General features: G+C 67.6%; 46 protein-coding genes, 1 tRNA gene and 1 pseudogene (1 of these 48 running past the window's edge). 19 read left to right on the top strand and 29 right to left on the bottom strand.

The features are described from left to right. From bfr to AX730_RS18365, 3 genes and pseudogenes are all read right to left on the bottom strand, one after another. Positions 1–286 carry the 5' portion of a bacterioferritin gene (bfr, locus tag AX730_RS05005; protein ID WP_062352867.1) on the bottom strand. 185 nt of this gene lie to the left of the window's left edge, so the window shows 286 of its 471 coding nt (coding positions 1–286); the start codon lies at positions 284–286; its stop codon lies off the left edge, out of view. Between the two features lie 115 nt (positions 287–401). Continuing rightward, positions 402–614, bottom strand: a complete 213-nt coding sequence (locus tag AX730_RS05000; RefSeq protein WP_062352864.1) for a bacterioferritin-associated ferredoxin — start codon at positions 612–614, stop codon at positions 402–404. A 185-nt stretch (positions 615–799) separates the two neighbouring features. Beyond that, positions 800–1,283 (bottom strand): annotated as a pseudogene (locus AX730_RS18365) (RNA pyrophosphohydrolase); the annotation flags it as partial. 116 nt (positions 1,284–1,399) lie between these two features. Here AX730_RS18365 and AX730_RS04990 point away from each other — a divergent pair. Continuing rightward, a tRNA-Met gene (locus AX730_RS04990) sits at positions 1,400–1,476 on the top strand. 225 nt (positions 1,477–1,701) lie between these two features. Here AX730_RS04990 and AX730_RS04985 read toward each other — a convergent pair. After that, positions 1,702–2,184 (bottom strand): Lrp/AsnC ligand binding domain-containing protein, encoded by a 483-nt coding sequence (locus tag AX730_RS04985; protein WP_062352857.1) that lies wholly within the window; start codon positions 2,182–2,184, stop codon positions 1,702–1,704. 108 nt (positions 2,185–2,292) lie between these two features. On the opposite strand from AX730_RS04985, the gene AX730_RS04980 reads away from it, so the two are divergent. After that, a complete protein-coding gene (locus AX730_RS04980; RefSeq protein ID WP_062352854.1) occupies positions 2,293–5,244 on the top strand; it encodes an L-glutamate gamma-semialdehyde dehydrogenase in 2,952 nt (983 codons plus the stop codon). Positions 5,245–5,257: 13 nt separating this feature from the next. Here the strand turns inward: AX730_RS04980 and AX730_RS04975 are convergent, their stop codons facing one another. The 5 genes from AX730_RS04975 to AX730_RS04955 form a co-directional block, all read right to left on the bottom strand. Further along, positions 5,258–6,310 (bottom strand): YncE family protein, encoded by a 1,053-nt coding sequence (locus AX730_RS04975; RefSeq protein WP_157074104.1) that lies wholly within the window; start codon positions 6,308–6,310, stop codon positions 5,258–5,260. A 64-nt stretch (positions 6,311–6,374) separates the two neighbouring features. Continuing rightward, on the bottom strand, positions 6,375–7,649 hold the full coding sequence (locus AX730_RS04970; RefSeq protein ID WP_062352847.1) for a hydroxymethylglutaryl-CoA reductase, degradative: 1,275 nt from the start codon (positions 7,647–7,649) through the stop codon (positions 6,375–6,377). A gap of 22 nt (positions 7,650–7,671) precedes the next feature. Then, positions 7,672–8,436, bottom strand: coding sequence for an enoyl-CoA hydratase/isomerase family protein (locus AX730_RS04965; RefSeq protein WP_062352844.1), 765 nt, complete (start codon positions 8,434–8,436; stop codon positions 7,672–7,674). Further along, positions 8,436–9,683 (bottom strand): CaiB/BaiF CoA transferase family protein, encoded by a 1,248-nt coding sequence (locus AX730_RS04960; protein WP_062352841.1) that lies wholly within the window; start codon positions 9,681–9,683, stop codon positions 8,436–8,438. Before AX730_RS04960 ends, AX730_RS04965 begins: the two co-directional genes overlap by 1 nt. 198 nt (positions 9,684–9,881) lie before the next feature. Continuing rightward, positions 9,882–10,373 (bottom strand): Lrp/AsnC family transcriptional regulator, encoded by a 492-nt coding sequence (locus AX730_RS04955; RefSeq protein ID WP_062352838.1) that lies wholly within the window; start codon positions 10,371–10,373, stop codon positions 9,882–9,884. A gap of 548 nt (positions 10,374–10,921) precedes the next feature. Between AX730_RS04955 and AX730_RS04950 the strand changes: the two genes are divergently transcribed. Further along, positions 10,922–12,022, top strand: coding sequence for a helix-turn-helix transcriptional regulator (locus AX730_RS04950; RefSeq protein ID WP_062352835.1), 1,101 nt, complete (start codon positions 10,922–10,924; stop codon positions 12,020–12,022). Positions 12,023–12,090: 68 nt separating this feature from the next. Then, positions 12,091–13,407 (top strand): alpha/beta hydrolase, encoded by a 1,317-nt coding sequence (locus AX730_RS04945; RefSeq protein WP_062352832.1) that lies wholly within the window; start codon positions 12,091–12,093, stop codon positions 13,405–13,407. Between the two features lie 61 nt (positions 13,408–13,468). Here AX730_RS04945 and AX730_RS04940 read toward each other — a convergent pair whose 3' ends face one another. The 4 genes from AX730_RS04940 to argE form a co-directional block, all read right to left on the bottom strand. Further along, positions 13,469–13,975, bottom strand: coding sequence for a hypothetical protein (locus AX730_RS04940; RefSeq protein WP_062352829.1), 507 nt, complete (start codon positions 13,973–13,975; stop codon positions 13,469–13,471). Positions 13,976–14,009: 34 nt separating this feature from the next. Next, entirely contained in the window at positions 14,010–16,157 is a 2,148-nt protein-coding gene (locus AX730_RS04935; RefSeq protein ID WP_062352826.1) for a TonB-dependent siderophore receptor, read from the bottom strand. A 296-nt stretch (positions 16,158–16,453) separates the two neighbouring features. Continuing rightward, positions 16,454–17,767 (bottom strand): spinster family MFS transporter, encoded by a 1,314-nt coding sequence (locus AX730_RS04930; RefSeq protein ID WP_062352823.1) that lies wholly within the window; start codon positions 17,765–17,767, stop codon positions 16,454–16,456. Beyond that, a complete protein-coding gene (gene argE, locus AX730_RS04925) occupies positions 17,764–18,936 on the bottom strand; it encodes an acetylornithine deacetylase (RefSeq protein ID WP_062352820.1) in 1,173 nt (390 codons plus the stop codon). The genes AX730_RS04930 and argE overlap by 4 nt, the downstream gene beginning before the upstream one ends. A gap of 192 nt (positions 18,937–19,128) precedes the next feature. Here argE and AX730_RS04920 point away from each other — a divergent pair, with 192 nt between their 5' ends. From AX730_RS04920 to AX730_RS04900, 5 genes are all read left to right on the top strand, one after another. Then, complete coding sequence (locus tag AX730_RS04920) at positions 19,129–19,854, top strand: TorF family putative porin (protein ID WP_062352817.1); 726 nt, start codon at positions 19,129–19,131, stop codon at positions 19,852–19,854. Positions 19,855–19,936: 82 nt separating this feature from the next. After that, the gene (locus AX730_RS04915) at positions 19,937–20,830 is read left to right on the top strand and encodes an alpha/beta hydrolase (protein WP_062352814.1); all 894 of its coding nucleotides are present in this window, start codon (positions 19,937–19,939) and stop codon (positions 20,828–20,830) included. 192 nt (positions 20,831–21,022) lie between these two features. Next, a complete protein-coding gene (locus AX730_RS04910; protein ID WP_062352811.1) occupies positions 21,023–22,492 on the top strand; it encodes an APC family permease in 1,470 nt (489 codons plus the stop codon). A gap of 27 nt (positions 22,493–22,519) precedes the next feature. Further along, positions 22,520–23,968 carry an amidase family protein gene (locus AX730_RS04905; RefSeq protein WP_062352808.1) on the top strand — a complete coding sequence of 483 codons (1,449 nt, stop codon included), beginning with the start codon at positions 22,520–22,522 and terminating at the stop codon, positions 23,966–23,968. 31 nt (positions 23,969–23,999) lie between these two features. Next, entirely contained in the window at positions 24,000–25,625 is a 1,626-nt protein-coding gene (locus AX730_RS04900) for an alpha/beta hydrolase fold domain-containing protein (RefSeq protein WP_062352805.1), read from the top strand. A 105-nt stretch (positions 25,626–25,730) separates the two neighbouring features. On the opposite strand, the gene AX730_RS04895 is transcribed toward AX730_RS04900, so the two are convergent. The 11 genes from AX730_RS04895 to AX730_RS04845 form a co-directional block, all read right to left on the bottom strand. After that, positions 25,731–26,915, bottom strand: coding sequence for a CaiB/BaiF CoA transferase family protein (locus AX730_RS04895; protein ID WP_062352803.1), 1,185 nt, complete (start codon positions 26,913–26,915; stop codon positions 25,731–25,733). 121 nt (positions 26,916–27,036) lie between these two features. Next, positions 27,037–28,854 (bottom strand): glycoside hydrolase family 127 protein, encoded by a 1,818-nt coding sequence (locus tag AX730_RS04890; RefSeq protein ID WP_232310178.1) that lies wholly within the window; start codon positions 28,852–28,854, stop codon positions 27,037–27,039. Next, on the bottom strand, positions 28,854–31,043 hold the full coding sequence (locus tag AX730_RS04885; protein WP_083537725.1) for an SUMF1/EgtB/PvdO family nonheme iron enzyme: 2,190 nt from the start codon (positions 31,041–31,043) through the stop codon (positions 28,854–28,856). Before AX730_RS04885 ends, AX730_RS04890 begins: the two co-directional genes overlap by 1 nt. A 21-nt stretch (positions 31,044–31,064) precedes the next feature. Beyond that, positions 31,065–32,009 carry a ribokinase gene (locus AX730_RS04880; protein WP_062352795.1) on the bottom strand — a complete coding sequence of 315 codons (945 nt, stop codon included), beginning with the start codon at positions 32,007–32,009 and terminating at the stop codon, positions 31,065–31,067. Beyond that, complete coding sequence (locus tag AX730_RS04875) at positions 32,006–33,151, bottom strand: serine hydrolase domain-containing protein (protein ID WP_062352792.1); 1,146 nt, start codon at positions 33,149–33,151, stop codon at positions 32,006–32,008. The genes AX730_RS04880 and AX730_RS04875 overlap by 4 nt, the downstream gene beginning before the upstream one ends. A 185-nt stretch (positions 33,152–33,336) precedes the next feature. Then, a complete protein-coding gene (locus tag AX730_RS04870; RefSeq protein WP_232310177.1) occupies positions 33,337–35,568 on the bottom strand; it encodes a TonB-dependent receptor in 2,232 nt (743 codons plus the stop codon). Positions 35,569–35,811: 243 nt separating this feature from the next. Further along, positions 35,812–36,687 (bottom strand): LysR family transcriptional regulator, encoded by an 876-nt coding sequence (locus AX730_RS04865; RefSeq protein WP_062352789.1) that lies wholly within the window; start codon positions 36,685–36,687, stop codon positions 35,812–35,814. A 71-nt stretch (positions 36,688–36,758) separates the two neighbouring features. After that, positions 36,759–39,203: a sodium:solute symporter gene (locus tag AX730_RS04860; RefSeq protein WP_062352786.1), complete on the bottom strand. Its 2,445-nt coding sequence runs from the start codon at positions 39,201–39,203 to the stop codon at positions 36,759–36,761. Next, positions 39,200–40,057: an HpcH/HpaI aldolase/citrate lyase family protein gene (locus AX730_RS04855; protein WP_062352783.1), complete on the bottom strand. Its 858-nt coding sequence runs from the start codon at positions 40,055–40,057 to the stop codon at positions 39,200–39,202. The genes AX730_RS04860 and AX730_RS04855 overlap by 4 nt, the downstream gene beginning before the upstream one ends. Positions 40,058–40,374: 317 nt before the next feature. Next, positions 40,375–41,505, bottom strand: coding sequence for an alpha/beta hydrolase (locus AX730_RS04850; protein ID WP_062352780.1), 1,131 nt, complete (start codon positions 41,503–41,505; stop codon positions 40,375–40,377). Between the two features lie 59 nt (positions 41,506–41,564). Further along, on the bottom strand, positions 41,565–44,492 hold the full coding sequence (locus tag AX730_RS04845; RefSeq protein WP_062352777.1) for a TonB-dependent receptor plug domain-containing protein: 2,928 nt from the start codon (positions 44,490–44,492) through the stop codon (positions 41,565–41,567). Positions 44,493–44,922: 430 nt separating this feature from the next. Between AX730_RS04845 and AX730_RS04840 the strand changes: the two genes are divergently transcribed. After that, positions 44,923–45,627 (top strand): GntR family transcriptional regulator, encoded by a 705-nt coding sequence (locus tag AX730_RS04840; protein ID WP_062352774.1) that lies wholly within the window; start codon positions 44,923–44,925, stop codon positions 45,625–45,627. Positions 45,628–45,639: 12 nt separating this feature from the next. On the opposite strand, the gene AX730_RS04835 is transcribed toward AX730_RS04840, so the two are convergent. From AX730_RS04835 to AX730_RS04815, 5 genes are read right to left on the bottom strand one after another with little or no spacing between them, the layout of a single operon-like run. Then, positions 45,640–46,281 (bottom strand): ChuX/HutX family heme-like substrate-binding protein, encoded by a 642-nt coding sequence (locus AX730_RS04835; RefSeq protein ID WP_062352771.1) that lies wholly within the window; start codon positions 46,279–46,281, stop codon positions 45,640–45,642. 43 nt (positions 46,282–46,324) lie between these two features. Continuing rightward, positions 46,325–47,005, bottom strand: a complete 681-nt coding sequence (locus tag AX730_RS04830) for a class II aldolase/adducin family protein (RefSeq protein ID WP_062352768.1) — start codon at positions 47,003–47,005, stop codon at positions 46,325–46,327. After that, complete coding sequence (locus tag AX730_RS04825; RefSeq protein WP_062353025.1) at positions 47,002–47,859, bottom strand: VOC family protein; 858 nt, start codon at positions 47,857–47,859, stop codon at positions 47,002–47,004. Before AX730_RS04825 ends, AX730_RS04830 begins: the two co-directional genes overlap by 4 nt. Beyond that, positions 47,856–48,761 carry a VOC family protein gene (locus AX730_RS04820; RefSeq protein ID WP_062352765.1) on the bottom strand — a complete coding sequence of 302 codons (906 nt, stop codon included), beginning with the start codon at positions 48,759–48,761 and terminating at the stop codon, positions 47,856–47,858. The genes AX730_RS04825 and AX730_RS04820 overlap by 4 nt, the downstream gene beginning before the upstream one ends. 59 nt (positions 48,762–48,820) lie before the next feature. Beyond that, positions 48,821–49,951, bottom strand: coding sequence for an amidohydrolase (locus AX730_RS04815; protein WP_198147025.1), 1,131 nt, complete (start codon positions 49,949–49,951; stop codon positions 48,821–48,823). A gap of 265 nt (positions 49,952–50,216) precedes the next feature. Here AX730_RS04815 and AX730_RS04810 point away from each other — a divergent pair, with 265 nt between their 5' ends. The 9 genes from AX730_RS04810 to AX730_RS04770 all read left to right on the top strand — a co-directional run. Continuing rightward, complete coding sequence (locus AX730_RS04810; protein ID WP_062352760.1) at positions 50,217–51,710, top strand: 2-hydroxymuconic semialdehyde dehydrogenase; 1,494 nt, start codon at positions 50,217–50,219, stop codon at positions 51,708–51,710. Then, complete coding sequence (locus AX730_RS04805; RefSeq protein WP_062352757.1) at positions 51,691–52,488, top strand: 2-keto-4-pentenoate hydratase; 798 nt, start codon at positions 51,691–51,693, stop codon at positions 52,486–52,488. The genes AX730_RS04810 and AX730_RS04805 overlap by 20 nt, the downstream gene beginning before the upstream one ends. 4 nt (positions 52,489–52,492) lie before the next feature. After that, complete coding sequence (locus AX730_RS04800) at positions 52,493–53,434, top strand: acetaldehyde dehydrogenase (acetylating) (protein ID WP_062352754.1); 942 nt, start codon at positions 52,493–52,495, stop codon at positions 53,432–53,434. Continuing rightward, positions 53,434–54,474, top strand: a complete 1,041-nt coding sequence (gene dmpG / locus AX730_RS04795; RefSeq protein ID WP_062352751.1) for a 4-hydroxy-2-oxovalerate aldolase — start codon at positions 53,434–53,436, stop codon at positions 54,472–54,474. Before AX730_RS04800 ends, dmpG begins: the two co-directional genes overlap by 1 nt. Beyond that, positions 54,471–55,238, top strand: coding sequence for a 2-keto-4-pentenoate hydratase (locus tag AX730_RS04790; protein WP_198147023.1), 768 nt, complete (start codon positions 54,471–54,473; stop codon positions 55,236–55,238). The genes dmpG and AX730_RS04790 overlap by 4 nt, the downstream gene beginning before the upstream one ends. A gap of 4 nt (positions 55,239–55,242) precedes the next feature. Beyond that, positions 55,243–55,440, top strand: coding sequence for a tautomerase family protein (locus tag AX730_RS04785; protein WP_062352748.1), 198 nt, complete (start codon positions 55,243–55,245; stop codon positions 55,438–55,440). Between the two features lie 53 nt (positions 55,441–55,493). After that, positions 55,494–56,837: a DUF3100 domain-containing protein gene (locus tag AX730_RS04780; RefSeq protein ID WP_157074103.1), complete on the top strand. Its 1,344-nt coding sequence runs from the start codon at positions 55,494–55,496 to the stop codon at positions 56,835–56,837. Continuing rightward, positions 56,837–57,442, top strand: coding sequence for a cytochrome b (locus tag AX730_RS04775; RefSeq protein WP_062352744.1), 606 nt, complete (start codon positions 56,837–56,839; stop codon positions 57,440–57,442). The genes AX730_RS04780 and AX730_RS04775 overlap by 1 nt, the downstream gene beginning before the upstream one ends. A gap of 40 nt (positions 57,443–57,482) precedes the next feature. Continuing rightward, positions 57,483–57,671, top strand: a 189-nt coding sequence (locus AX730_RS04770) for a serine dehydratase beta chain (RefSeq protein WP_332307601.1), incomplete at its 3' end; no start/stop codon positions are given.

The raw sequence follows: 57,671 nt of genomic DNA, 5'->3' as shown, positions 1-57,671 counted from the left end.
CCTGCTCAAGTACAAGATCGCACTCGAGGATCTCGCGCGGCGTCTCGCCGATGCGCAGCTTGCCCAGCGCCTGGAAGTTCGGCAGGCCATCGAGGAACAGGATGCGCTCCGACAGCTTGTCGGCATGCTTCATCTCGTCGATGGATTCCTTGTACTCGTGTTCTGCAAGTTCCTTGAACCCCCAGTTCTTCAGCATCTTGGCGTGCAGGAAATACTGGTTGATCGCAGTCAGCTCGTTGTAGAGCGCCTTGTTGAGATACTCGATGACCTTGGCGTCGCCTTTCATGGCCATGCTCCGTGGGCGGAAGGACGGCAAAGGTTAGCCCGAGCGCGCACCTGATGACGGAACGCGAATCGTGATCATTCTGTGGGAAGTGCCTCGCCGCCGACAGGCGGCGACGTCAGGCGGCGTGCGACAGCACGAGGATCGGGAACAGCGGTTCGTGTGAAGCCGGCTGGGCGGCTTGCAGCACATCCATCGCCATGTCCAGGCAGCTTCCACAATTGGCACCAGCGCCGGTCCGCATCGTCAACTCAGCCACGGTGGAGCATCCCGAAGCGGCGGCTTCGCGGATCTGATGGTCGGTAATGCCGTTGCAGATACAGACGTACACGGGGAGGCGGCAATGCGGCGGGCACGGAACGGCCCATCGCCATTCCACCTCGAATGAGAATGATTGTCAATTCTTGGCGGGTTCGCCCGCGCCACTCTGTTTACGCGCGGGTCGGCTGCGGTCACGACTTCTACGAAGAGCAGGTTCTGCAACTCGTGGACCGGACAATGGGGGCGGGATCGCCTGCGGCCCCGCGACCATCCTTGCGAACGTCGCCAAGTGTTCCAGTGCGCTGGCGTAAACGCGGCGCTTGAAGATCACTACATGCTCAAGCGGGTACCAGAAATCGACCCAGCGCCAATGGTCGAATTCTGGGCTTTCCGTGAGATCGAGCCTGAGGTTGGCCTCGTCGCCCACCAGGCGCAGCAGAAACCAGACCTGCTTCTGCCCGATGCAGACCTGTCGTTCGTTGCGACGGATGGCACGAGGCGGCAAGCGATAGCGCAGCCAGCCGGGCGTTACGCCCAGAACCTCCACATGTTCGGGCAACAGGCCGGTTTCTTCGCGCAACTCGCGGTACATGGCCTCGACCGGCGTCTCGTCCGTGTTCATGCCGCCTTGTGGGAACTGCCAGCCATCCCGGCGCACACGTCGCGCCCAGAACACCCGACCATCCGGCCGCATCAACACGATCCCGACATTGGGTCGGTAGCCGTCCGGATCGATCACGATGCGGACTCCTGAAATCTACTGCCGTCGACTCTGCCACGCCCCGCTGCGGGCGACAAGCATGCCTCCCCGGCTTGACAGGCAAGGGGTCGAAATGAAGAATACGCGGTTCACGCGGCTATGTAGCTCAGCCGGTTAGAGCACAGCACTCATAATGCTGGGGTCGGTGGTTCGAGTCCACCCATAGCCACCAGATTTCCTAGCGAAATCAACGCGTTGAATAAAAGCCGCCGCGAGGCGGTTTTTTATTGGCTTGGGAACGGACGGCTCACGACTGCGGCGGCCTTGAATAATGGCCCGGGAAGGTTCCTGCAGCAGGCCACTGAAATCAGCCCGGTGGCCGCGCGCGCACTGATTCCTGCCTCCGAAGCAGATGCATGCCCCGCCCTTCCGCGGATTGCGGGGATCGCTCGTGGATTCAGCCAGCCATGCCCTCTCGGGAACCGAGATAGATGTCAGCGCTGTTCTTGATTTCCTCCATCACGGCGTAGGTGCGTGTCTCCCTGACGCCCGGCAACCTCCAGAGCACGCGCCCGGCGATGTCTCGATAATCCGACATGTCGGCGGCGCGCAGCTTGAGCAGGTAGTCGAAACCACCAGCCACGAGGTGGCATTCCATCACTTCGGGAAGCGCACGCACCGCCTCCTTGAAATCTTCCAGGATGTTCTGCGTGGTGCGATCGAGCAGCACCTCGACGAAGACGAGCATCCCGACACCCAGCTTCATCGGATTGAGTACGGCACGATATCCGATGACGTAGCCATCGGCCGTCAACCGACGCACACGATCCAGCGTGGCGGTGGGCGACAGGTGTATCGCCTCGGCAAGCTTCAGATTGGTGATGCGGCCATCGTTCTGCAAGAGGGCGAGGATCTTGCGGTCGGTCCGGTCAATCGCCATGGAAATCTCGGCTGTTCGGGCGTGAAGCGGGGGAAAACCGAGACTAATCCGCCAGCAGTCTCCGGAAAATGGCGGACACATTCCCGTCCTTCGCCAAAGCAGACCGTCATGCGCCTTCCCTCGCCGTACCGCCCCGAATCCGACGTCGTCGCCCGGCTGCTCGCTTCTCTGGACAACCTGGACTGGGACACGGCCAGCGCCGACGGCGGCGAGTGGATCGACCGCGTCCGCGCACAGAAGCCTGCGAGCTTCGCCATGGAAACGCTGTTGCGGGAGTACCCACTGTCCAGTGCGGAGGGGCTGACCCTGATGCGCCTTGCCGAAGCCCTGCTCCGCGTGCCCGACGTGGAGACGGCGATGGCGCTCACCGCCGACCAGCTGGCACGCGCCGACTTCTCCGGCGTCTCCAATTCCTGGCTCACCCGGCTGTCGAACCAGGCGATCACGCTGTCGAAGAAAATGCTGGGGCCGACCGGTGCGCCGTCGGGCTTCTTCTTCGCCGCGGGTGCCAAGGTCGTGGTCGCCGCCACGGTGCGCGCGGTGCAGCTGATGGGCAGCCAGTTCGTGATGGGCGAGACGCTCGACGAGGCGCTCGCCGATGCCCGCAGGCAACGCAATGCACGGCATGACGTCCGCTTCTCGTACGACATGCTCGGCGAGGGCGCACGCGCCGACGCCGACGCATTGGCTTACCTGGCCAAGTACCACGATGCCATCGCGACATTGGGTGCCGCCCGTGACCGCAACGTCCCGGTGGAACAGGCCGATGGCGTGTCGATCAAGCTGTCGGCGATCGACGCCCGCTTCGAGGCGCTGCAGCACGACCACGTGATGACCATGCTGGTACCGCGCGTGCTGGCGTTGGCGCAGGCAGCCGCGGCGGCCGACATCAACCTCACGATCGATGCGGAAGAAAGCGAGCGCCTGGAAATCTCGCTGGACGTGTTCGAATGCGTCGCCCGCGATATCGCGCTCCAGCATCCGCAGTGGCGTGGTTTCGGCCTGGCCGTGCAGGCCTACCAGACGCGTGCGCTGGAGGTGATCGAGGAAGTCGCCCGCATCGCTCGCGCGCATGGCCAACGCTTCATGGTGCGGCTGGTGAAAGGCGCGTACTGGGATTACGAAATCAAGCGCGCGCAGGAACTCGGCCTGCCGGCATTCCCGGTCTTCACCCACCGCCACCACACCGATATCGCCTATCTCGCCTGCGCAAAGGCGATGCTGGCCATGTCGGACGCGATCTATCCCCAGTTCGCGGGACACAACGCCGGCACCATCGCCGCGGCGCTGCACCTGGCGCAATCGGTGGGAACGCCGTTCGAACTGCAGCGCCTGCACGGCATGGGCGACGCTGTCCATGCCGAAGTGCACCGGCAATACCCGCAGGTCGGCCTGCGCGTGTATGCCCCCGTGGGCGCGCACAAGCGTCTGCTCGCCTACCTCGTCCGGCGGCTGCTGGAGAACGGCGCGAACTCCTCCTTCGTCAATCAACTGACCGACCCGGGCATTCCGCCGGCGGCGCTCGTGCGGTCGCCGTTGTGGCGGGAGACCCGCAGTGGCGTGACGTTGCCGCGCCATCTTCTGGAAGAACGTCGCAACACCGCGGGCACTGATCCGGCCTGCGTGGCGATGGCCGCACCCCTGCTCGCGGCATGGAGCGACGTGCAACTGCAGACACCACCCGACACCGATGTCGACGCGGTCCCCCGCCTCATCGACACGCTGGCGAACGGCCAGAAGGCATGGAACGTGCGCAGCGTCGAAGCGCGCGCCGAGATCCTGGAGCGAGCCGCGGATGCACTGGAACGCGACCTGGCGCACTGGTGCGCGCGGATCGTGCGCGAGGGCCATCGCACGTGGGTCGATGCCATTCCCGAGGTCCGCGAGGCCGCCGACTTCTGCCGCTACTACGCGCAGCAGGCACGTGGCCTGATGGTGCCGCGCACGCTGCGTGGCATCACCGGCGAACGCAACACCTACCGCCTGCGCGGACGCGGAGTGTGGGTCTGCATTTCGCCATGGAATTTCCCGCTGGCGATCTTTACCGGCCAGGTGGTCGCCGCCCTGGTCACCGGCAATGCCGTGGCCGCCAAGCCGGCCGAACAGACACCGGGCGTGGCGGCGCACCTGATCGCGCTGCTGCACGATTGCGGGGTTCCACGCGACGTGCTCGCCGGCGTGTACGGTGATGGCCGGATCGGTGCGGCGCTGGTCGCACAACCGAAGGTCGCCGGCGTCGCGTTCACCGGGTCGACGCCGGTGGCCAAGGCCATCGCACGCACGCTGGCCGCCACGGACGGGCCCATCGTGCCGCTCATCGCGGAAACAGGCGGCATCAACGCGATGATCGTCGATGCCACCGCGCTGCCCGAGCAGGTCGTGGATGCGGTGGTGCAGAGTACGTTCCGCAGCGCCGGCCAGCGGTGTTCTGCGCTGCGCGTGCTGTGCGTGCAGGACGACATCGCCGATGACGTGCTGGCGATGCTGCGGGGCGCAATCGCGCTGCTGCGCGTGGGTCCGGCCTACGACCTGTCGACCGATCTCGGCCCGGTCATCGACGCCGAGGCCCATGACCGGTTGCGGCAGCAGATCACCGCACTGGAGACCCGTGCGACGCTGATCGCGCGGGCGCCCTTGCCCGATGACGCCGCATCCGCGGCCTACGTGGCACCGGTCGCCTTCGAGATCGCGGCACTGGAGGACGCCACCGAAGAAATCTTCGGCCCGGTACTGCAGGTCGTGCGCTGGCGCGGCGACGTCATGGCGCTGGTCGAACGGATCGACGCGCTGGGCTACGGCCTCACGCTCGGCGTGCAGACCCGCATCGATACGCGTGCCGAAGCCGTCGCGGGTGCCGCGCACGCGGGCAACCTCTACATCAACCGCAACATGATCGGCGCGGTCGTCGGCCTGCAACCGTTCGGTGGCGAAGGCCTTTCGGGGACTGGACCCAAGGCGGGCGGGCCGCTGTACCTGTCGCGCTTCTGTGCCGAATCCTCGGTCAGCGTGAACACCGCCGCGGCCGGCGGCGATGTCGCGCTGATGGTGGGTGGCGGCTGAGCCGCCATCGCCGCTACTTCGGTGCGTAGGTCAACACGACGAAACTGTCGGGATGGTAGGTCTTCGTCGTCTCGCCCTTCGCGTTCGGCGCGGTGTTGGTGAAGGCCGCGTTGACCACCAACAGGCGGCCATCGCGCTCGTCCATCGCCATCATCCGCGCGCCCATGTGCGTCGACACCGTGCCGCGCAGGGCGAAGCCATCCGCGCCGTCCTGATCGATCACGGTCAGCGTACCGTCGTAGTTCGAGGTGACGATGCGGTGCCGCACTTCGTCGATCGCGAAGCCATCGAGGCCATAGCCGATCGGCAGCCTGGATACGATGCGACCGGTATCGGCGTCGAGCGCGAAGAACGTCGGCGTGTCGGTGGCACAGGCGCCCAGTACGCGATGCGTGCTGGCCTGGTAGCGCACCTTGGAGACCGCGCAGCCGACCGTCCAGCGCGCGGTTTCCTTCAGTGTCCTGGCGTCGAGCACCAGCACGATGCCGTCTTTGCGTGCCGGTGCGAACAGCCGGCCTTTGCCGTCGCTGGCCGGGTCGTCCATCTTGCGGAACGGAAACACCGTGGTCTTCAGCCGCTTGCCGGTCGCCGCGTCCAGCGTGAACCACGTCGACTGTTCGGGCCGCGTGCCGGTGATCGCATGGATCTGCCGCGTGTAGGGATCGTAGATCGCGCTGTTGAGCCCGCCATCCTTCGCCAGCGGCATGCGCTGCAACGGCGCCAGTGTGGCCAGATCGAGACTCAGTAGTGAACCGTCGTCCATCGCCACGTAGCCACGGTTGTACTCCGGCAGCAGCAGCGGACCGTTGGCACCGGCCGAATTCTCCACGGTCGCCACCACCGCCTGCGACTCCACGTCGAAGACGGTCAGCCCATCCTTCAGGCGCGCCATGAACAGACGCGAGGTGCCGGGCTGCATCTTGATGTAATCGAAGCCCGTATCGGTGCTGGGCAGCGCCGTGGTGCGCTCCAGCGTGTACAGCAGGTCGCCGGCCGACGCGGACATCGTACTCACGGCGCTGCCTGCCACGGCGAGCATCGCGATCAACAGGGAACGTCGCTTCATCTCGAATGCCTTGTCTTCATCGTGGAAGCGCGCACGCGTTGCCAAGCGCGCGCGGGAAACAGGGTCAGCGCGACGACGCTCGCAGTTCGGCCAGCAGCTGCTGCGCACGATCCAGGCGCACGTGGCCATCCACCACCAGGCGTTGCACCAGCGGCCCGATTTCGGCCTCTCTGGCGCCCGCCGCCGCCGCCACGTTTCGCGCATGCAGCGACATATGGCCACGCTGGATGCCTTCGGTCGCCAGTGCACGCAGCGCGGCCATGTTCTGCGCCAGGCCTACGGCGGCGGTGACCTCGGCCAGCTGCACGGCGCTCTTGACCGCCAGCAGCTTCACCGCCGCCTGCGCAACCGGATGCGTCCTGGTGGCGCCACCGACCAGGCCCAGCGCCAGCGGCAGTTCGATGCTGCCGACGAGGTTGCCGTCGGCATCCTGCTCGTAGTGCGAAAGCGAGGTGTAGCGGCCGTCGCGACACGCATGACAATGCGCACCGGCCTCGATCGCGCGCGTGTCGTTGCCGGTCGCCAGCACCACGGCGGAGATGCCGTTCATGATGCCCTTGTTGTGGGTCGCGGCGCGGTAGGGATCGACGGCGGCGAAGCGGTACGCATCGACGATGCCGGCGACGACCGCCGCACCACCGAGCTTGCCGGCGTCGAAGACGGCGCGCGCGCGCACCAGACGCAGGTCCGCCTTGTTGGAGAGGATGCGCAGCAGGCTGCGGCCGCGTGCGATCGCCGCGATCCGCGGCGCCAGCGCTTCGGCCATCGTGTTGACCGCGTTCGCGCCCATCGCATCGCGCACGTCGACATGCAGGTGCACGACCAGCGCGCGGAAGTCCGCCGATGCCAGCAAGCGGACCTCGATGTCGCGGGCGCCACCGCCCAGCTGCACCAGCAACGGATCCTGCGCGTTGGCCAGCGCGAGCAGCTCGTCGCGCGCTTCCAGCAGGCGCAGGCGGGCGGCCTGCGGATCGGCCACATCGAGCACCTGCACCTGCGCGATCATCACCGGCGCAGTGCCCGAGGTGTGGAAGCCGCCATGTTCGCGCGCGACCAGTGCGGCGTTGCTCGCCGCGGCGACCACGGACGGCTCCTCGGTCGCCATCGGCACGAGGTAGTCGACGCCGTTGACGAGGAAGTTGGCGGCGACGCCCAGCGGGATCGCGATGGTCCCGACCGCGTTCTCGATCATGCGGTCGGCGATCGCCGCCATGCCGCCGTCCACGGCCTGCAACGGCCGCAACTGCTCGGCCGGCAGGCCACTGAATTCGACGAGCTTCTGGAAGCGGCTTTCGGGGTCGAGCTTGTAGAAGCCCGGAATACGGCTGCTGGTGGTCATGGCGTTCCTGGAGGGAGAAGGATCAGTCGAAAACGGGCGTCTGCTTCTTCGCGAAGGCGGCCAGGCCCTTGCGCGCGTCGGCACTGGTGAAGGCGCGCTGGCCCAGCCGCGCCTCCTCGGCGAAGGCGTCGGCCTCGGTCATGTCGACGAGGCGGTGGACCGACTCCTTGATGACGGCGAGCGCGCCCGGACTCATGGCCTTGATCCGCTCGGCAAGCGCAAGCGTCTGCGGCATCAGCTCGGCGGGCGGTACGACGCGGTTGATCAGCCCCTTGGCCAGCAGCTCGTGCGCGGTGAAGCCGTTGGCGGTCAACAGCAGCTCCATCGCGTGCGCGTACGGGATCTGCCTGACCAACCGGACGAGGGTGCCGCCGGCGGGCACGATGCCGAGCGACGGCTCCGGCAGCGCGAACTTGGCCGTCTCGGAGGCGATGCGGATGTCCGTGCCGAGCATGATCTCGAAGCCACCGCCGAGGCACAGGCCATTGATCGCGCACAGCACCGGCTTGTACAGCCGCAGGTTCTTCAGGTGGGCGTCGTCCCACTGCGAGATGTCGAACGCGTCTTCCATCAGCGCGGGAATCGACTCGCCCAGGTCCGCGCCCACGCAGAACGCGCGCGTGCCGCTGGCGGTCAGGATCACCACGCGCACGCGCGCATCGTCACGCGCGGCGATGAAGGCGTCGCCGAGGTCGCGGTACATGGCCAGCGTCAACGCGTTGAGCTTGTCCGGCCGGTCGAAGCGGATCATCGCGATCCCGTCGGATACGTCGTAAGCAATCCCCATCACACCACTCCCGTGGCTTTGAGTTCCTGCAGCGTCGCCGCATCGATGCCGAGCAGGTCCGCATAGACCTCGGCGTTGTGTTGCCCCAGCCGTGGCGCATGTCCGCGCGGCTGCGCGGGCGTGGCCGACAGTTTGATCGGCGTGCCGAACATGCCGACATTCCCTTGCGGGTAGGCGACATCGACGATCATGTCGCGCGACGCGATGTGTGGATCCTCGACGACCTCCTTGATGTTCTTCACCGCGCACAACGGGATGTCGTCCCCGGCGATCGCTTCCAGCTCCTGCTTGCTGTAGTCGCGGAACCACGCCTCCACCACCGGCTTGACACGGCGCTCGTACACGCCGAGGTCGAAGCGCTTGGCCATGGTGTCGATCTCGGGATCGGCGATCAGCTCCGGCGTGCCGAACTTGCGGCACGACAGCGCCCACAGCTTGTCGTTGTAGCCTCCGAAGAACACATGGCCGTCCCGGCACGGGAACTGCCCGTACGGGCGCACGAACGGATGCTCGTTGCCCAGCGGGCCGGCGATCTCGCCGTCGACGGTGTACTTGACCACCGCGTTCTCGGTCAGCGCCAGCACCGAATCCTGCTGCGAGACGTCGATCATCTGGCCCTGGCCGGTCCGCTCCGCCTCGCGCACGGCGGCGAGCACGCCGATGGTCGCGAACAACGTGGCGGAGACGTCGCCGACGATGGTGCCGACGCGGACCGGCGGGCGGTCTGCATAGCCGTTCATCGACCACAGCCCGCCGGTGGCCTGGCCGCTGTTGTCGAACCCCGGCTTCAGCGCGTTCGGGCCGGTCTGGCCGAAGCCGCTGATCGCCGCGTACACCAGCTTCGGGTTCTCCGCGCGCAAGGTCTCGTAGCCCACGCCGAAACGCGCCATCGTGCCGGGCCGGAAGTTCTCCACCAATACGTCGGCGCGCGCCACCAGTTGCTTCAGCAGCGCGCGGCCGGCTTCATGCTTGAGGTTCAGCGTGATGCCTTCCTTGTGCCGGTTGTACTGGGCGAAGAACGCGCTGAAGCGCTCGTCGCCCTCGCCCACGAACGGCGGGAAGTCGCGAACGTAGTCGGGATCCTCGGGGTGTTCGATCTTGATCACGCGCGCACCGAGGTCGGCGAGGATCATCGAGCAGTAGGGGCCGGCCACCACGCGCGTGATGTCGAGCACCAGCAGGCCGTGCAAGGGCCCGCGGCGTGGCGGGGCGACGGTGGCGCCGTCGGAGTCGGGTGTGTCCATCATGATCCCCTCCCAGGGATGGAGTCGATCGTCGTGCCCGCGTTCACCGCCCGCGATCCGCCGCGCGACGCGGGCGGAGGACGGACGGCGGCAACCTCGCGCACAGGCGTGCCGCACGCCCTGGCGAGAGGCGTGCCGACAAGGTGGAATGGTGGGTGGTGCCGCGCGGTGCGCGGACCGGGTCCCGCAGGACCGGGGAACTCAGCGCGGCGGGCTGTTCTGCGTCAGCGGATAGCCCGCGAACGGCTTCATGTCTTCCATCAGGAAGTTGGACACGATCTTCTCGACGCCGAAATCGCGCTCGGTCATCTCCCGCATGATGCGTTTCCAGTCGTGGATGTCGCTGACGACCACCCGCAGCAGATAGTCGTAGTGGCCACTGACCCGCAACGATTCCACGATCTCCGGCGTCTGGCTGGCCCAGGCGTCGAACTCCATGAAGCGGCCGACCGAATGCCGGTCGAATGACAGCTGCGCGATCACGATGGTGGCGGCACGGATGCGGTCGATCGCCACATGGGCCCGATAGCCAGTGATCAGCCCCCGCTCTTCCAGATCGCGGACCCGGCGCAGGCAGGCGCTGGGCGACAGCGCCACCTGGTCGGCCAGGTCGCGGTTCTTGATCTGGGCATCCTCCTGCAGGGCCTGCAGGATCTTCAGGTCGATCCGATCGAGCGAATCCTTGTGGGACATGTCGTACACCGGGCGCAACGTCTCCTCGGAGTGTCGCCGCTGCGCCGGCGTGCGACAACACGCAGACGGCGGCGCTGGGGGAATGGATCACGTGCGGCAGACGTGGCGTCTTCACGGGCCGAAACGTCCCGCGCGTGCGTTTGCGCCCGCAGCGACGCCGCGTTGTTGCGCAGGCAGACGCACTTCCCGTTGAGAAACAGCCACATAGCCGCCGCACGCATGGCCCGGAAGACACTGGACAGCGCGACGGCACCGGCTTTTGATGGAGGCACGGAACACAGGGGTGATTGCCAACGTCTGACAGGTCGATGGAAAGTCGTTTGAGGGTAGCGCTCGTGATTCAGCGCGGACTGGCCGAACAGGTCGACGACTTAACCGAAACGGCTCGTTGCCCGCGCATGCGCTGGCGGGACGCAGGCAACCGCCATCGGGACCCGAACGCCGTGGCCGGGATGGGCCACGGGACCCGCCGCCGCAAGGACGCAGGTGGCCACGCATCCGTCGCAGGCAGGAGGGCTGCGCCGGACACGTACCGGGAGTACACATCGATGATCCTCGACGATCGCACGATCGAAGAAATGCTGGTCTGCGCGGGACGTCCCGCCGACGCCGCCGACTGGCGCAGCCAGGAGGTCCATGAGGGCTGGCGAGAGCCGCTGGTGTCCGGGCACGGCTTCCGCCACCGCTACGACGAATCGGTCGGCGACGGCGGCTGGGTGTTCCATCAGCTCAACGATGCGCTGTCGATGGCGATCGTCGACTTCCGCGCCGCCCGCGCCCTCTCCCGCCAGCACCGCCACGACGACCACCTGGTGTTCTGCGCCTGGATCGAAGGCCGCAGCACGATCTCGGCCGGCAGCGACCCGGCCGGCGAGGACCTCGCGCACGGTTTCTGTACGTTCTATGGCCTGCCCAGCGGCGAAGCGGTGCGCACGGTGTACGAACCCAACCGCCCGCTGCGTTGGGTATCGATTTTCCTGCGCCGCGACCGGGTCAAGGAGGTACTCGGCCTCGACGCGCAATCACTGCCGCCGATCTTCCGCGACTACATCCTCGACCGCGTGCCGACCGGCCTGCGCCATGTGCCGCTGGGCAACGTCGCCAGCGTGGCCGCGACCCAGGCCTTCGAGTGTCCCTATGAAGGCGAACTGCGTCGTCTGTACCTGAGCGCCAAGGCGATCGAGATCATCTGCGCGGTGATCCAGTCGTATGCCGACGTCGACGACACCGACGGCCCGGTGCTGCGCCGTGCCGACATCGACAAGATCAGGCTGGCCAAGCAGGTCATCGAAGAGAACCTCGATGAACCGCTCAGCGTCTCCGAACTCGCCGCCGCGGTCGGCATGACGATCAAGAAACTGCAGTACGGCTTCCAGTCGCTGTACCGCGGCAGCGTGGGACAGGTCTACAAGCAGGTCCGGCTGTCGCGGGCGATGGTGCTGGTGAGCAAGAGCGACAAGCCGATGATCGACATCGCGATGGAATGCGGCTACGAATGCCCCGGCAGCTTCACCCGCGCGTTCAAGCTGGCCTTCGGCACCTGCCCCACCGTCGTCCGCACCACGACGGTGCGCGGTGCGCTGGCGGAACGGCTGCGCGAACATGCGGACGCGGCGACGGCGTTCGGCCACGAGGCGCGGGTGAACTGAGTGCGCGCACCACCCTGCCCGCCCACGATCGAAACATCGATGACCAGAGACACCGTCGAGGACGTTGCATGCAGTTGAGGTATTCCATCATCACCGTCGCCCTGGCCGCCTGGATCGGCCTGCCGGGCGCGACCGCGTCCACGCTGCCGGCACCGGATGGCGCATATGCGGTCGGCCTGCTGCGTACCGAGTTCGCCGATACGGCGCGCCCGCTGGACGCAGGCAAGCCCGACAGCGGACCGCGGCGGCTACCGGCGGTCGTCTGGTATCCCGCCGAAGCACGGCCTTCTGCAGAAGGCCAGCCTTATCTGGAGGACGCCGTCGCCGCCACCACGCTGCCGGCCATCACGCGCAACTTCCGCTATGCGGACGGCGACCTGCACGCGCTGGCCGCCGCCCGCATCGCCGTGCATCCGGGTGCACGGCCAGCGAAAACGAAGCGCGGATTCCCCGTCGTCGTCTACAGCCATGGCCTGTTCCTGTATCCGGAACAGAACAGCGTGCTGGCCGCACACCTGGCGAGCCACGGCTACATCGTGGTGTCCATCGCGCATCCTGGCGACAGCACCGACGTGCGCCTGCAGGACGGCACCCTCGTGGCCACGCAGTTCGGCGGAACCCCTGACGATCCTCGCTTTGGTGAGGCCTGGAAAGTGATCGCCGGCGGTGCCGACCTGGCCGTGCGTCGCGATGCACTGGCGACCTATGCGGACGCGTTTCCCGCCACCCGCATCGGCCGCTCGTTCGCCGCGTGGCGCGACGACACCATCGCGGTGGCGGACGCCATCGTCGCGCGCAAGGAACCCGCGGCGTTGCGCAAGATACTCGCCACCGCGGACCGTACGCGGCTGGCGTTCGCCGGCATGTCGTTCGGCGGCGCGACGTCCGCCACCACCTGCCATCGCGTGACGGCGTGCCGTGCGGCGGTCAACCTCGATGGCCAGAACTTCGATCCCGCGCTGTTCGACCGCGCGGTCGACAGGCCGCTGCTGCTCATGCTGAGCGACTGGCCGCGCTACGGCCTGCTGGAAGGGCAGCCGCGCGAACCGGACTTCAGCCCGAATGACCTCGCCTACGAGCCCTGGGCGTCGACCGGCAGGAACGACGACGTGGTGCGCGTACGCCTGGAGGGCATCCGCCATCTTGGCTTCACCGATCTGGTCGCGCTGCTCGACGGACCCAAGCGGCAGGAACGCGTGGGCGACATCGACGGCGGCCAAGCCCTGGCCACGATCAATGATGTGGTCCTGGCGTTCCTCGACGCCTACATGCGCGACGGTGATGCGGCGGGCCTCGGGCGCGCCATCGACCGCCGCCCCGCACTGAAGCGCCACGTGCCAACCCGCATGCAGCGCTGGGCCGGTGAAAACGCGGAAACACGCTGACGTCGATATCGAACGGGATGCCGACGCGCCTGACGATGGACACGACCGTCAGGCGCTGGCGCTAGTCCTTGTCGCGCGGCACGAAGGTGGTGTGCGCGATCTTCCACGCACCCTGCTGCTTGACCAGCATGGCCGCGACGATCAGCGGAATCTTCGGCGCGCCTAGTTTCGCCACCTTTTCAGGCGGCAGCGACGGCGGCACGATCCGTGTCGGCACTGTCTCGAACATCGCCAGCGCGCTGTCGGCATTCCAGACCTGCACCTCGACGTCGCGCAGTTCGAAGGCGTAGTGCACGCCGGGGAACTCCGCCGCGAAGGCATCCTGCGCCGCCTGCTGCTGCGCCATGCCCTCGCGGTTGTTGCCCTGCGAGCGTCCACCCGGATACACCATGCTGCGTTCGTCCAGCATCAGCTCGCCCTGCGCGACCAGGTTCCCGCTCTCCTCGTACGCCATGTACTCGGTGATGCGGGCCAGCACGTCCTCGCGGTCGCCGGCGTGCGCAGGGCCGACGCCGAGGAACAGCGCCAGCGCAGACCGTCCGACGAGGCGACGGATGCGCTGCCTCATCGGGGCCGGGGGAGGCCGCGGACCGCCGGCCACCTCAGAAGCGCCAGTTCAGGCTGAGCGCGTACTGGCGGGGTGGGCCGTAATAGCTGACCGAGTACAGGCTCTGGATGTACTTCTCGTCGGTGATGTTGTTGACGTTGGCACGCAGCGTCAGGTCGGGGGTGATGTCCCAGCCCACGAAAGCATTGAACAGCGTGTAGCTGTCTTGCCGCACTGGCGCGGACAGGACGTAGCTCTCGTAGTTCGAAATCTCGCTCTGCCAACGGGCACCGACGCCGAACGAGAGCGCCGTGAAGGCGGGCAGACGCGTGCTGAGCAGCACATTGGCGGTATTGCGCGGCACCCAACGGTAGGTGTCGCCGCCGTCCTCTCCACCCATCGACAGGCGTGTGTAACCGAACAACAAGTTGGTGTTCTCGCCGAGCTTGCCGGTCGCTTCGAACTCGACCCCCTTGGAATCGATGTCGACGGGCCGCGAATAGCCGTATGCATACCCTTCCATGAAGCGGGTGCCGACATAGGTGGCCAGCGCATCCTGTTTGGCGCTGAACCAGGCCAGCGTGGTCAGCAGGCGCTTGTCCAGCCACTCCGCCTTGACTCCGACTTCGTAGTTGGTGCCCTTGCTGGGATCGAAGTACCGACGATCGTAGTCGACCTCGTCCTGCGGCTGGTAGATGTAGGAGTAGTTGGCGTAACCGGTGATACTGTCTGAGAAGTCGAACGTCACGCCGGCATACGGCGCGAGATTGCGGTCGGTGAGGTCGGACGTCCCACCGGCATTGTCGGCACTCTTCCGGTTGAACTCCGCCCAGTTGAAACCGAGGATGGTCTTGAAGCGATCGGTGAATGCGATGCGCGTCGCACCGAAGACGCGGGTCATGCGCTGATCCAGCGTGGTGTAGATGGAGCGCGCTCCCCAGACCGGCTCAGGGATCGCGTTGCCGGCATACGGGAACCCCGGCAGCAGGCCGAACTGCGGCGTGGTGGGGCGCGTGTCGGTCGGGTAGTACCAGTCGGTGCCTTCGCTGCGGGCCACGCTTGCGCCCAGCATGGCCTCGTGTTCGCGCCCGAACAACTCGAAGCGGCCATTGAGGCTGATGTCGCCCAGATGCGCCTCGGTCTTGTATGGACTGTTGTAGGCCCACCCGTACAGGCCAGTGCCCGTCTCCGCATCCAGACCGAGCGAGTAGCCCATGAACAACTTGGAGTCGTGGTCGTAGAGACGATAGTTGTACGAGGCCTTCACCTGCCACGTGTCGCCCAGCCGATGGGTGTATTCGACGAAGCCGGCCTGGGTGGTGGAATTCCAGTAGGTCCAGTCCTGCGTGGTCGACGCGCTGCGGTCCCATTCCAACTGCTTGCCGTCGTTGTCGATGAAGCTCAGGGCACCCCACATGTTGCCGCTGGTGTTGGCCTTCTGCCACGAGAAACCAAGGGTCAGCGTCCCGTTCTCGCCGATCTGGCCATCGACCACGCCGTATACGTAGCTGCGGTCGCTTTCGAAATCGCGCAGGTAGGAGCCGCTTTCCTCGCGGGCGACGACGACGCGGCCGGCCCAGGTACCATCCTCGGTGAAGGGCGTGGAGTAATCGGCCTGGATGCGGCGGCGGCTCTCGGAACCGATGGTGATGCCGACCTGGCCCTGCGCCTCGTTGGTCGGGCGCTTGCGCACATAGTTGATCGTGCCCGATGAGTTGCCCACGCCGGTCAGCAGGCCGTTGGCGCCACGGATCACTTCCAGCTTCTCGAAGCCGAACGAATCCATCGCATTGGTCACTACGCCCCAGCCGTTCGGCAGGCCGACGCCGTCGATCTGCGTGTTCTTGATTTCGAACCCGCGCGAGAGGAACTGGGTCGAGTTGGTCGACGTCTGTTCGACCTGGATGCCGGTGGCGAGGCGCAGCGCATCGTTGAGGCTGTCGGCACCGAAGTCGGCCATCTGTTCCTTGGAGATCACGCTGATCGACTGCGGCGTCTCCTTGATGTCCAGGTCGAGGTTGGTCGCACCGTTGCTGACACGGTTGGCGCGCTGGCCGATCACCAGCACCTTGTCCAGGTCGGTGGCCTTCACGGTGTCGGTGCTGCCGGCGGTCTGCGCATGCGCGCTCATGGCGGCCAGCAGGCTCACGGTCAGCAGGGAGAGGGAGGGCAAGGCGACAACGCGTTGACATGAAGTGGTCATGGAAATTCCTGGGCGAACTGACTGGCTGGCGTGGCGGGAATGTCCGGAACGGGACGACGGGCAAGGCCGGTTCCTGACAAGGCGTGTAGTCGTTCTCCGTGTGGTGTCGGTGCGGATTCCGTTCCGGTACTGCGGGTGTTCGGTGCGCGAGCGGGATCGCGGCTGTAACAATCGAACAGGCACACTGTGCGTGCCGTGCGCCACCGGGATCCCCTGGGTGGCGCGGGTCGTGCGCCTGCTACACGTTGAACTTGACGCAGCCCGCGACGGGCCGCTTGGCGGATCAGAGCAGGGCCTTAGCCATTCGATGCCGGGGCCGGCGCCGCGGATTCGCGCGCGGCGATGTCCGCGCGCAGATGGCGCGCCGCCATGACGAAACCGAACACCGACACGGCCGAGCCGGCCATCGCGGCGAGCAGGGCGTAGCGCAGCGAATCCTCGCCAAATGCCGGCTTCCACAGGTCACTGGCGATGCCGACGAACTGCGGCCCCAGGCCCAGGCCGACGATGTTGTCGATCAGGATCAGCGTGGCGACCGCGGTCGCGCGGCTGCGCACCGGCACCAGCCGCTGGATGATGGTGATGGTCGGGCCGATGAAGGCGGCCGTCAGCGACAGCGGGATGATGGCGGCGGCCAGCGCGATGCCGGTGTCCTGCGCGAGGAAACAGATCGGCGCGACCGGCAGGGGCGCGAACGCGGCGATGGCCGGAATGTAGGAGTACCAGCGTGGGTCGTTGCGGCCGAAGCGGTCGGCGAAATGGCCGGCGGCATAGGTCGCCAGGCCACCGCATGCGCCCATGATCAAGGCCATGGTGAAGCCGATGTCGGCGGTGGACATGCCATGGCTACGCGCAAGGAACGACGGGAAGAAACTGCCCAGCGCGTACGAGGTGAAGCAGGTCGAACATGCGCCGAGCGCGGTGTAACGGAAGGCGCGGCTGCGCCACAGCTGCGCCAGTACCGCGCCGAGCGGCGGCGCATCGTCCTGTGGCTTGACCTGGTCGTGGGCGCCACGCTGCGGATCGCGCACCGTGGTCAGCAACAACACGGTCAGGAGCAATCCCGGCAACCCCGCCGCGAAGAAGGCGACGCGCCAGCCCCACGCCTGCGCGATCACGCCGCCGGCGGCGAACGCCACCAGCACGCCGAGGTTGGCGCCAGTGGCGTAGATCGCCTGCGCGCGACCACGGCGTTCCGGCGGGAACAGGTCGGTGATCATCGTCTGCGAGGCCGGACCGGTGCCCGCTTCGCCCACGCCGGTCAGCACGCGCGCGATGGCCAGTTGCCAGACCTGCACCACCAGCCCGCACGCGATCGTCATCGCCGAGAACAGCGCCAGCGACGCCGCGATCAGCTTGCGCCGATTGACGCGGTCGGCCAGCAGCGCCAACGGCAAGCCCATCGTGGCGTAGAAGAACGCGAACGTCGGGCCGACCAGCAGGCCCAGGAACGTGTCCGACAGGTTGAACTCCGCCTTCACCTGCGGCAGCAGGATCGCCAGGATCTGGCGATCGATGAAGTTCACCAGGTAGATCGACGTGAGGACGCCGAGGATCCAGTTGCGTCCGCCGACACCGCGCTCGGGAATCGCGGGACGGTCGTCGCTCATGCGCGCAGCACCTCGACCAGCCGGTCCATGAACGCTTCGCCGGCCGCCAGTTGTTCGAGCTCGATGTACTCGTCCGGCTGGTGCGCCTGCGCGATCCAGCCGGGGCCGCAGATCACCGTCGGCAGGCCGGCGCATTCGAACAGGCCGGCCTCGGACACGTACGACGCCACCTCGCACTGCGGCGCCGGCAGCAACTGCGAGACCAGGTCGATCGCCGGTGTATTGCCGGCACCGGTCAGCGGCGGCACGTCGGACAGGATCTCGGTGGTGATGCCGCAATCGGCGAAGCGCGCGCGGATCTCGCCATCCAGTTGCCGCGCGTAGGCCTCGACGTCGTCGTAGACCGCGCGCGCTTCCACCGGCGAAGTCGAACGGATGTCCCAGATGAAACTGCACTCGCGGGCGAGGATGTTCGGCGCGGTGCCGCCCTGGACCAGGCCGATGGTGACGGTGGCGTGCGGCGGCTCGAAGCCGGGCGCGGCCACCGGCGCAGCGGCAAGGCGGTCGGCGATCGCGACGATGCGCGCCATGATCCGGGTGGCGACGATGTTCGCGCTGACACCGAGATGGGTCTGGCTGGAATGCGCCTCGTGGCCGTGCACGGTGGTGCGGATGCCCATGATGCCCTTGTGCCGGTCGACGATCCGCATGCCGGTCGGTTCGCCGACCACGACGACGGTCGGCGTCGGCACGGTACCCATCAGCGTTTCGATCAGCGATGGTGCGCCGAGCAGGCCGACTTCCTCGTCGTACGACAGCGCGAAGTGCACCGGCCGCGCGAGGTCGGCCGCGAGCATCGCCGGCACGCGCGACAGGCCCGCGGCGATGAAGCCCTTCATGTCGGCCGTGCCACGCCCGTACAGGCGCCCGTCGCGCTCGCTCAGCGTCCAGGGATCGGTGCTCCACGCCTGTCCATCGATCGGCACCACGTCGGTGTGGCCCGACAGCACGACGCCGCCGGCGACATCGGGACCGATGGAGAACAGCAGGTTCGCCTTCGCACCGGCCGCGCCCGACACCCGCCTGGAAGGCACGCCCAGCCTGTGCAGCCACGTTTCGATGGCCTCGATCAGGGCGAGGTTGGAGTTGCGCGACGTGGTGTCGAACGACACCAGGCGCGCGAGCCAGTCGCGTGCGGTGGTCGGATCGGCGGAAGACGTGGTGGCCAAGGGCTGCCCTGCAACGACGGAATGCCTCGAGCCTACCGGCCCGGCGAGGGCTTGGACATGCCGTTCAATGCGGTGGCTTAGCCGAAACAGTCGCCCGGCACGCGGATCGGCAGCACTGGCCCATCCGTTCCGGCAAAGCCCGGCGCCGCTTTGGTCAAGCCGCAATGGCCCGGCGATGCCTAGACTGGCGTCATGAAGACCCTCCTCTCCGTGCTGACCTGCCTTGCCGGCGTGGCCGCATCCTTGCCCGCCTCCGCCGCGGAGTCGGACAAGGCCTTCCGCTGGGCGAACGGTGCCGCACTCTCCACCGAAACCGTCTGGCGCGGCCAGTCGCTGACCGCGGGCAAGACGGCGGTCATCGGCGAACTCAAGCTGGACCATCGCAGCGGTGCCTACGCCGGCGTCTGGGGCGGCAACATCGACCTTGGCGCGGGCACCGACACGCGGGTGGAATTCGATTACTTCGCCGGCTGGGCGAAGAAGATGGGCAAGACCTACGTCAACGTCGGCTACCTGTACCGGCAACGGCCGTCCGGCACCATGGACCTCGACTTCGACGAACTCACGGTGTCCGCATCGTACGATTTCGGCGGCGCGGTCGTCGGCATGAGTGGCGCCTACGCCTGGGACTACTTCCAGGGCGGCCGTTCGCTTTACACCGCCGCCAACGTGCGCGTCCCGCTGGGAACACTGCGCGGCATGCCGGTGTCCGCCACGCTCACCGCGGGCGAATACGATTTCAGCAACCGCGCCGTCGGCGATTACCGCAACGTCGACCTGCGCGTGACCGCACGGCGCGACAACTGGTTCTATTCGGTGGGCTACGGCGACACCAACGTCGATCCCGCCACCTCCGGCCTGTTGACCCGGTACGAAAGCGACGGGCGCTGGCGGGCGCAGGTGCTGGTGATGTTCTGACCGGACGGCGCGCCCATCGCGTCCCGCCCCCGATCCCTGCTTCAATGCCCTGTCCCGGACCGGGATGCCGTCGGAGCCCCGCATGACGATCAAGACCCTGGCCTGCGTCGCCGTCGCCCTCCTCCTGGCACTGCCGGTCGCGCATGCCGCTGCCGCGGAGACCGCACCGAAGCCCCCGTCCGCACCGGGCTACACCATGCCGGCGACCGAGACCTGGGACCTCGCCTCGGACGGCGGCGAGGTGTACCGCATCTTCGTGTCGAAGCCGGCGAAGGACAGCGAAGCGCCGGAGGACGGCTACCCGGTGCTGTACGTGCTCGACGGCAACGCCTACTTCGGCTCGTTCGCGCAGGCGCGCTGGGTCGCCGAATACCTGCCGGTCGGCAAGGCGATCATCGTGGGGGTCGGCTATCCCGGCGACGAAGCGTGGGACGTCCGCCGCATGAACGACTTCACCGCGCCGCTGCTCGACCCGCCGCCGCGCCAGTGGCGTTCGCTGGCGCAGTACAAGAGTGGTGCACGCAAACCGTTCCTCGATTTCCTGACCGGCACGCTGCGCGCCGAGATCAGCCGCCGCTATCCGGTCGATCCGGATCGCCATTCGCTGTTCGGCCATTCGCTGGGCGGCCTGTTCGCGCTGCATGCGCTGTACGAGCGTCCCGATGCGTTCCACTCCATCGTCGCGGCCAGTCCGTCGATGGAATGGAACGAGCAGGGCATGCTGTCGGAAGAACGCGCCTTCACCGCGCGACTCACCGGCGGCAAGGTCGGCAAGACCAGCCGGCTGATGGTGGTGGTGGGCGACCAGGACACCGACGACGATCCCGAACCGGCACGCGCGCTCGCCGAGCGGCTGGACCGGCTGTCCGGCCACGGCCTGCGCGTGCGGCTGCTGCGCTACCCGGACGAAGTGCACGTCACCGTGCCGGCGCGTTCGGTCACCGACGTGATGCGCTTCGCTTTCCAGATCCGCTGAAGCGGAAGCATCGACGCGTCCTGCGGGCGCGTTCTGCCAAGTCGGGGAGCGGGATGGCGAAGCGCCGCGCTCCCCCAGTCGCGAGCATGAAGCCGCCATGATCGGTTTCCCGCACCCCCACGACGCTCGTCCCGACCCGCATGACGGCGGACCGCGGCGTGGCCTGTGCACGATCCCGACGGAGAACGCGTGATGGCAGACACCCCTCTTGCCGCGACGGCAGGCCTGAAACCCGGCCTCGGCTGGGGTTCCCTGCTGATCCTGGGCGTTGCGCAGATCCTGGGCGCCGGCGTGTACGTGCTGATCGGCGCCGCTGCTTCATTGTATGCAGGGCCGGCGGTGACGGTCTCGTTCCTGATCGCGGGCCTGGCCTGCCTGCTCGTCGGCCTGTGCTATGCCGAACTCGCCTCGAGCGTGCCCGAGTCGGGGTCGGCCTACAGCTATTGCAAGCTCACGCTGGGCGTCGGTCCGGCGTGGGCGCTGGGATGGCTGCTGTTCCTGGAATTCAGCGTCGCCGCCTCGCTGCTGGCGGTCGGATTCTCGGGCTACCTCGGCAGCCTGCTGTCCGACTTCGGCATCGTGCTGCCGGCGGCGATCTCGACGCCGGCGATCCAGTGGCTGCACCATGCCGATGGCGCCTCACTCGCGGTCAGCGGCCACGCCAACCTGGTGGCCGCCGCCGCCGCGCTCGGTGCCGGCGGCATCGTCGCGCTGGGCACCTCGCGCTCGTCGCTGGCCAACAGCGTGCTGGTGATCGTGAAGGTGCTGGTGCTGCTCAGCTTCATCGTCATCGGCGCATCCGCGGTCGAACCCGCCAACTGGTCGCCGTTCCTGCCCGCCAACGAAGGCGGCTTCACGTACGGCTGGGAAGGCGTGGCGCGCGCCGCCGCGCTGCTGTTCTTCGCCTTCCTCGGCTTCGAGACCGTCTCCACCGCGGCCGCGGAAACACGCAACCCGCAACGCGACGTGCCGATCGGCATCCTCGGCTCGCTCGCCGTGTGCGCGACGCTGTACGTGCTGGCCGCGATCGTGCTGACAGGACTGGTGCCGTTCCGCGAACTCAACGTGCCCGACCCGATCGCGCTCGCGGTCGACCGCATCGGCTGGCCGCAGTTCGCCACGGTGATCAAGATCGGTGCGCTGGCCGGGTTGGCCTCGGTGCTGCTCGCCAATGCGTTCGGCCACTCGCGGGTCTGCTACGCGATGGCGCGCGATGGCCTGCTGCCGGACCTGTTCCGGAAGCTGCATCCGACCCGCAACAGCCTGTGGATCGCGAACCTGCTACTGGCGGCACTCGCCGCGATCAACGCCGCGCTGCTGCCGATCGCGCTGATGGCCGACCTGATCTCGTTCGGCGTCTCCTTCATGTTCGCGATGGTGGCGATCTGCCTGATCCGCATCCGCAGCACGCAGCCGGAACGGTTGGGACGCTTCCGCGTGCCGCTCGGCGGCGTATGGATCCGCGGCACCTGGTTCGGCGTGGTGCCGGTGTGCGCGATCGTGATGAGTTTCGCGATGACGCTGCCGGTGGCGATCGACATCGTGCAGCAGGCACTCGGCGGCGACCTGCTGCCGGTCGTGCTGTTGGCGAGTTACGCCGCGATCGGCGCCCTGCTCTACCGCTTCTACGGCCGCGAGCGCGCACTGCAGCGCGCCGACTGACCTTCCGACTCTCGACGACGCCTCTGCATGTCCGCCCGTTCCCTCACCGACCAGGATGTTTTCGCGATCGGCCGTCTCGACGCGCATGACCAGGCCGCGCTGGTGCAGGCCGGCGAACTCGGCGCCGCCGATCTCGTCGAGGCCGCGATACGCCGCATCGAACGTCTCGACGGCGCGCTGCAGTCGCTGAGCCACCACGCCTTCGAGCAGGCGCGTCGCGAGGCCGCCGAGCTGGATCGCGCGGCCGAGAAAGGCGCGACTCGCGCGGCGATGGCCGGCGTACCGTGGCTGGCGAAGGATTCGCTCGACCATCCCGGCATGCCGACGCGCGCGGGTTCACGCAGCCGCCGCGACACGCCGATGGCGCACGGCCACGCCTACGTCGACCGCCTCATCGCACAGGGACTCGTCGCCGTCGGCAAGTCGGCGATGCCGGAATTCGGCCTGCTCGCCTCCACGGAACCGCTGCTGGGCCCGACGACGCGCAATCCGTGGTCGCTGGCGCACTCGCCCGGCGGCTCCAGTGGCGGCGCCGCAGCGGCGGTCGCGGCAGGCCTGGTCCCGCTCTCGCAGGGCAGCGATGGCGGCGGCTCGATCCGCCTGCCGTCGTCGTGCTGCGGCATCGTCGGGCTGAAGCCGGGACGCGACACCACCGTGCGCGTGCGTGGCCGCCACCTGGTCGAAGACCTGCTGGTGGCCGACAGCCTGCACGCGCGCAGCGTGCGCGACGTCGCCTGGGGCTTCGCCGCCACGCATCCGCAGCCGTCGCACGCGATGGTGCGGTCATCGTCGCCACGGCGTCTGCGCATCGCCGTGATCGAGCGTGGCATGCGCGGCACGTCGCCGGATTCCGATGTCCGTGATGCGCTGGTGCGCACGGCGTCGCTCTGCGCCAGCCTTGGCCACGCGGTCGAGTTCGTCGACTGGCCGCTCGATGGCCATGCCTTCATGGCGGCCTTCGAGGATCTGTGGTCGCACCTCGCCGCGGATGCCGTCGACGCGACGCTGCCTACCCTGGGCGGACGCCGCATCGAGGACGCCTGCGAACCGTGGACGCTGGGGCTGGCCGAGCGCGCGCGACGACTGCCGACCACGGCGCTGGAAGCCGCATATCGACAGATCGCCACGCTGCCGCAGCAGCTCGCATCGTTCTTCAGCCGCTATGACGTGGTGCTGTCCCCGGTCACCAACACGCCCGCGCCGCCATTGGGCACCTTCGCCCCCACGCTACCCGTGGATGCCCTGGCGCAATCCATGTTCGCGTGGATCGACTACACGCCGCTGCAGAACATGGCCGGCACGCCGGCGATCTCGTTGCCGTTGTCGCACAGCGGCACCGGCCTGCCGATCGGCAGCATGTTCGCCGCCGACCGCGGACAGGAAGACACCCTGCTGACCCTCGCCTACGAACTCGAAGCGGCGGCCCCCTGGGCCGACCGCTGGCCCGCGCATTCGGTCGCCCACTCCCCCGGCTGAGCAACGCCCCCCTTTCTCCGATTCCCACACCATGTCCAATCCTTCGCTGTTCCAGGCCACCTCCCCCCGCGACATCGCCGACCTCGTCGCTGCGCAACCGCTTGCGTGGATCGTGTCGGGCGCGTCCGGCGCGCTGTCGGCCACGCCATTGCCGGTGCAGCTCGAATGCGGCGCGGACGGCCGTCCGCTGCGCCTGCTCGGCCACTTCGCGCGCAGCAATCCGCAGTGGCGCACCTTCGAACAGGACCCACGCGCCACCGTGCTGCTGATCGGCCCGCACGGCTACGTGTCGCCGTCGTGGTTCGCCGACCGCACGCGTGCGCCGACCTGGAACTACACGACCGCCGTGTTCGAAGTGGATATCGAGCTGCGCGATACCGGTGAAGATGCCGAGCGCCTGCTGCAGGGCCTGGTCGACGACATGGAGGCCGGCCGACCGGGCGCATGGCGAATCGAGGAGATGGGCGAGCGTTACTTCGGCCTGCGCAAGGGCATCGTCGGTTTCCACGCCCGCGTGCGCGAGGTCCGTGCGACCTTCAAGCTGGGACAGGACGAACGCGACGACGTCTTCGACGACATCCTGCGCGGACTGTGGAACATGCGGCAGCACGAACTGGCGAGCTGGATGCAGCGATTCGATGGCGGCCGTGGTGCCGATGCCATTGCGTCGATCACCCCGCGTGCGAACCCGATCGATCCCGAGATCGCGCACTTCATCGACAGCGTGATCGCCGAGGGCCGGCGCATCACCGCCGGCCGCACGCTGGACTGGCCGGCGAAGCGCGAGATCGTCGAGCAGGTGCGCAAGCCGTGGTGCGAAGGCGGTCCGGTCATGGGCCGCACGGAAGAGATCCACGCCGATACGCGGCATGGACCCGTCCGCCTGCGGATCTACGATCCCGCGCCGGGCACGCCGAAGCCGACACTGTGCTTCCTGCACGGTGGCGGCTGGGCGATGTTCAGTCTCGACACGCACGACCGGGTGATGCGCGAACTCGCGGCACGCGCCGGCGTTGCCGTGGTCGGCATCGACTACGCGTTGTCACCCGAGGTGCGTTATCCGGTCGCGCTGGAGCAGGTCATCGATGTCGTGCGCTGGCTGCAGCAGCACGGCGCCGCGCACGGACTGGACGCGAGCCGGCTGGCGCTCGGCGGCGATTCCGCCGGCGGCAACCTGAGTACGGGTGCCGTGCTGCAGCTGCGCGATATCGGCGAAGGCGATCGTGTCTCCGCGGTACTGAGCTATTACGCCGGCTTCACCCCCGATTGCTCGCCGCATTCGCGCCGGCGCTACGGTACCGACGAGGACATGCTGACGGCGAAGGAAGTCGACGCGTTCTGGAACTACTACATCGCCACGCCCGACGACCGCAACACGCCTTACACCCACGGCCTGCTGGGCGACGTCGAAGGCTTGCCGCCCTACTTCATCGGCGTGGGCGAATGCGACGTGTTGAGCGAACAGAACCTGGCGATGGCCGGCAAGCTGCTCGCCGCCGGCGTGAGCGTGGACGTGAAACTCTATCGCGGTGCGCCGCACAGCTTCATCGAAGCCGTGGCGGTGTCGTCGATCGCGCGCCAGGCGCTCGAGGATGGTGCCGTGTTCCTGCGGCGCACCTTCGGCCTGGGCGCCACGGCCAGCCAGGCGGCCGCGTAGACACGCTGCCTGCACGCCGCTCGGCCGTGCGCCTGCTCGTTGCAGGACCCGCCTGCGCCGGCAGCAACGCACGGCGTGATCGGCGCGGTAGCGCGTCCTGCCGCCTCAGCGGGAGGCGCGTGTCCTGCCATCACGGGCGAGCACATGCTCCGCATCCTGGTCGAAGGTAGGCGCGGCAAACGGCGCCGGGCCCGGCGTGCGGCCGAACACGATCGGGCGCGTCACGCCACGGTAGCTGCCGACGACGGGATGGGCGATCTCCGCCACCATGTCCTCGGCCAGCACCTGGGGGTGCTCGAACATGTCCTCGACGCGGTTCGCCGCAGCGCATGGAACTTCGTCGCCGAAGTGCGTTTCCCATTCCCGTGCGGTGCGCGCCTGCAACGCGTCGTGCAGCTGCGGAACGATCTCGGCTGCGTGCGCAGCGCGCTTGCGCACGGTGTCATAGCGCGGATCGTCGGCCAGCGCGTCCAGTCCGGTCAGCCGGCATAGCGCCTTCCAGAAGCGTGCGGTGTTGGCGGAGAGATACAGATGGCCTTCGCGTGCCGGATGGATGCCGGTGACGCCGCCTGAGCGCATGTCGCGACCGATGTCGAGCGCTTCGCCTTCGGCCCAGATCACGCGCGCCGACTGCATGGTCAGCGCACTGCGCAGCAGCGAGACGCCGACGAACTGGCCCAGCCCGCTGCGCTCGCGTTCGAACAGCGCCGACGACACGCCACCGGCCAGCAGCGCCGCGGCGTAGTAATCCACCACCGAACCGTAGATGATTTCCGGCGCACCGCCGCGCTTGCCCTGCAGCGTGCACATGCCGGTCATGGTCTGCAGCACCTGGTCGTAGCCGGCCTTGTCCTTCATCGGACCGGTTTCGCCGTAGCCGGTCACCGCGCAGTAGATCAGGCGCGGATTGATCACCGACAGGCTGTCGAAATCGATGCCAAGCCGCTTCGGCACGCTGGGGCGGAAGTTGTGCACCAGCACGTCGGCCTCGCGCACGAGGCGCAGCAGCGCAGCATGGTCGGCGGCCTGCTTCAGGTCCAGCACCACGCCCTGCTTGCTGCGGTTCACGCCGAGGAACGCGCGGCTTTCCTGATCCAGCGTGGACGGATACTGGCGCAGGTTGTCGCCATCGGGCGGCTCGACCTTGACCACGTCCGCACCCTGGTCGGCCAGCAGCGTGCAGCCGTACGGACCGGCGATGTAGGCGCTCAGGTCGAGCACCTTGACGCCGCTGAGCGGCCCGGCCGGGCCGCGGCGCCGCGGCGCGCGGAAGGGAGAGGCGGTGTCCATGGGGAAAGGCTCCTTCAACCGTTGCCTGCAGGCCGACGGCCAGTCTGGTGCAGGCGGTGCAGCGGATACAGTCGGCCGCCGTAGTTTCTGCGGCCACAAATTCTTGCGAGCGCGCGCACCGTCATGCCGGCGGCAGCGACAGCCAGGTCAGCCGCCACGCGCCATCGACGCGCCCGCCGGTGCGGTAGTACGGCCAGAACAGCAAGGGTGGGCGGTAGCCGAGTTCCAGCGTGATGCCCGGCCCCTCGTCGTCATCGCTGACGGGCAGTACCTGCAGCCAGTCGTCCTGTGGTCCGTCGGGCAGGCGGATCGTTTCTTCGGTCTTGAACCCGTCGATCAATTCGGTCGCATAGACCAGCGGTCCACGCGTCACGCCCACGTAGTGCAGGTCCAGTACCTGCTGGTGTACGGCGGAGCCGTCGGGCGCACGCGATTCCTGCACATTGCGAAGCACCTGCCGGTGCAGCACGGGACGCAGCGGAAACCACAGCTGCACCTGGTCGCCGCTGCGCCAGTGACGATGCACCGACACGAAGCTACCGGGCAGCACGGGCACGTCCACCGCTTCGCCATTGATCGCGAGGGTGGCGCCCTTGACCCAGGATGGAATGCGCAGGCGCAGGTCGAACGCCGCGTCGTGTTCCGGCTGCACGTCCAGGGTGATGTCGCCGTCGAACGGATAGCCCGTGTGCTGGCGCAGCACCAGCGTACCGGCTGCCGGATGCGCCAGGCGCGCCTCGCCGGGACCGTACAGCTGCACGCGCGCGGCATCGCCCTCAAGCGCGTAGGCCAGCGCAGGCAGTTCCTCGAGCGCCATCGCACCGCTGGACTTGCAGCAACGCCAGTAGGTGGTATGCACGCGGCGACCATTCGGGAACGAGTAGTAGCACCAATCCTCGCCGTCCGGCGCATGCGCGCCGAGCAGATCGTTGTAGGCGGTGCGTTCGATCTCTTCGGCGAAGCGCGCCTCGCCGGTCAGCCGCAGCAGTTCGCGGTTGAACTGGATCCACGCCAGCAGCGAGCAGGTTTCGACATAGGCCAGCGGACTGAACGTGCCGCGCGCGTTGAACACTTCGCGCGAGCGATGCGCGACGCCGCCCCAGGGACCGCCGCCGAGCGACAGGTGGTATTGGTGGATGTTGTCCCACATCGCTTCGACCGCACGGCGCAGCGCAGCGTCGCCGGTGGCGCGGCACAGCTTGACCACGCCAACCAGGTTCCACAGCAGCTGGTAGGCCTTGCCGGTGGCGATTTCCGACGCGTCGGCACCGGCTTCGATCGCCGGCAACAGACGCAGCGCCGGATGCGCGTTGGCCTGCGCGAACACCTGCTGCGCCAGCGCGAGGAAGCGGGGTTCGCTCGTTTCCTCATGCAGCTCCAGTGCGGCATCCATCAGGACGGTCGCGGACATGCCGTGGTGGTTGCCGAGCGTGGTGATGTCGATACCGTCCTGCAGCGCGCCCGCGCACAGGTCGGCGATGCGGCCGGCCGCCTGCGTGTAGCGGGGATCGTCCAGCGCACGCGCCGTCTCGACCAGGCCAAGGATCAGGTACGCATGCACCCAGATGTCCCAGGTGCGCAGCGCCGGTGCGCCATCCCAGCTGGGCGGCTTCGGCGGTTGCGGCAGCATGAAGCGGCGCTCGGGCGCATAAGTACCCAGATAGCCGTCGCCGTCCTGCACGGACAGCAGGTAGTCGGCGACCTCGCGCAGATGGGTGCCGAGCGTTTCGTCGCCGCTGCGTGCATACGCACGCGCGGCCGCGCACAGCCACTTGCCTGCATGTTCGCCGTACCAGTCGCCTTCCATGTTCTGCGCACGGTGCGCGGGCGAGAACAGCGCGATGGCCGGACTGTCGGCACCGGTGATGAAGTGCGAGAGGCGACCGCGCCGGTTGGCGTCGAGCGCCTCGCCCAGCAGGCCTCCCAGGGTGACCTTCATCACGCCACGTCCACCACGCATCGGAAGCCGATGCGGCCGGACCGGTCCTTGCCCGGCGCCATCAGCAACAGCTTGCCATGCTGATCCAGCCGCTTGGCCTGCGGGAAATACCAGTGCGAGGTGCGCGGCTCGTAGTCGCTGCCGCCGCGCACGATGGCGCCACGCGTGTGCTCATCGTGGAACTCGTCCGTCCACTGCCAGACATGGCCGACCAGGTCCATCACGCCAAACGGGCTGGCACCGGCGGGATAAGCGCCGACCTCGGCCGGCGGCGGCAGCACGCGGCCGCGGAATACCGGCGGTGCCGCGTCGTCGCGCCACGCATCACCCCACGGGTACAGGCGTCCGTCCGTGCCCTGCGCGGCGTACTGCCATTCCCAGCCATGCGGCAGGCGCTTGCCCGCCCATGCGGCATAGGCGCGCGCGTCCTCGATCGACACCCAGGTCACGGGGCGGTTTTCCCAACCCGCTTGCGGCGCGCCATCGCGCCAGTCGCGCAGGAAGTGCTGCGCATCCTGCGGGGCGTAACCGGTGGCGTCGATGAAATCCTTGAACTGCGCGTTCGTCACCAGATGGCGATCGATATGGAACGACGCGACCTGCATGCGGCGACGGTGATGGCGACGCGCGGTGGGTTCCCACGGGAACTGCACATCGACGCCTTCCCACACCTGCCCTTCGATCTCGATGCCCTGCACCGCGAACAGGAATTCGCCCGCAGGGATCGTCACCATGCCAGCCGGCGCGGCGGCCTGCGGCGCGGTCGGTGCGATCGGTTGCAGCGCCTGCGGCAGCGCGGTCCATGTGGAAGACAACGAGGCCAGCGGTGTCGCCGCTTCCTTCGCCATCAGCGCCAGGAAGTCCTCCAGCCCGGCTTCGTGCGCGCCGTCGCGCAGCGCCAGCAACGCACCAAAGCCGCGGCCTTCCAGCGTGGCCTCCAGGATCGCCTGGCCGTCGATGATGCGCGGCCGCAGCGTCGTGCCGTTCCACAGGTCCACGTAGCGCGTGCCGTCGACATGCGGCACGGCGAGCTGCTCGCCTTCGATCGGGTACTCGTGGCGGTTGACCAGCGTCCACAGCGTGCGGTCGTCGGCCGGGAAGCGGCTGGCGAAGATGCCCGCCTGCAGCGTGCGCTCGTACGGGCGCCAGTCCAGACTGACCGGCAGCGACGGGAAGCGGCGGTAGATCGCGGCGATGCGGCGCAGCGAGGCGGCGTCGCGCGGGGTCAGCTGGTTCCACAGGCCCCACACGTTCTCCCACGCGTTGTAGCCCACGCCGTTGAAGAAGATGTACTGCAGGTCGTGGTTGCGGTCGCGGCCCCAGCGGTTCTCGTAGTTGATCATGTGGCGCGGTTCCAGCCACTTGAACTTCGCCACCGGCGGCACGACCTCGTTGGGCGCCTTCTTGCCCCAGCTCTGCACGTTCCAGATCAGGTGCTCTTCGGCGCTGATCGTGGACTCCGGCTGCACGACCACCGGATGCCCGAGCGCATCGCAGGCATCGAAGAACGCGCGCGGCACGCCGTTGTAGGTGTCGCCGTTGATGCCGTCGGCACCGACCGCCACGACGATCTTCGCGATGGCCTGCCAGTCGGGTTCGCCCTCGTCGCGGGTGCCGTTGTCCCACGGCATGGTGGTGAGGAACACGCGCACGCCACGGCGATGGAAATCGTCCACCGCGCCACGCAGCGCTTCCAGCCCGCCCGGCAGGCTGCGCGCGAAATCGAACTGGTTGCGGTCGTCCACGCCGATGTTGGGATAGACGCACCACAGCAGCACGCTGTCGAGGCCGCCGTAGCGGCTCTCCAGATCGTCGAGGTAGCGGTCGACGGTGTAGCGGCCGGCGACCGGATCGTAGAGGTAGCGATCCTCCACCATCACCTGCGCGTGCACGAAGTTGCGCTGCGCCCACTGCAGTTCCGGACGACGGTAGTTGGCGTCGTCGTAGCCGATGCGGGTGAGGTGCTCGCGGCGCCAGTCCTTCAGCTCGGTCACCCAGTCGTCGGCCGACGCGTTGGCATCGATCTTCCATTGGCCGATGTCGGCGAACGGCCAGCCCGGCGCCTTGCCCGGCGTGGGCAGGTAACGCTGCGTGGTGACGTGGGAGAACTTGTATTCGGTCTTCACCGTGTGCGGCGCATCGTCTTGCGGACGCGCGTCGGATGGGAAGGGGGGAGTGGGGGTCGTCATGCGTTTCGTCTTGGATCGTGATCAGGGAATGCCGCAGTAGACCGCCAAAGCGGCCTGCCGCGCCGGATCGTCGACCTGCATGGCCAGCCAGGCATCGACGTCGGTGCGTGCCGGAATGCTGGCCTGCGCACCGAGCCGCGTGCACGCCAGCGCGGAAGCGGCACTGGCGAAGCGTAGCGCGTCCGCGAGAGCCGCATGCTCCGACAATCGGGCGGTGAGCGCGCCGCAGAAGGTGTCACCGGCGGCAGTGGTGTCGACGGCGTCGACCGGGAATGCGGGCTGCAGGAACAGTTCGGCGCCGCGGCGTGCGACGCACCCGCGCTCGCCCAGGGTCACCACCACGCAGGGCACGGCGAGGCGTGCGATCTGCGCGGCGACGGTACCGCGCCCGGTAAGTGCGGTCAGTTCGCCTTCGTTGACCACCAGCACATCGACACTGTCCAGCATGCCTTCCGGCAACGTCGTCGCCGGCGCGGCGTTGAGGACCACGCGCACGCCCGCATCACGCGCCAGGCGGGCGAACGAGGCCACCGTGTCCAGCGGCGTTTCGAGCTGCAGCAGCAGATGGCTCACGCCGCGCAATGACGGCAGGTGGTGCGGGCGCAGGCCGGTGTTGGCGCCGGGCGCCACGGTGATGGCGTTCTCTGCGTCATCCGACAGGCAGATGAAGGCGGTACCACTGGCGAGATCCGGCACGCGCACAACCTGCGCGGCGACGCCGGCATCGACGAGCGCTTCTTCGAGCACCCTCGCCTGCGGATCGTCGCCGAGCGCCACCAGCATGCGCGTGGACACGGCCCCTGCACGCGCGCTGGCCACGGCCTGGTTGGCGCCCTTGCCACCGGGGAACGTGGCGAACTCGCGGCCGAGCACCGTTTCACCGGGCGCCGGCACATGCGACGCACGCACCACGAAATCCAGATTGGCCGAGCCGGCGACCAGCACGGCACCCACGCTGCGGCTCATGGCGACACCGCCGCGTAGACGGCGCGATAGAACGGCGTGGCGAGCTTGGGCAACGGCGGAGCCTCGTCGGTCGGCAGGTGTTGCGAGAGCAGCAGGATCACCAGGCCACGCGGGCTATCGATGGTGAAGTACGTGCCCGCGGCGCCCGACCAGCCAAACTGGCCCTTTGATCCGGGTCGCGTGCTCGTCGCCGGATCAGTGACCACGTAGCCCCCCAGGCCGAAGCCTTCGCCCGATTCCGGGTAAGCGACGACAGGATCGAACTGCGCGAGCTGGTCACGCATCATCTGGTCGACCGATGCCGTCCTGAGCAGGCGGACCCCATCCAGCGCCCCGCCGTTCGCCAGCATTTGCGCAAAGCGCAGGTAATCGGCCGCCGTGGCATACAGTCCGCCCGCGCCGCTGTCGTACGCCCGCAGGCGAACGCCCGGTGTTCGCGCTGACGGTGTGTCCGCCAGCACGCGGCGACCGTGCCCGTCGCGCCGGGTCAGCGCCATCACGCGCCCGCGCTGTGCGGCGGGAACCTCGAATCCGGTATCGGGCATGCGCAGCGGGATGAAGATGCGACTCCGGAGGAAGTCGCCCAACGATTGTCCGCTGGCGACTTCGATGACGCGCGCCAGCACTTCGGTGTTGACGCCGTCGTAGCGGAACCGGGTTCCGGGTTCCTGCGCCAGCGGTGCGCGTGCGACGCGGTCGGCATAGCCCGCCAGGTCGGCGGCCTCTTCCGGCGCCTGCGCTTGCAGCAGCGCCGACGCGGCGCGGATATCGTCGCCCCCGGTCGCGAAACCGGCCGTATGGGTCAGCAGATGGCGCACGGTCAGCGCGCGCTGCACCGGCACGCGCCGCCCCTCATCTGCATCGCCGGTTACGCGGTCCAGCGCAGCGAACGCCGGCAGGTAGCGGGCGACGGGATCGTCGAGACGGAGTCTTCCTTCCTCGACCAGCATGAGCGCCGCCACCGAGGTGACGGATTTGGTCATGGAATAGATCCGGAAGATCGCGTCTTCGCGAAGTGGCGCTCCCTGCAGGTCGGCATGACCGGCAGCCTTGCGATAGACGATGCGGCCCTTCGACGACACCACGGCGACGGCCCCCAGGTAAGCGTCGTCGCCGACGACGCCATCGAGGAACGCGTCCAAGCTTGCTGGCATCGTCTGGCGTGGCGTCGAGACGTGGACAGGAGATGCCGCGACCGATGACGCGACCAACGTGACGCTCGCTGCAAGCACCAGCCTGCCGGCCATCCACAGGCCATGCCGCCTCCCGAAGGAGGCGGCATGGCGGGACACGGTGTGGAGGGACGCCGTCATCCGCGGATCATGGATCAGAACGTGTACTCGTAGGTCACGGAATACATGCGGCCGCGGCCGGCGAAGTAGTTCTTGTAGAAGTCCACCTGCGACCAGCTGAGGACATACTGCTTGTTGGTCAGGTTCTCGATGCCCAGCGTGACGCGGCCGACATCCTCGAAGCGGTAGTTGGCACTCAGGTCGAACAGCGTGTAGCCCTTGGTGTGCTCCTGGAACGAATATGTCGCACTGTCGAACGCACGCGTGTCGGAGCCGGTCAGGTCGCGGTTCAGCAGCTTCGTCGCATTGAGGGTGACATCGCCCTGTTCGCTGAAACGCCAGTTGACGGAGCCACCGATCTTGTCGGGGTTGATGTCCGACACACCGATCGGCTTGTTCAGTCCGCCAGCCGGATAGCGACCTTGCAGGTCGGCGTTCCAGAACGCCGTCTTGCCGCGGATGCGCGAGTAGAGCCCCGTCACCTTCCACTGGTCGTTGAACCGCCACTCGCCGCTCAGCTCGACACCCTTGATGTCGGTGGGTGCACGATTGAGCACGAAATCGTTGGTGGCCGGATCCACCGCCAGCGAGGTGCCGAACGGTGAGCGCGAGTTGTAGTACGAACCGCCGAAGGAGCCGCGGTCGCCGCGCCAGTTGAAACCGAACTCGCGGTTGTCGACCACGATGGCCTGCAGGTCGCGGATGCGGTCCACCGACTGCCCTGCCACATTGATGTTGCGCAGCGGGATGCCGATGTTGGGCAGACTGAAGCCTTCGCCGTAGGAGCCGAACACCGACCAGCCGCCGCCGACACGCCAGACCGCGCCGATGTTCATCAGGTTCTCGGTGTAATTCACGCCACCGCCCTGCACGAAGACGCTGTTGCGGTATGCCGTGGTGGTATAGCTGTTCACCTTCAGTTCGCCGTCTTCGCGACGGAAGCCGCCGCTCACGGTGACGGGACCCAGGTCGTAGCTGAGCTGCACGTACGGCGCGGTGCTGGTGTACTCCATCGGCGGCACCCAAAGCCTGTTGGTCAGCGCGAGTCGCTGCTCGGTCTGATCGTAGACATAGTCGACACCGGTACGCAGTTCGAGGCCATCGACACCGAACAGCGAGGTCCGCGTCCACGACGGGCGGAAGCCCCACTTCTTGCTGTAGATCTCGGACTGGTCGTAGATGCGCGGAGCACCGGACGGCAGCGGCCACACCAGCTGGCGATCATCGCCGTTCTCCGGCAAGTAGCGCATGGCCTGTTCCGCCCAGTAGGCATTGAGCACCAGGTTGCCGCCGAAGAAGTCGCCATGGGTGTACAGGCCGTTCAACTGTTCGAAGTCGTTGAACTCGGCCTTGCTGCCGAAGATATGGCCACGCTCCGAGGTGTTGGTGACGGGATTGGCGCAGGTGCCGGGCCGGCATCCTTCGACCTGGATGTAGTCGCCATTGCCTTCGATCTTGAAGCGGCTGTAGCTGAGCTGGACGCGCTGCACGCCGTCCTCGCCGAAGTTGATGCCGCCTTTCAGGAACAGGTTGTTGGTCATGGAATCGGACACCGAACCGCTGGTGTTCATGCCGACCCGACGGCCATCGGCATCGTAGGAGATGCCGCGATCGATCGCCGAGACGCCGACCACGAGGTCGTAGTCGTCCTGCTTGTGCAGATAGTTCAGGCCGACCTTCCAGCCCGCACTGTCGTTGCCGAACTGGGTCGAATAGCGGGTCAGCAGGCGGAACTCGTTGCCTTCCTTCTGCGGCACGGTGGAGAAGTAGTTGATGATGCCGCCCGCGGCACCGATGCCTTCCGACGCGGACGGTCCGTTGATGACCTCGACGCGATCGACGATCCCCATGTCGGTGAACGTGGCGTTGCGTCCGCCTTCGCGCAGGGGCGAACCCTGCGGGACGCCGTCGAACAGACGCAGCGCGATACGACCGCGCAGCGTTTCGCCAGTGTTGCTCATGGCCTGCGAGGATTCCGCATAACCCGGCACGGTACGGGCGAGCACGGCCGTAGCGTCTTCGGTGACCGCCAGCGTGTGCCTGATCTCTTCCTTGGACACCAGCGTGATGGCGCCGGGGATCTTGTCGATGGCTTTCGGCGTGCGCACACCGGTGACGATCACCTGGTCCAGGTCGACGGCATCCTTCGCGCGCTCCTGCTCCGCGACCGCGTCCTGCGGCGGCGGGGTGTTCTGTTGGGCCTTGACGCTGGCGCTGACGGCGGCGGCCAGCAGGAAAACGCCGAACGCGGCGGGTACCTGTTTCATGATCGATTCTCGGAATGCTGCGGTGGACGGCACGGCCGCACTGCTGGCAACCGGTCCGCGACAAGGTTGTGTATGCGAGAAGGCCGCGGAGACGGCCGGCGTGCCCAGCGTTCCTCCCAGACGCTCGAACCCGACGATGGCCACAGCCTAGGTAAACGACCGTCACGGAAAAATCGCCCGCGGATATGTTCACAGGCTAGTTTTTGTAGCGTGCACTGCAACATCGCGAACCGCAGGCGGCGATCAGGCCTGCCCGGTGGCGGCGCGACTCTCCTGCAGCAGCACGGTGACCAGGCGGATGCGCACGGTCGCGCGCGACCACACCATGCCGATCCGGCGCGGCTCGCTGGGCATCGGCAATGGCAAGCGCACCAGGTCCAGGCCTTCGGGCCAGGGCCGCGCCCAGTCCGGCACCAGCGAGACGCCGAGGCCGCGATCCACCATCACGGCGATGGCGTTCAGGCCGTTCAGTTCGAAGCGCTCGCGCGGCACGATGCCGGCCCGGCGCAGGTAGTCATCCGCCACGCGGCCGCCCCACTGCGTGCGGTCGTAGCGGATCAGGGGTTCTTCGCGCAGCAGCTCATGCGGATCACGCCCCGCCATGCGCGCCGGCGCGATCATCACCAGCGGCTCCTCGCGCAGCAGCTGCCAGTCGCAGGTCTTGGGCAGGTTGTAAGGCGCCTGCAGCACCAATGCCGCGTCCAGTTCGCCCGTCTCGACCGCACGGTACAGCTCGGCCGAGTAGCCGGGACGGATGTAGACGTTGATCTGCGGGAACGCGTCGACCATCCGCGCGAGGATGTCCGGCAACATGCCGGCCAGCGCGGTCGGGCATGCGCCGAGGCGCAGCTCGCCGGACACTTCGCTGTCATTGGCGACGCTGCGCATGTCGGAAACATCGCGGAGCAGGTCGCGCGCCCGCTGCAGGATGCGCGATCCCTCTTCGGTCAGGCTGACGGTGCGGCCGGCACGCGCGATGAGTGGCGCGCCCAGTTCGCGTTCCAGCGTGCGGATCTGCTGTGCGACTGCGGCCGGCGTGATGTTGAGCACGCGCGCCGCGGCCGCCATCGAGCCGCGGTCGGCCACCACCACGAACGTATTCAGGAATTGGGTGTCCACGCGCCTCCCCCTGCTGCCGTCAGGCTACACGAGGCGTGCGATACGTACGATGGGACATTCGGCCCATGCGCTCAGCCGGCCGGGTCCTGGTTGCCTTCCCGGTAAATGGTCAGGCCCTGCAGCGAGCGTGTCGGCGCCGGGAAGAACAGGCTGGCGACGTAGCCCACGACCACGCAGACCAAGATCGAGATCGCGAGGTAGAAGTACGGGTGCACCAGGTCGTACCACCAGGCGATGAAGGTCAGCACGATCGCCGAGACGATGCCGATCGCCACCCCCTGCGAGTTGGCGCGCCTGGTGAACATGCCCAGCGTGTAGGCACCGGCGAAGCCGCCGCCCAGCAGGCCGGCCAGTTCGATCGACACGTCGAACAGCGATCCGATGTCGAAGCGCGACAGCACCAGCGCGGCGCCGATGCCGACCAGGCCCACCACCACCGTCATGACCTCGGCGAAGAACACGCCCTTCTTCTGCGATTTGTCCTTGGCGAAGCGCTCGTAGAAATCGACCGTGATCAGTGTCGCCACCGAATTCATGATGCCCGACAGCGTCGCCATCGCCGCCGCGAAGATGCCGGCGATGATCAGGCCGGTCACGCCCATCGGCAGCTCCGCCGCGATGAACAACGGGAAGGTCGCGTCGACCGGCAACAGCGGATTCATCCGCTCGGGATTGTTCTTGTAATAGACGAACAGCGCCGTGCCGATGCCGTAGAAGACGAAGCCACCGGGAATCATGATGGCGGCGAAGGCCCAGATGGAACGGCCCGCTTCCTTGTCCGACTTGGTGGACAGCACGCGCTGCATCAGCACCTGGTCTTTCGGGAACGTCAACACGACCTCGAACAGCACCAGGAAGATGAAGCCCCAGACCGTCGCCTTGGTCAGGTCGAAGCTGAAATCGAACAGTTTGGTCTTCTCTTCGGCCATCGCGATCTGGGTGAATTCGCCGAAGCCGCCCTTCAATGTCCAGACAATGAAGAGGATGGCGAAGATCGCGCCGCCCATCTTCACGATCACCTGCACCACGTCGGTCCAGATGACCGCCTTCATGCCGCCCATCGCCGTGTAGATGATGGTGAAGCCGCCCATCAACAGCACGCTCCAGATCACGTCGATGCCGGTGATGGTGGAAATGGCCAACGCCGGCAGGAACAGGATCACGCTCATGCGGCTGCCGATCTGCATGAAGATGGCCAAGGCGCTGGCGAGCATGCGGATGGACGGATGGAAGCGCGTCTCCAGGTAGGAGAACGTGGACATCAGGTCGAGGCGGCGCAGCAGCGGCACGATCCACACCGCGACGAACATCAGGCCCAGCACGGCGATGAGGTTGTTGGTGAGGTACTGCCAGTTGGTCTCGAACGCCTTCGCCGGGATCGCGATGAAGCTGATCGAGCTGGTGTTGACCGCGTACAGGCTGAGACCGGCCGCCCAGAACGGGATGGTGCGGCTGCCGACGAAGAAGTTCTCGGTCGAATTGCGCTTCTCGCGCAAATAGAAGTACAGGCCGATCCCGATCATCGCCGCCAGATAGACCACGATCACCAGCCAGTCGAGCCAGGCCAGCAGATGCTTGCCGGATTGCAGTTGCACGCTGTGCAGCGCGCCCGTGGCGCTGCGCCACGCCAGTCCGTCGCTCCAGGCAGTGACGCCTGCGATGTCGGTGGGCAGATCGGCCGGCAGTGTCGCCCACGCCTTGGTGATGGTGTGGAAGGTCAGCATGCGCGGTGCGGCGTTGGCGGCCGCCTCGCCACCCGACACGAGATACAACAGGTGCGCCTGCCCCAGCGCGCGTGCGCCATCCGCCACCAGGGTGCCGGGCACCGCGGGCATGCGCGACCATCCGGTTTCGCGATGCCAGCGCCACAACGCGGTCGTCTTGTCGTCGGACGTCGGCACGGTGGCGAACAGGTCGCCACGCTGGGCCAGCAGTGTCGAAGCCGCCCCACCCTCGGGCCATGCCGGCACCACGGTCCACGCCGCGGTCGACGCGTCAAGCGCCAGCCTGAAGAGATGCGGTGCACCGGCCGCATCCACACCCGTGGCATGCAGGGCACCATCGCCCTCGGCCAGCCTGACGTCGCGCAACGGCACTGGCCAGGCCGGCAGGGCACGCAGCACGAGTCGATCTTGTTGCAGGGTCGCCACCGAGACACCCACGGCCGCCGCTACATCCTGCGCGGGCTGCAGCAGGTAGAGCGCATTCCTGGCGGTGATCCAGACCGCATCGGTACCGATATTCGCCGGCAACGCCACGGCGTTCCACGACGCCGCGCCCGCGGGCAACTGCCACGCGCTACCCGCATCGAATGCGAGCAGCGAGGTACCCACGGTATGCAAGCTGTCCACCTGGCCGCCCGATACCGCGGGCAGCGCATCCTGGCGGACGGTCGGAAGACTGTCGGCATGCGCCAGCGACGACCACGACAGTCCGCATAGCAGGAGGGCGGCGAACATGCAGCGGGCCACGCGCTGGAAATGGGCCACCGCGGATGGCGTTGCCTGCTGCGTCATGCTGTTCCCTCTTTGCGGTGTGCGATGGCCAGTACGCTGCGCGCCCGTGCCAGGAAGGGCGCGTCGACCATGCGGCCATCCACCGCAAACGCGCCTTCACCCGTCCGGGCGGCGGCGTCGACGGTGCGGCGCGCCGCTTCGATTTCTTCGTGCGATGGTGCGAACACGGTGTTCGCCCACGCGACCTGGCGGGGATGCACGCAACTCTTGCCTGCGTAGCCAAGCGCACGTGCGGATTCGGCCTCGGCGAGGAAGCCCGCTTCATCGTCGAGCCCGGGGAATGCGGCGTCATAGGCGAACACGCCTGCTTCTGCCGCTGCCATGCGCAACGCGTACTGCGCCGCGTGCACGTTGCGCAGGTCGGAGCGACGGATGCCGTGCGGCTCGAACAGATCGCCCAGCCCGAGCTGCAGGCCGCGCACGCGCGGGTGGGCCCGCGCGATCGCGTCCGCATGCCGCAGGGCGCGGGGCGTCTCGATATTGACCAGCAGCCCTACCGGTGCGCGTGCAGGCAGCCGGGCCTCGATCGCCTCGATCTCCGCGATGGCCTGCAGCAACTGCACCGGCGATTCCACTTTCGGCAGGTTGACCAGATCGATGTCCAGCGGCAGCACCGTGCGCAGGTCCGCTTCCCACGCCGACGTGTCCCAGCCGTTCACGCGCACGATGACCTGCTTGCCTGCCGTGCGGTGCGTTCCCGACCGCAACAGAGTCGATACCTGGGTGCGCGCCTCATCCTTGTCGGCATCGGCGACGGCATCCTCGAGATCGAAGGAGACCAGGTCGGCCGCGCTCGCCAACGCCTTGGCGAACAACGCCGGGCGGTTTCCGGGCACGAACAGTTTGCTACGCATGGACGGCGCTCATCATGGCCGGAAGTCTGCGGCAACCTCCGCACCAGCACAGCATCGCCGACCATCTTCAAACGATAGTTTTTGCATCGTCATGATTGCCGCGACGCAACATATGGCGCCTGTTTCGCGCCTGCCACGGGCATCGGCAGTCGACACGGGCAGTACGCGTCGGCCGACGCCAGCCGAACATGAAGGCGACTACCCGGGGGAGGACCTGCAGGTGACCGGCGCGTCGAGGTCACTGCACGGCGTTCGGGATACGAGCGCCTGATGTCGAACGGCGTCGACCTGCCGCGGCCGACGGTGACCGGTCCGGCTTACTTGTCCGCGTTGACCTCGTGCGGTCGGGTGCCGTTGTCGGCATCCATCCGGTTGCGTTCCGCATGCAGCGCCTCGGCCTGCGCTTTCGTCAGGCCGGCATGCAGGGTCTTCTTCAACCCGTTGAGCCAGGGGATACGCGACACGTCGGGGAGGTCGCGTACCCGCAAGCGCAGGTCGTAGCGCTGCTCCGGCGACATCTTGAGGTAGTCCTGCGCCGTGGGCACGGCGGGAACCGGCAGCGGCGGCGCCAGCATGAAATACACCGCACGACTGATCGCCGACGGAATCACGCTGCCGTGGTCTTCGCCCATGATTTCCATGAAGCGCGTCTCCACGCCCTCACGGCGGCCGATCAGGTCCGCGATGCCGCGCGCGCTGTCCACCTGCTTGCGTTCGCGCAGCACGCCCATCATGCGTTCGGCATTGGGCTGCACGCGCATGGACGGCGACGGCGTCTGTTCGAACTCGCCCGCCGTGACCAGCAGGCGCGGCTTGGCCGCCATCACCACAGGTGATGCGAGGCGATCGCGGATGGCTGGATCGAACCATACCGATGGGCTCGCTGCCATGTATGACTGGAAGAGGTCCGGCCGGCGATCCAGTGCATGCAGCACGAACAACCCGCCGAACGAATGCCCGAAGATGCCCTGTCGCGCAGGATCGACCTTGGCGAGTGACGCGACCTTCGGCTTCACATCGCGCTCGATGAAGGCCAGGAACGCATCGCCACCGCCACTCGGCGCCTGGATGCGCGGGCTGCCGCTGCCGGGCGGGGTGAGGTCGAGCGTGCGCTCGACGCTGGTATCGACACCCTCGGGATAGCCGATGCCGACGACGACCGTGGCGAGGTCCTTCGGTACGTCGGGACGCCGCTCCAGCGCGCGCACCGACTCCAGCGCGGTCAGGAACATCGCGTTCGCATCCATCACGTACAGCACGCGGTAGCCGTCCGCCGGTGCCGGCTTCGCGGGAATGCCCACGAAGATCCGGTACGTGCGGCCACCGGCCGTCGAGGTCAGGTCGAATTGTTGCGTGGCAGGCACGACCACGGGCGCGGCCGACACCGGCAACGACGACACCAGCAGCAGGACCGACAGCCAGCCCGCTTTCAACCATCCCTTCATCATCGACTCCGGCTCCCCCGTGGCAGCGTGCATGCGCGGCAGCGCCGCGCATGCCCAGCAGATTACCAGCGCTTGTCGAAGGCCAGTACCAGCGTGCGACCCATGACGTTGGCATTGGTCGGATCGTAGGGATCGGCCAGCACGTCGTTCGCCGCGGTGCCGCCATCGATGAACGGCGGCGCGGCGTCGGTGAAGTTCAGCGCGGTGAAATTCACCCGCGCATCGCTGAAGAAGCCGCCGAAGTTCGACAGGTCGTAACTGACGTTGAAGTCGAACGTCTTCCACGAGTCGATCTTCACCGGACTGGTGATCGCCACTGGCGCGCCGAGGGCGTTCGGGCGGAAGCAACCCGACGCGCACTGGTAGTCGTCGACGTAGTTCATCGTCAGTGCGGCATGGAGGTTGCCGTAGTTCCAGCGGACACCCTGCATCGAACGCAGCGGGACCGGATTGCCGACGGCGCTGTACCTGCCCAGCTGGTCCACGAAGCCGGAACCCGGCGTCGCTTCCACTTCATACGAATTCAGCCAGGTACCACGTGCGAACAGCTCCAGCGAGCCGGCACGATCGGGCTCGAAGCGATAGCTGAAGTCGAAGTCCACGCCGTCCATCCTCAGCGAGGCGAGGTTGAGCTGCGTCGCATTGACGATCATCGCCACATCGGCCGCCGTCTGCACCGGACCGGCACCCAACTGCCCGAGGTAGCGCGGGTCGTTGCTGATGATGTCCTGCACCCGCGCCGCGCCGGGGTTGACCTCCAGGCTGTTGATGTACGGCGTGCTGCCGGTGGAGAACAGCTGCGCCAGGATGCCGCCCAACTGGCCCGACTGGATGCGCACGATGCGTTCGTCGATTTTCAGGTTGAAGTAGCTGGCGCCCATGCGCAGTCCGGGCAGCCATTCCGGCTTCCAGTCGAAACCCAGCGTCCAGGTCTTGGACTCCTCCGGCTTCAGCGTCGGGCCTGCGCCGCCGGAGATCACGATGGCGGTGAACGTACAGTTGCCTGCGCCGCCCGGCGTGCCGGTCACGCCATTGAGGGGAACCAGCGTGGTGGTGCATGGCGCGGTGTACAGATCGGCGCGCATGAAGGCACCGTTGCCGCCACTGATCGGCTGCACGCCGTTGTAGGCGTAGCGCATCGGCGGCGCATGGAACGAGGTGCCCCAGCTGCCGCGCAGGGTCAGTCCGTCGGTCGGCTTGAAGTCGATGCCGACCTTGGGATTGAAGGTCGAGAAGTCGCCCAGTCCGCGTCCGCGCTCGTAACGACCGGCAATGGACACATCCAGCTTCTTCGCGAAGGCCATCTGGTTGTCCTTGCCGATCAGCGGGAACGCCAGTTCGGTGAACAACGCACCGACGTCGCGCTCGGTCGTGCCGAAGGCCTCCCGCTGGTCGGAGGTCGAACGCCAGTTGAAAGCCAGTCCGCCGCCGATGTTCTCGCGGCGCCAGTCCGCGCCGGCCGCCAGCTTGGCGGTACCGCCCGGCATCTTGAACAGGTCGCCATCCACCTTGAAGCTGGCCTGCGCGAGCCACGAGGTGAATTTCAGGTCTTCGTAGCCGATCAGCTGCGACAGCACCGCATCCGGCAACGCATCCGTGGTCCACGGATTGAACGCGGTGTAGTTGAGGCCCGTGCAGTAGTTGCGCGCCGCGACGCTCGCATTCGCCGCCAGGCCCTGGCTGCACTGGATCGCGGTCGGCGCCTGCACCTGCGTACCACCCGCGCCGGGCAGGTAGTCGTAGATGTTGGCATTGCGCTGCACGTCGGAATTGCGACGCTGCTCTTCGCGGCTGTACGACAGCGCGGCTTCACCGCGCCAGCTGCCGCCGAGGTCGAACAGCGCACTGAACGATGCCGCGAGCACGTCGGATGCGACCTCACGCTGCAGCGGGCGGTCGTCGATCAGCACCCCGTAGTTGTTCGCCACGCCGGGAATGAAGTAGGGGTTGGTCGGGCCGACCGTGCCGTACAACGCCTGGTAACCCTGGTTGTAGGTGCCGCGGCGTTGCGAGTAACGCAGGTCGCCGTTGAGTTCCAGCGATTCGCCCACGCCGTGCTCGAAGCCGAAGAACGCCGTGTTGCGCTCCATCTCCGGCAGGATGTCGACCATGTCCCAGGCGTTGTAGGTGTTGCCGACGCCATCGGTCACCGCGATCAGGTTGCCCGCCGTCAGGCCGGTGCCTGCCCCGCCGGGGACGCGCCGCGCGACCACGCCGTTGCCGGCGGCCGTGCCATTGAACAGGTTGGCCTCCGCACCGGCGCGCGCCGTCATGCGGCGCCAGTTGATGCCACCGCGATCGCTGAAGTCGCCACCGTTGTAGATGTCGCGATCATTCGCCAGTACATTCTTCTGGCGGTTGTATTCGTAGCCGACGATCAGGCCACCGCTGTCCCATTGCGTGCCCCAGGTCTGGCCCACCTGCACCTGTTCGCCACCGCCCTGGCTGGTGCTGCCCAGGCGCACGCTGCTCTGCGCACCATCGTCGCTGCGCTTGAGAATGATGTTGACCACGCCGCCGACCGCGTCGGAACCGTACACGGCCGAGGCGCCATCCAGCAGCACCTCCATGTGCGAGACCGCATTGGTCGGGATGGAGGAAATGTCGACGAAATCGCCGTACTGGCCTGCCGCCGCCACGCGCCGGCCATTGACCAGCACCAGCGTCGACAGCGCACCGAGGCCGCGCAGGTTCACGCCCTGGCCGCCCGTCATGTTGGAACCGGCGACGCTGGAATCCTGTCCGCCCTGCACGTTGTCGGACATACCGACGCCACCGGCGAAGTTCGCCGGCAGGTCGCGCAGGAAATCGCCGATCGTCGCCTTGCCGCTGTCGCGGATCTGTTCCGCACTGATGACCTGCACCGCATTGCCCGCCGGATCGGCACCACGGATGTTGGTGCCGGTCACGACGACCGTGTCGAGATCCTTGGTCGAGGAAGGCGTCGCCTCCTGTGCGTGCAACGCGCCCGCGATGCACATGGCCAGCATCGATACGCCCCCGGCGATTCCACGTGTACGACCTGCTCGAATGCTCATCATTCCCCCGAGGCTTGATTGGCTGACAGACAGTTGGGTGGTGCTGGTCCTGTATCCCCGGGCGCCGCGATGCGTGCCCATTCCTTTCGCGCCAGGCGTCGTACCCGCGCTCAGAACCAGAAGAAATTTCGTTAGAACGACGTTCGGATGACAGCAAAGCGACATGCCCCCTGTCAAGGATAATTACGATATTTTTTTCATATCGCCGCGCTATCGGCGGGTGGTTTCCCATGAAACTACACGCCATTCCTTACCGAACAAAGGGTTATTTAATTCCATGGCGACCCCGCGCGCCGCCTGTTATCGAAATTCCCGCTTCAAGTGCTGCACTGCCGCAGCCAGGCGCGCTTGATTTTCGAAATTCCCCGCGCACACTTCCCGCATGACTGCTTCCGTGGCTCCGTCTTCTGCCCGCACCCTCGCCCGCCGTGCCTACCAGCGGCTGCGTCGTGACATCGTCCATGGTCAGCTGACCGCCGGCAGCAAGCTCAAGCTGGAGGCGCTGGTCCAGCACTACGAGATCGGCATGTCGCCGCTGCGCGAGGCGCTGGCGCGACTGGTCGGCGACCAACTCGTGAAGACCGAGGACCAGCGCGGCTTCTGGGTCGCGCCGCTGTCGCTGGAAGAACTGGACGACATTTCGCGCGTCCGCAACCTCATCGAAACCGAAGCGCTGCGCCTGTCGATCGAACGCGGCGACGACGCATGGCGGCAGCGCCTGACGGCCGCCTTCGACGCACTGAGCGAGATCGAGAGGGACGTCACCGAACTGGCACCGCAACTTCCGCAGCAGACGCTCGACACCTGGGAAGAACGCAACCACGACTTCCACACCACGCTGATCTCCGCCTGCGATTCGCCGTGGCTGATCAAGCTGCAGGAACTGCTGTACCACCAGGCGGAACGCTACCGCCGCGTGTCGCTGAGCGCATCGCGCGGCAAGCGTTTCGTGCACGACGAGCACCAGGCGATCTACGAAGCCGCCATCGACCGCAACGCCTTGCGTGCCTGCCGGCTCACGCAGGATCACCTGATGCGCACCTACGACGAAGTGCGCAAGGCAGTGGCTGCCCTCGAAGCAGCCTGACCACGCGCCGGATCAACCGGCCGAACAGATCCGCGGCTGGCTCTTCAGCAGTTCCCACGTCTTCTCGAAACCGGCCACGGCCTTCGGATCGAACGCCTTGACGCCTTCGGACACGTACAGGCCGACGATCAGGTCGCCCTCCTTGCCGTAGAAGGCGAGGATGCGGGTGAACTTGTCGGCTTCCTTCGTCGGCAGCTTCATCGCCCAGATCTGGTCGACGTCCTGCGGCGTGATGTGCCCATGCACGCCGGCGCCTTCGTCCGCATACATGTCGTACCAGATCAGGCTGCTGCTCGCCTGCGTCTGCGGCACGGTGCTGGGGAAATTCCACGCATGCATGCCACCGGAGGTGAAGACGATGCCGATCTTGGTGTCGGCGCCCCAGGCGTCCACGGACTTCCACACCTGGTCGAAGAACACGCGATTGGAACGGATGCCGTACGCCTGCTTCTGGTCCAGCGCACTGACCACCGTCGCTTCCTTCATGCGGAACAGGCGGCTGACCGGCGGCGGCGGCGCACCCGGACGCGTCTGCGCGTAGTAGTGCTGGATGACCTTGGCGTCATCCGCCGAGGCGCAGGTGTCGAAAGCGGAGGCATTGCCGGCCAGGCCGAGGGCCACGAGCAACGACGCATTGAGCAGCAGGTTCTTCATGCGAAGGCGATTCCGTTGGAGGGAGGAAGGACGGAAAGAAGCGTCAGTCGGCTGATTCGGGATCACCGGCGGTGAGGTAGTCCCACATGCGTTCGAGCAGGCGCCCGTTCCAGGTGGCGCGCGTCTGCGATTGCGCCTCGGTGAAACGGGTGGGCGCGATCGACGTTGACAGGCAATCCAGTTCGACGCGCGATGCATCTTCGAGATACCACGCCAGCACGACGGCGGCCTGCAGCGATTCGCCGGCCGTCACCGCGCCGTTGCCGCGCATGACGATGGCGCGTGCGTCGCCGAGCTGCGTCGCCAACTGCGCGGCCTGTTCGTCCGAACGCAGCAGCAGCGGGTCGTCCCACAGCGGCGGCTGCGGATGGAAGTAGCTGCTGAAGCCATGCCGCGCGACCGGCGTCAGCCCGAGCACGCTGAGGCTCATCGTCTTCGGCGGCTGCACGCGCGCCACGCCACCGACATCGGGACGCAACCGATAGATCTCGCGGTGGATGCGCACTTCCGGCAGCACGCCTTCGGGCAGCGGACCCGTCAGCGAAACGACGCTGCACGCGTCGTCGGGCGTCACCAGTCCCAGCGGGCGTGATGGCGCGACCAGGAACGTGTCCGCGTCGATGCGCGCACTGCAATGTCCGTAGGCATGCACCAGGCCGTGCCGGCCGAGCGCGCGGGCCGCGGTGCGCACGGTCCGCGACAAGGCGTCGAACGCTTCAGTCACGACTTGAATTCCTTGATCTCGGGCTTGGCGCCCCACTCGCAGAAGCCAGGCGGCGCGAATTCGAACTGCCGTTCGCGGTACATCAGTTCATCGGCGATGGAGCGCACGCCGGAGGAATACTCGTACACCATGCCGTCCGGGCCTTCGAAATAGAGGAAGCGTGCGGACGAAGTCGGATGTCGCCCCGGCCCGAACACCACCGGGATGCCCTGCTCGCGGATGAAGTGGAACGAGCGCTGCACGTCGTCCGAGCTCTCGACCTGGTGGTTGATGTGCTGGATGCCGGCCCGATGGGTCGGGAACAGCGCGATCTTGTGATGGATCTCGTCGATGCGCAGCAAGGGCGCATCGCCGATGCGGTCGCTGACGCGCGCGTTGCAGACGGTGGTCCAGAACGCTTCGTCGCGTGCCGCATCGGTGGTGCACAGGCCGACATGGCTGAAGCCGGTGATGCCGGCATCGCGTTCGCCGTGGTAACGGCGCGCGCCCATCTGCGGACGCCATACCAGCTCGATGCGATTGCCGGTGGGATCGCGGAATGCGACGAAGTCGCGCACCTTGCGCTGCGCGGCTTCGTCGGCCGTCCCGCGATGCACGGGATGACCGAGCCGCTCGAGTTCGGCCCCCGCCGCGTCCAGCTCGGCGCGGCTGTCGACTTCGAACGCCACCACCTGGTCGGTCGGGTCGCCGTCGAAATAGCACAGCGTGTGCTCACGCGCGTCGGACTTGAAATGCACCGCGGCGCGACTGCGTTCGCTGACCTCCAGGCCAAGGATCGTGGTGGCGTAGCGCGTCGCGCCTTCCAGATCGCGCGTGCCCAGCCTGACGTAGCTGACATCGCGCAGGTGGATCACGGCCGCGGCACTCCACGCAGCGCGGGACGCGCGGGTGCGGCAGCGCGGCCGTCCAGTTCCGGCACGCGGCATTCGCTGCCCCAGCCACAATGCGACGCAGCACCGTCGGCGAACTGGCGTGGACGCGGTGGCGCAGCCGGATCGACCTTCGTTCCATCGGCGACGAACGCGAACAGCAGCTCGTCCGGTCCCTGGAAGGTCAGGAACACCTGCTCCGATACGGGACGACGGCCCGGCCCATGCACGATCGACTCCGGCCCGGAGCGCAGTCGATAGAACTGCTGCATCACCTGGTTGATGCCTTCCACGCCGAACTCCACGGCGAGCACGCCGGCGCGCGATGCGGGATGCAGGGCCAAACGATGGTGATCACTGTCGAAACCAAGGTAGACCGCATCGCCCACCCAGTCGGCGACGCGCAGGCCGAACACCTCCGACAACAACGCCTCGTCTGCCGCGACATCCGTACTGCGCAGCGACACGGCAGCAAGCCCGGTGATGCCGGCATCGCGTGCGGGGAAGAAGCGCCACGCCTGGTTCTGCGGGCGCACGACCAGTTCCACGCGCACGCCACCCGGTGTGGTGAACGCCGCGAGCGCGCGCACGTTGCGGCGCGAGGCCAGTGCCGGATCGCGCACCAGGGCGATACCGCGCGCCTCCAGGGCGGCGGTGGCGGCAAGCAGCGCCGCGTCATCGCGTACTTCCAGTCCGATCGCCTGGCGACGTGCATCGTCCTTCGCCAGGACCACGCTGTACTGCCGCTCATCCGAACGCAGCGTGATCTCGTCCGCGCTCTCGTGCACGGCCTGCAGGCCCAGCTCGATGCTGGCGAAACGGCGGGCCGCTTCCAGATCGCGCGTCCCCAGGACGACGTAACGCAGTTGTTCGATGGCGATCGGCATGGCGCTACCTGCTGGAAGGGTTGACCGGTGGAATCCTCATCATGCCCGCGGCGGCGCGATCAACCCAAGCGGCGCTGCACGATGCGGGCGAACACGCTGGCGGCGACCGGCAACAGCTGGTCGTCGAAGCGGAACGTCGGGTGGTGGCACATGGCGCTGTCCATGCCCAGGAACAGGTAGGCACCCGGCCACTGTTCGAGCATGTACGAGAAATCGTCGGAGAACGGATAGGCGCGCATGTCGGTCTTGACGTTCCCGCGGCCCAGCACGTCGCCGATGGCCTCGGCGGCCAGTGCGGCCTGCTCGGGCGCGTTGACGCACGGCGGGCAGGAATGCGGGATCTGCAGATCGATCTTGCAACCAGTCATTTGCGCGTGACCTTCGCACAGCGCACGCAGGCGCTTGAGCAGTTCCTCGTGCACGTCCTTGGACAGCGAGCGCATCGTGCCGCTCAGGGACGCGGTGGACGGAATGATGTTGTGCGTGGTGCCGGCCTGCAGCTTGCCGACATTGATCAGCGCCGCTTCCATCGGGTCGATGTGGCGGCCGACGATGGCGCTGATCTCGACCGCCAGGCGCGCGGCGACCTGCAACGGATCGTTGGCGCGATGCGGGGCGGCAGCGTGGCCGCCGACGCCTTCGATCTCGATCTCGAACACCGCCAGCGACTGCAGCGTCGCGCCGCTGCGCACACTGGCTTCGCCGGTCTTCAGTGCCGGCATGTTGTGGAAGGCGTAGACCTCGTCGCAGGGCCAGCGCGTGAACAGGCCGTCCTCGACCATCTTGATCGCGCCGCGGCCACCCTCTTCGGCCGGCTGGAAGATCAGCACCACGCGGCCGGTGGCCGGCGGATGCGCCACCAGATACTGCGCCGTGCCCAGCAGGGCCGAGGTATGACCGTCGTGACCGCAGGTGTGGGCCACACCCGGACGCTGCGACCGGAACGGCAGGTCGCTCTGTTCGTCCATCGGCAGCGCGTCCATGTCGGCACGCAGGCCGATGGACATGCCCGGCTTGCCGCTGTCGATGACCGCGACCACACCGGTGCCGCCCAGGCCGGTATGCACTTCGAGGCCCAGGCCGGTCAGGACCTCCGCCACCAGCGCGGACGTGCGCTCCTCCTCGAAGCCCAGTTCGGGCCAGGCATGGATGCGGTGGCGCCATTCGGTCATGCGGGGCGCGAGGGCCATCAGGGGATCGAGCACGGCGACCATGCAGGCAGGGACTCCACTAGTAATAAGGACGGGACAGGGCGATCAGACCAGAGCCACTCAGGCTTGTCAAACATAATTTCGATATTTACGCGACAACCCTCCGAAATTCGTGCATGATCCGGCTCCACAGATTGGTGAATTTCGACTTTTTACCCCGGCACCATCCCCGGACCCGCCATGTCATGCCATGGCATCCCCCGGGAATTTCGTAAATCCGAATGGAATCCATCACGGACCACCCATGACCAACCCTGCCGCACAGCCTCATCCCGCCACGCTTCCCGTCGTGACGCATTACATCGGTGGCCAGCCGGTGACCTCGTCCCGCCCCCCGTTCGCGAACATCGACCCGGCCACCGGCCAGGTCGTCAGCCATGTGCATGAAGCCGATGCCGACACCGTCGACCGGGCCGTGCAGGCGGCCCGCGCCGCCCTGAAGGGCCCATGGGGCAGGTTCACCGACGGCCAGCGCGCCGCCGTGCTGCGCAAGGTCGCCGACGGCATCCGTGCGCGCTTCGACGAATTCCTCGCCGCCGAGATCCGCGACACCGGCAAGCCGGTCGACCTGGCCAGCCACCTCGACATCCCGCGCGGCGCCGCCAACTTCGACGTGTTCGCCGACCAGGTCGCGCAGTCGGCCACCGAAGCCTTCCGTTCGCCCACGCCCGATGGCGGCACGGCGATCAACTACGGCCTGCGCACGCCGCGCGGCGTGATCGCGGTGATCTGCCCGTGGAACCTGCCGCTGCTGCTGATGACCTGGAAGGTCGCGCCCGCGCTGGCGTCCGGCAACACCGTCGTGGTGAAGCCGTCGGAAGAAACGCCGAGCACCACCACCCTGCTGGCCGAAGTGATGAACGAGGCCGGCGTGCCGCCCGGCGTGTTCAACGTGGTGCACGGCTTCGGCCCCGACAGCGCCGGCCAGTACCTTACCGAGCATCCCGGCGTGAACGGCATCACCTTCACCGGCGAAACGCGCACCGGCACCGCGATCATGAAGGCGGCCGCCGTCGGCGTGCGCCCCGTGTCGTTCGAACTGGGCGGCAAGAACGCGGCGCTGGTGTTCGCCGATTGCGATCTCGACGCCGCGGTTGCCGGCGTAGCGCGTTCGGCGTTTCTCAACTCCGGACAGGTGTGCCTCGGCACCGAACGAATCTATGTCGAGCGGCCGATCTTCGATGCCTTCGTCCTCAAGCTGAAGGCCGCGGCCGAGGCGCTGAATCCCGGCGATCCGTGGGACGAGGACACCAGCTTCGGTCCGCTGATCAGCCAGCAGCATCGCGACAAGGTGCTGTCCTACTACGCGCGCGCGCGCAACGAAGGCGCCACCGTCGTCACCGGCGGCGGCATTCCACAGCTGCCGTCCGCGCTGTCCGGCGGCTGGTGGGTCGAGCCGACCATCTGGACCGGCCTGCCGGCCGACTCGACTGTGCTGACCGAAGAAATCTTCGGCCCGTGCTGCCACATCACCCCGTTCGACCGCGAAGAAGACGCCGTTGCCGCCGCCAACGACACCCCGTACGGCCTGGCGACGTCGATCTGGACGCGCGACGTGTCGCGCGCGCACCGCGTGGCGGCGTCGATCGAGGTCGGCATCGCCTGGGTCAACAGCTGGTTCCTGCGCGACCTGCGCACCGCCTTCGGTGGCGCCAAGCAATCGGGCATCGGCCGCGAAGGCGGCGTGCACGGCCTCGAGTTCTACACGGAGTTGCGCAATGTCTGCATCAAGCTCTGACGCCGTCCGCCAGGCGGCGGACCTGCTCGGCCACGCGCTCGATGCGCGTACGCCCTGCGACCCGGTCAAGCCCTTGATCGAAGCGGAAGGCATCGACGCCGCGTATGCGGTGCAGGCGCTGCTGACCCGCGCCGCCGAACAGGCCGGCCGTCGCGTGATCGGCCGCAAGGTCGGCCTGACCTCGGTCGCCGTGCAGAAGCAGCTCGGCGTCGACCAGCCCGACTACGGCATGCTGTTCGACGACATGGGCTACGGCGACGGCCAGGAAGTGCCGCTGTCGCGCCTGATCCAGCCCAAGGTGGAAGCCGAGATCGCCTTCGTGTTCGAGCGCGACCTCGACATCGAACAGCCCACGCTCGGTCATGTGCTCAATGCCGTCGGCTACGTGCTGCCGGCCATCGAGATCGTCGACAGCCGCGTGCGCGACTGGAAGATCAGCATCTTCGACACCATCGCCGACAACGCCTCGTCCGGCCTGTACGTGCTGGGCGGTACGCCGAAGAAGGTCGATGCGTTCGACCTGCGGCTGTGCGGCATGAGCCTGGAGAAAGCCGGCGAACCCGTGTCGGTCGGTTGCGGCGCCGCCTGCCTGGGCAATCCGCTCAACGCCGTGCTGTGGCTGGCGCGCACCGCCGCGCGCACGGGCCGCCCGCTGCGCGCCGGCGACGTGGTGCTGTCCGGCGCGCTGGGCCCGATGGTGCCGGTCGCCGCCGGCGATGTCTTCGAAGCCCGCATCTCCGGCCTGGGCCGGGTCGCGGCGACGTTCTCCAGGGAGTGACGCGATGGGCAAGATGAAGGTCGCCATCATCGGTTCGGGCAACATCGGCACGGACCTGATGATCAAGCTGCTGCGGCAGGGGCGCAACGTGGAAATCGCCGCGATGGTCGGCGTGGATCCGGCGTCCGACGGCCTGGCGCGCGCGCGCCGGCTGGGCGTGGCCACCACGCACGAAGGGCTGGACGGATTGCGCGCGATGCCGGAATACCGCGACATCGCGCTGGTGTTCGATGCCACCTCCGCGGGCGCGCACCTGCGCCATGCCGAACTGCTGAAGGCCGATGGCAAGCGCGCCGTCGACCTCACGCCGGCCGCGATCGGTCCGTACGCGGTGCCGGCGGTCAACCTCGACGAGCACATCGACGCCGACAACCTCAACATGGTCACCTGCGGTGGCCAGGCGACGATCCCGATCGTCGCCGCCGTGTCGCGCGTCGCACCGGTGCGCTATGCCGAAATCGTGGCCAGCATCGCCAGCAAGTCGGCCGGTCCCGGCACGCGCGCCAACATCGACGAATTCACCGAAACCACCTCGCGCGCGATCGAGACGGTCGGCCGCGCCGACAAGGGCAAGGCCATCATCGTGCTCAACCCGGCCGAGCCGCCGCTGATGATGCGCGACACCGTGTACTGCCTGACCGAAGGCGGCGACGAAGCCGCGATCCGCGCCTCGATCCAGGCCATGGTCGCCGCCGTCGCCGGTTACGTGCCCGGCTACCGGCTGAAGCAGGACGTGCAGTTCGAGAAGCTCGACGCGTCGACCTGCGCCGCGATCCTGCGCCAGCCGTTGGCGGACGCGGGCCTGAAGGTATCGGTGTTCCTGGAAGTGGAAGGCGCCGGCCACTACCTGCCCGCGTACGCCGGCAACCTCGACATCATGACGTCGGCGGCGCTGGCCGCAGCCGAACGCATCGCCGAACTGGCGCACCGGAAGGAGGTCGCGTGATGACCGCCACGAACGACACGCTGTACATCCAGGACGTCACCCTGCGTGACGGCATGCATGCCATCCGCCACCAGTACGGCCTCGAGCACGTGCGCGCGATCGCGCAGGCACTCGACGCCGCCGGCGTCGCCGCCATCGAGGTCGCGCACGGCGACGGCCTGGCCGGTTCCAGCTTCAACTACGGGTTCGCCCGCCACACCGACCTGGAGTGGATCGAAGCCGTCGCCGAGAGCGTCAAGCAGGCCAAGGTGACCACGCTGCTGCTGCCGGGCATCGGCACCGTGCACGAGCTGCGCGATGCCGTCGCGGTCGGCGTGCGCTCGGTGCGCGTGGCCACGCATTGCACCGAGGCCGACGTCGCCCGCCAGCACATCGAGGAGGCGCGCCGGCTCGACATCGACGTCGCCGGCTTCCTGATGATGAGCCACATGACGCCGCCGGACGCGCTCGCCGAGCAGGCGAAGAAGATGGAAAGCTACGGCGCGTACTGCGTGTACGTCACCGACTCCGGCGGCGCACTGACGATGGACGCCACCCGCGACCGTGTGCGCGCGTTGCGCGATGCGCTGAGGCCGGACACGCAGATCGGCATCCATGCGCACCACAACCTGTCGCTCGGCGTGGCCAACTCGGTCGTCGCCGTCGAGAACGGCGCGACCCGCGTGGACGCTTCGCTCGCCGGCATGGGCGCCGGTGCCGGCAACGCGCCGCTGGAAGTCTTCATCGCCACCGCCGAACGCATGGGCTGGACGCATGGCTGCGACCTGTTCACGCTGATGGACGCTGCCGAAGACCTCGTGCGCCCGCTGCAGGACCGTCCCGTCCGCGTCGACCGCGAAACGCTCAGCCTGGGCTACGCCGGCGTGTACTCCAGCTTCCTGCGCCATGCCGAGAAGGCCGCCGCCGACTACGGCCTGGACGTGCGCTCGATCCTGATCGAGCTGGGCGAACGCCGCATGGTCGGTGGACAGGAAGACATGATCGTCGACGTCGCGCTGGACCTGCTGGCGCGCAAGAACACCCGGGTGGAAGCCGCATGATGCAGTACGACCTCGCCTCGCTCGCCGAACGACTGGACGGCGCCGCGCACGACGCCACCGCCACGCCGCAGCTGGAAGAAGCACTGACGCTGGAACAGGCCTATGCCATCCAGCGGCTGAGCATCCGCCGCCGCCTGCAGCGCGGTGAACGCCAGATCGGCATCAAGATGGGCTTCACCAGCCGCGCGAAGATGGTGCAGATGGGCGTGTCCGACATGATCTGGGGGCGATTGACCTCGGGCATGCTGGTCGAGGACGGCGGCAGCATCCGCCTGCGCGACTACGTGCATCCGCGCGTCGAACCGGAAGTCGCGTTCCTGATCGGCCGTCCGCTGGCCGGCCGGGTGACCGCACCGCAGGCGCTGGCCGCCGTGGAAGCCGTTGCGCCCGCACTGGAGATCATCGATTCGCGCTATCGGGATTTCCGCTTCTCGCTGACCGACGTGGTGGCGGACAACAGTTCGTCGTCCGGTTTCGTGGTCGGCCCGTGGCGCGCGGCGGCGACCGAGCTCGACAACCTCGGCCTGGTGATGGCGTTCGATGGTCGTCCGCAGGCGTTCGGCTCCACCGCGGCGATCCTCGGCCATCCGCTGCGCTCGCTGGTGGCCGCGGCACGCGTCGTCGCGGAAGCGGGCGAAACCCTGCAACCCGGCGATATCGTGCTGGCCGGTGGCGCCACCGCCGCCAGCGCGCTGCTGGCCGGCACCCATGTGTCGCTGGAGGTCGAGTCGCTCGGCCGCTGCGGCTTCCACGTCGAGGAGTGATTCCATGCCCATCCTGCACGCCCACATCCTGGCCGGCCGCACGCAAGAACAGCAGCAGGCGTTCGCCCGCGCGGTGACGGAAGCCGCGACCACTCACCTCGGCGTGCCGGCGACCGCCGTGCGCGTGCTGATCCACGAGATCCCGCCGGCGCAGTGGTACACCGCGGGCGAACCGAAGGCACCGCCGGCCGGCACCGGCTGACGATCCGCTTCCTCCACGACGACGTTCCGCGCCACCTCACCCGCGAGCCAGACATGTCCGACGCCACCCCGCCAGCACACGCCCCCCCATCGGCGACGTTCCCGTCCAGGCTGTGGCTGCTGCTGCTCGTCGTGCTGGCGACGACGGCGCTGGCGGAATGGATCGGCGCGATCACGATCCCGCTCGGTCCGGCCAGCATCGTGATCCTGCCGATGCTGATGACGCTGTTCGCGACCACGCTGCTCGCCGTCTGGCATCCGCGCTTCCCTGCGTCCCTTCAACTCGGACTTCCGCTGCAGCGCTACGCCGACACGCTGCTGGGCACCGCGCTGCTGCTGTTCATCGTCAAGCTCGGCCTGATGGCCGGCTACAACATCGACGCACTGCGCAAGGTCGGCTGGGCGCTGGCCTTCCAGGAAATCGGCCATGCCTTCGGCACCATGGTGCTGGCATTGCCGCTGGCGCTCCTGCTCGGCATCAAGCGCGAAGCGGTCGGCGCGACGTTCTCGATCGGCCGCGAAACCGCGATGGTCATCATCGGGCAGCGCTACGGCCTGCAGTCGGCCGAGGGTCGCGGCGTGCTCGCCGAATACATCACCGGCACCGTGCTGGGTGCGGTGTACCTGTCGTTGCTGGCGAGCGTGGTCGCCGCCACCGGCATCTTCGACATCCGTTCGCTGGCGATGGGCGCGGGCATCGGCTCCGGCAGCATGATGGCGGCCGCGCTCGGCCCGATCACGCACGGGCAGTCGCCCGAGCTGGTGCGCGAACTCACCGCGATCGCCGGTGCCGCCAACCTGATCGCCGGTGTGGTCGGCTTCTATTTCGCCGCGTTCATCACGCTGCCCGCGTGCAGCTGGCTGTACACGCGTCTCGAACCGGTGCTCGGCCGCACCGCGATCGCACGCCGCGCGCCGTCCACCAGCGACCTCGATGTTGCCGCTGCGATGGAAGGCGAAGACGACCGTCCCGCCCTGCGCGACAGCCTGCTCGCACTGGCGCTGATGGCCGCGGGCATCACGCTCAGCAACTGGATCGGGCATGGCGTGGCACCGCTGCAGACGCTGCCGGGCGTGACGATCATGGTCGGCATCGTGCTGGCCGGCCTGCTGCTCAAGCAGGTCGTGCGCAAGCTGCCGTTGATGCTGTTCCTCGCGATCGGCGCGACGCTGGTGACGATCCCGGGCGGATGGCCGCTGGCCGGACGTGCGGCCGAACTGATCAACCAGGTGCAGTTCATGAGCATCACCACGACGGTGCTCGCACTCGCCGGCTTCGCGGTCGCGCGCAAGCTGCCGATGTTCCGCCGCCTCGGCTGGCGCATCGTGGTGGTGTCGCTGACCGCGGCCACCGGTGCATTCCTCGGCTCCGCCACCATCGCCGAACTGTTCCACTGATGCCGGTCGCGGACTCGCCGTCGCGGTCGAACGCTGCACGCGCGACGTGGCCGCGGTCGGTGCAACTGCTGCACTGGCTGGGCGTGCTGCTGGTCGTGGCAGTGGCGTCGATCGGACTGTTCATGGTCGACCTGGAACGCGGCACCGACCTGCGCAAGACGCTGTACGCGCTGCACAAGTCGCTCGGCATCACCGTGCTGATGCTGGCCGTCGTGCGCATCGCCGTACGGGTGGCGACACGCGCACCCGACCCACTGGCCGGACCCGCCTGGCAGCTGCGCGCGGCGCGCATCAGCCACCTGCTGCTCTATACGCTGCTGTGCGCGGTGCCGTTGTCGGGATGGCTGCTCAACTCCGTCGCCGGCCAACCCCTGCCCTGGTTCGGCCTGATCGACCTGCCCGCGCTGGCGGCGAAGAACGGCGACCTGCGCAAGCCGGTCGACACCGCGCATGTCGTGCTGTTCTGGACGCTGGTCGTGCTGGTGGTCGTGCATCTGCTGGCGGCGATCCACCACCACGTCGTCCGCCGGGATGCCCTGCTGTCGAGGATGTGGCCGTCCGGGCCCGACCGTTTTGGCGAAGCAAAGGCGCGTGCCGGTGCATAGACTGCCGGCATCGGTATTGCGCGGTACGCGGATCCGTTGAATGGCCGTCAGCACGTTCGACCTGTTCAAGATCGGCATCGGTCCGAGCTCATCGCATACCGTGGGCCCGATGCGGGCGGCGGCGCGCTTCGTGGCGCGTTGGCTGGTCGATGCCGGTCGCCTGCAGGACGTGGTGCGCATCCGCGCCGAGGTGTTCGGCTCGCTGGCCCTGACCGGCCGCGGCCACGGC

The organism is Pseudoxanthomonas mexicana, from assembly GCF_001556105.1.
Lineage (GTDB): Bacteria > Pseudomonadota > Gammaproteobacteria > Xanthomonadales > Xanthomonadaceae > Pseudoxanthomonas_A > Pseudoxanthomonas_A mexicana_A.
This window is presented reverse-complemented; position numbering and strand designations above follow the sequence as displayed.

Coding starts and splice junctions, on each gene's coding strand:
- AX730_RS04985 (WP_062352857.1), bottom strand. CDS start 2,184: ATGGCGATTGACCGGACCGACCGCAAGATCCTCGCCCTCTTGCAGAAC.
- AX730_RS04980 (WP_062352854.1), top strand. CDS start 2,293: ATGCGCCTTCCCTCGCCGTACCGCCCCGAATCCGACGTCGTCGCCCGG.
- AX730_RS04975 (WP_157074104.1), bottom strand. CDS start 6,310: ATGAAGCGACGTTCCCTGTTGATCGCGATGCTCGCCGTGGCAGGCAGC.
- AX730_RS04970 (WP_062352847.1), bottom strand. CDS start 7,649: ATGACCACCAGCAGCCGTATTCCGGGCTTCTACAAGCTCGACCCCGAA.
- AX730_RS04965 (WP_062352844.1), bottom strand. CDS start 8,436: ATGGGGATTGCTTACGACGTATCCGACGGGATCGCGATGATCCGCTTC.
- AX730_RS04960 (WP_062352841.1), bottom strand. CDS start 9,683: ATGATGGACACACCCGACTCCGACGGCGCCACCGTCGCCCCGCCACGC.
- AX730_RS04955 (WP_062352838.1), bottom strand. CDS start 10,373: ATGTCCCACAAGGATTCGCTCGATCGGATCGACCTGAAGATCCTGCAG.
- AX730_RS04950 (WP_062352835.1), top strand. CDS start 10,922: ATGATCCTCGACGATCGCACGATCGAAGAAATGCTGGTCTGCGCGGGA.
- AX730_RS04945 (WP_062352832.1), top strand. CDS start 12,091: ATGCAGTTGAGGTATTCCATCATCACCGTCGCCCTGGCCGCCTGGATC.
- AX730_RS04940 (WP_062352829.1), bottom strand. CDS start 13,975: ATGAGGCAGCGCATCCGTCGCCTCGTCGGACGGTCTGCGCTGGCGCTG.
- AX730_RS04935 (WP_062352826.1), bottom strand. CDS start 16,157: ATGACCACTTCATGTCAACGCGTTGTCGCCTTGCCCTCCCTCTCCCTG.
- AX730_RS04930 (WP_062352823.1), bottom strand. CDS start 17,767: ATGAGCGACGACCGTCCCGCGATTCCCGAGCGCGGTGTCGGCGGACGC.
- AX730_RS04920 (WP_062352817.1), top strand. CDS start 19,129: ATGAAGACCCTCCTCTCCGTGCTGACCTGCCTTGCCGGCGTGGCCGCA.
- AX730_RS04915 (WP_062352814.1), top strand. CDS start 19,937: ATGACGATCAAGACCCTGGCCTGCGTCGCCGTCGCCCTCCTCCTGGCA.
- AX730_RS04910 (WP_062352811.1), top strand. CDS start 21,023: ATGGCAGACACCCCTCTTGCCGCGACGGCAGGCCTGAAACCCGGCCTC.
- AX730_RS04905 (WP_062352808.1), top strand. CDS start 22,520: ATGTCCGCCCGTTCCCTCACCGACCAGGATGTTTTCGCGATCGGCCGT.
- AX730_RS04900 (WP_062352805.1), top strand. CDS start 24,000: ATGTCCAATCCTTCGCTGTTCCAGGCCACCTCCCCCCGCGACATCGCC.
- AX730_RS04895 (WP_062352803.1), bottom strand. CDS start 26,915: ATGGACACCGCCTCTCCCTTCCGCGCGCCGCGGCGCCGCGGCCCGGCC.
- AX730_RS04890 (WP_232310178.1), bottom strand. CDS start 28,854: ATGAAGGTCACCCTGGGAGGCCTGCTGGGCGAGGCGCTCGACGCCAAC.
- AX730_RS04885 (WP_083537725.1), bottom strand. CDS start 31,043: ATGACGACCCCCACTCCCCCCTTCCCATCCGACGCGCGTCCGCAAGAC.
- AX730_RS04880 (WP_062352795.1), bottom strand. CDS start 32,009: ATGAGCCGCAGCGTGGGTGCCGTGCTGGTCGCCGGCTCGGCCAATCTG.
- AX730_RS04870 (WP_232310177.1), bottom strand. CDS start 35,568: ATGAAACAGGTACCCGCCGCGTTCGGCGTTTTCCTGCTGGCCGCCGCC.
- AX730_RS04860 (WP_062352786.1), bottom strand. CDS start 39,203: ATGACGCAGCAGGCAACGCCATCCGCGGTGGCCCATTTCCAGCGCGTG.
- AX730_RS04855 (WP_062352783.1), bottom strand. CDS start 40,057: ATGCGTAGCAAACTGTTCGTGCCCGGAAACCGCCCGGCGTTGTTCGCC.
- AX730_RS04850 (WP_062352780.1), bottom strand. CDS start 41,505: ATGATGAAGGGATGGTTGAAAGCGGGCTGGCTGTCGGTCCTGCTGCTG.
- AX730_RS04845 (WP_062352777.1), bottom strand. CDS start 44,492: ATGCTGGCCATGTGCATCGCGGGCGCGTTGCACGCACAGGAGGCGACG.
- AX730_RS04840 (WP_062352774.1), top strand. CDS start 44,923: ATGACTGCTTCCGTGGCTCCGTCTTCTGCCCGCACCCTCGCCCGCCGT.
- AX730_RS04835 (WP_062352771.1), bottom strand. CDS start 46,281: ATGAAGAACCTGCTGCTCAATGCGTCGTTGCTCGTGGCCCTCGGCCTG.
- AX730_RS04820 (WP_062352765.1), bottom strand. CDS start 48,761: ATGCCGATCGCCATCGAACAACTGCGTTACGTCGTCCTGGGGACGCGC.
- AX730_RS04815 (WP_198147025.1), bottom strand. CDS start 49,951: ATGGCCCTCGCGCCCCGCATGACCGAATGGCGCCACCGCATCCATGCC.
- AX730_RS04810 (WP_062352760.1), top strand. CDS start 50,217: ATGACCAACCCTGCCGCACAGCCTCATCCCGCCACGCTTCCCGTCGTG.
- AX730_RS04805 (WP_062352757.1), top strand. CDS start 51,691: ATGTCTGCATCAAGCTCTGACGCCGTCCGCCAGGCGGCGGACCTGCTC.
- AX730_RS04800 (WP_062352754.1), top strand. CDS start 52,493: ATGGGCAAGATGAAGGTCGCCATCATCGGTTCGGGCAACATCGGCACG.
- dmpG (WP_062352751.1), top strand. CDS start 53,434: ATGACCGCCACGAACGACACGCTGTACATCCAGGACGTCACCCTGCGT.
- AX730_RS04790 (WP_198147023.1), top strand. CDS start 54,471: ATGATGCAGTACGACCTCGCCTCGCTCGCCGAACGACTGGACGGCGCC.
- AX730_RS04785 (WP_062352748.1), top strand. CDS start 55,243: ATGCCCATCCTGCACGCCCACATCCTGGCCGGCCGCACGCAAGAACAG.
- AX730_RS04780 (WP_157074103.1), top strand. CDS start 55,494: ATGTCCGACGCCACCCCGCCAGCACACGCCCCCCCATCGGCGACGTTC.
- AX730_RS04775 (WP_062352744.1), top strand. CDS start 56,837: ATGCCGGTCGCGGACTCGCCGTCGCGGTCGAACGCTGCACGCGCGACG.